General features: G+C 61.0%; 66 protein-coding genes (1 of these 66 running past the window's edge). 27 read left to right on the forward strand and 39 right to left on the reverse strand.

Features of this window, described 5'->3' with window-relative positions; all coding sequences use genetic code 11:
* Together KUV51_RS15805 and KUV51_RS15810 are read right to left on the reverse strand one after the other, a co-directional pair.
* The coding region (locus KUV51_RS15805) for a GTP-binding protein (RefSeq protein WP_222457858.1) at positions 1-119 on the reverse strand (119 nt) is incomplete at its 3' end.
* A 212-nt stretch (positions 120-331) separates the two neighbouring features.
* Entirely contained in the window at positions 332-940 is a 609-nt protein-coding gene (locus KUV51_RS15810) for a hypothetical protein (RefSeq protein WP_222522429.1), read from the reverse strand.
* A gap of 108 nt (positions 941-1,048) precedes the next feature.
* Between KUV51_RS15810 and KUV51_RS15815 the strand changes: the two genes are divergently transcribed.
* Entirely contained in the window at positions 1,049-2,413 is a 1,365-nt protein-coding gene (locus KUV51_RS15815; RefSeq protein ID WP_222522430.1) for a cytochrome P450, read from the forward strand.
* Here the strand turns inward: KUV51_RS15815 and KUV51_RS15820 are convergent.
* From KUV51_RS15820 to KUV51_RS15830, 3 genes are read right to left on the reverse strand one after another with little or no spacing between them, the layout of a single operon-like run.
* On the reverse strand, positions 2,410-3,498 hold the full coding sequence (locus tag KUV51_RS15820) for a M48 family metallopeptidase (protein ID WP_261385874.1): 1,089 nt from the start codon (positions 3,496-3,498) through the stop codon (positions 2,410-2,412). The genes KUV51_RS15815 and KUV51_RS15820 overlap by 4 nt on opposite strands.
* The gene (locus tag KUV51_RS15825; RefSeq protein WP_222522806.1) at positions 3,495-4,766 is read right to left on the reverse strand and encodes a DUF898 family protein; all 1,272 of its coding nucleotides are present in this window, start codon (positions 4,764-4,766) and stop codon (positions 3,495-3,497) included. Before KUV51_RS15825 ends, KUV51_RS15820 begins: the two co-directional genes overlap by 4 nt.
* 7 nt (positions 4,767-4,773) lie before the next feature.
* Complete coding sequence (locus KUV51_RS15830; RefSeq protein WP_222522431.1) at positions 4,774-7,068, reverse strand: DNA topoisomerase IV subunit A; 2,295 nt, start codon at positions 7,066-7,068, stop codon at positions 4,774-4,776.
* 228 nt (positions 7,069-7,296) lie between these two features.
* Here KUV51_RS15830 and KUV51_RS15835 point away from each other — a divergent pair, with 228 nt between their 5' ends.
* The 4 genes from KUV51_RS15835 to KUV51_RS15850 all read left to right on the forward strand — a co-directional run bounded on the left by KUV51_RS15835 (position 7,297) and on the right by KUV51_RS15850 (position 9,665).
* Complete coding sequence (locus KUV51_RS15835) at positions 7,297-7,911, forward strand: SH3 domain-containing protein (protein ID WP_222522432.1); 615 nt, start codon at positions 7,297-7,299, stop codon at positions 7,909-7,911.
* 66 nt (positions 7,912-7,977) lie between these two features.
* Complete coding sequence (locus tag KUV51_RS15840) at positions 7,978-8,808, forward strand: SDR family NAD(P)-dependent oxidoreductase (RefSeq protein WP_222522433.1); 831 nt, start codon at positions 7,978-7,980, stop codon at positions 8,806-8,808.
* A 72-nt stretch (positions 8,809-8,880) separates the two neighbouring features.
* On the forward strand, positions 8,881-9,087 hold the full coding sequence (locus KUV51_RS15845; RefSeq protein WP_222522434.1) for a twin transmembrane helix small protein: 207 nt from the start codon (positions 8,881-8,883) through the stop codon (positions 9,085-9,087).
* 2 nt (positions 9,088-9,089) lie between these two features.
* Positions 9,090-9,665: a cob(I)yrinic acid a,c-diamide adenosyltransferase gene (locus KUV51_RS15850; RefSeq protein WP_222522435.1), complete on the forward strand. Its 576-nt coding sequence runs from the start codon at positions 9,090-9,092 to the stop codon at positions 9,663-9,665.
* Here the strand turns inward: KUV51_RS15850 and KUV51_RS15855 are convergent.
* Positions 9,662-10,027, reverse strand: a complete 366-nt coding sequence (locus KUV51_RS15855; RefSeq protein ID WP_222522436.1) for a VOC family protein — start codon at positions 10,025-10,027, stop codon at positions 9,662-9,664. The genes KUV51_RS15850 and KUV51_RS15855 overlap by 4 nt on opposite strands.
* A 194-nt stretch (positions 10,028-10,221) precedes the next feature.
* On the opposite strand from KUV51_RS15855, the gene KUV51_RS15860 reads away from it, so the two are divergent.
* Positions 10,222-10,980, forward strand: a complete 759-nt coding sequence (locus tag KUV51_RS15860; RefSeq protein WP_222522437.1) for an electron transfer flavoprotein subunit beta/FixA family protein — start codon at positions 10,222-10,224, stop codon at positions 10,978-10,980.
* Positions 10,980-11,906, forward strand: coding sequence for an electron transfer flavoprotein subunit alpha/FixB family protein (locus KUV51_RS15865; RefSeq protein WP_222522438.1), 927 nt, complete (start codon positions 10,980-10,982; stop codon positions 11,904-11,906). Before KUV51_RS15860 ends, KUV51_RS15865 begins: the two co-directional genes overlap by 1 nt.
* Positions 11,907-11,959: 53 nt before the next feature.
* Here KUV51_RS15865 and KUV51_RS15870 read toward each other — a convergent pair whose 3' ends face one another.
* Positions 11,960-12,772, reverse strand: coding sequence for a DUF6473 family protein (locus tag KUV51_RS15870; protein WP_222522439.1), 813 nt, complete (start codon positions 12,770-12,772; stop codon positions 11,960-11,962).
* A gap of 151 nt (positions 12,773-12,923) precedes the next feature.
* Between KUV51_RS15870 and KUV51_RS15875 the strand changes: the two genes are divergently transcribed.
* Entirely contained in the window at positions 12,924-13,799 is an 876-nt protein-coding gene (locus KUV51_RS15875; RefSeq protein ID WP_222522440.1) for a 3-hydroxybutyryl-CoA dehydrogenase, read from the forward strand.
* A 51-nt stretch (positions 13,800-13,850) separates the two neighbouring features.
* Here KUV51_RS15875 and KUV51_RS15880 read toward each other — a convergent pair whose 3' ends face one another.
* The 7 genes from KUV51_RS15880 to KUV51_RS15910 form a co-directional block, all read right to left on the reverse strand.
* On the reverse strand, positions 13,851-14,714 hold the full coding sequence (locus KUV51_RS15880; RefSeq protein WP_222522441.1) for a lysophospholipid acyltransferase family protein: 864 nt from the start codon (positions 14,712-14,714) through the stop codon (positions 13,851-13,853).
* A gap of 69 nt (positions 14,715-14,783) precedes the next feature.
* Positions 14,784-15,053, reverse strand: coding sequence for an HPr family phosphocarrier protein (locus tag KUV51_RS15885; protein ID WP_222522442.1), 270 nt, complete (start codon positions 15,051-15,053; stop codon positions 14,784-14,786).
* Between the two features lie 2 nt (positions 15,054-15,055).
* Positions 15,056-15,451: a PTS sugar transporter subunit IIA gene (locus tag KUV51_RS15890; RefSeq protein WP_222522443.1), complete on the reverse strand. Its 396-nt coding sequence runs from the start codon at positions 15,449-15,451 to the stop codon at positions 15,056-15,058.
* Positions 15,448-16,329, reverse strand: a complete 882-nt coding sequence (gene rapZ / locus KUV51_RS15895; RefSeq protein WP_222522444.1) for an RNase adapter RapZ — start codon at positions 16,327-16,329, stop codon at positions 15,448-15,450. The genes KUV51_RS15890 and rapZ overlap by 4 nt, the downstream gene beginning before the upstream one ends.
* A gap of 8 nt (positions 16,330-16,337) precedes the next feature.
* Positions 16,338-16,763 (reverse strand): HPr kinase/phosphorylase, encoded by a 426-nt coding sequence (locus tag KUV51_RS15900; RefSeq protein ID WP_222522445.1) that lies wholly within the window; start codon positions 16,761-16,763, stop codon positions 16,338-16,340.
* A 6-nt stretch (positions 16,764-16,769) separates the two neighbouring features.
* A complete protein-coding gene (locus KUV51_RS15905) occupies positions 16,770-18,470 on the reverse strand; it encodes a sensor histidine kinase (RefSeq protein WP_222522446.1) in 1,701 nt (566 codons plus the stop codon).
* 46 nt (positions 18,471-18,516) lie between these two features.
* A complete protein-coding gene (locus KUV51_RS15910; RefSeq protein WP_222522447.1) occupies positions 18,517-19,218 on the reverse strand; it encodes a response regulator transcription factor in 702 nt (233 codons plus the stop codon).
* A 347-nt stretch (positions 19,219-19,565) separates the two neighbouring features.
* Here KUV51_RS15910 and KUV51_RS15915 point away from each other — a divergent pair, with 347 nt between their 5' ends.
* Entirely contained in the window at positions 19,566-21,164 is a 1,599-nt protein-coding gene (locus tag KUV51_RS15915; protein WP_222522448.1) for a phosphoenolpyruvate carboxykinase, read from the forward strand.
* A gap of 17 nt (positions 21,165-21,181) precedes the next feature.
* Here the strand turns inward: KUV51_RS15915 and KUV51_RS15920 are convergent, their stop codons facing one another.
* From KUV51_RS15920 to KUV51_RS15930, 3 genes are all read right to left on the reverse strand, one after another.
* On the reverse strand, positions 21,182-21,898 hold the full coding sequence (locus KUV51_RS15920) for a hypothetical protein (protein ID WP_222522449.1): 717 nt from the start codon (positions 21,896-21,898) through the stop codon (positions 21,182-21,184).
* A 144-nt stretch (positions 21,899-22,042) separates the two neighbouring features.
* The gene (locus tag KUV51_RS15925) at positions 22,043-22,759 is read right to left on the reverse strand and encodes a hypothetical protein (protein WP_222522450.1); all 717 of its coding nucleotides are present in this window, start codon (positions 22,757-22,759) and stop codon (positions 22,043-22,045) included.
* Between the two features lie 90 nt (positions 22,760-22,849).
* Complete coding sequence (locus tag KUV51_RS15930) at positions 22,850-23,704, reverse strand: LysR family transcriptional regulator (RefSeq protein ID WP_261385875.1); 855 nt, start codon at positions 23,702-23,704, stop codon at positions 22,850-22,852.
* A 176-nt stretch (positions 23,705-23,880) separates the two neighbouring features.
* On the opposite strand from KUV51_RS15930, the gene KUV51_RS15935 reads away from it, so the two are divergent.
* From KUV51_RS15935 to KUV51_RS15955, 5 genes are all read left to right on the forward strand, one after another.
* On the forward strand, positions 23,881-24,240 hold the full coding sequence (locus KUV51_RS15935; RefSeq protein ID WP_222522451.1) for a helix-turn-helix domain-containing protein: 360 nt from the start codon (positions 23,881-23,883) through the stop codon (positions 24,238-24,240).
* Between the two features lie 280 nt (positions 24,241-24,520).
* On the forward strand, positions 24,521-26,209 hold the full coding sequence (locus KUV51_RS15940; RefSeq protein ID WP_222522452.1) for an acyl-CoA dehydrogenase family protein: 1,689 nt from the start codon (positions 24,521-24,523) through the stop codon (positions 26,207-26,209).
* A 340-nt stretch (positions 26,210-26,549) separates the two neighbouring features.
* Complete coding sequence (locus KUV51_RS15945; RefSeq protein ID WP_222522453.1) at positions 26,550-27,140, forward strand: LysE family translocator; 591 nt, start codon at positions 26,550-26,552, stop codon at positions 27,138-27,140.
* A gap of 133 nt (positions 27,141-27,273) precedes the next feature.
* Complete coding sequence (locus KUV51_RS15950; protein WP_222522454.1) at positions 27,274-27,798, forward strand: TetR/AcrR family transcriptional regulator; 525 nt, start codon at positions 27,274-27,276, stop codon at positions 27,796-27,798.
* Positions 27,795-28,187, forward strand: a complete 393-nt coding sequence (locus KUV51_RS15955; protein ID WP_222522455.1) for an META domain-containing protein — start codon at positions 27,795-27,797, stop codon at positions 28,185-28,187. Before KUV51_RS15950 ends, KUV51_RS15955 begins: the two co-directional genes overlap by 4 nt.
* On the opposite strand, the gene recO is transcribed toward KUV51_RS15955, so the two are convergent.
* The 13 genes from recO to folK all read right to left on the reverse strand — a co-directional run bounded on the left by recO (position 28,171) and on the right by folK (position 38,796).
* Positions 28,171-28,896: a DNA repair protein RecO gene (recO, locus tag KUV51_RS15960; RefSeq protein WP_222522456.1), complete on the reverse strand. Its 726-nt coding sequence runs from the start codon at positions 28,894-28,896 to the stop codon at positions 28,171-28,173. The genes KUV51_RS15955 and recO overlap by 17 nt on opposite strands.
* A 1-nt stretch (position 28,897) precedes the next feature.
* Positions 28,898-29,230 carry a DUF1491 family protein gene (locus KUV51_RS15965; RefSeq protein ID WP_222522457.1) on the reverse strand — a complete coding sequence of 111 codons (333 nt, stop codon included), beginning with the start codon at positions 29,228-29,230 and terminating at the stop codon, positions 28,898-28,900.
* 57 nt (positions 29,231-29,287) lie between these two features.
* Entirely contained in the window at positions 29,288-30,196 is a 909-nt protein-coding gene (era, locus tag KUV51_RS15970) for a GTPase Era (protein ID WP_222522458.1), read from the reverse strand.
* Positions 30,193-30,879, reverse strand: a complete 687-nt coding sequence (gene rnc, locus KUV51_RS15975) for a ribonuclease III (RefSeq protein ID WP_222522459.1) — start codon at positions 30,877-30,879, stop codon at positions 30,193-30,195. The genes era and rnc overlap by 4 nt, the downstream gene beginning before the upstream one ends.
* Positions 30,876-31,700, reverse strand: coding sequence for a signal peptidase I (gene lepB / locus KUV51_RS15980; RefSeq protein ID WP_222522460.1), 825 nt, complete (start codon positions 31,698-31,700; stop codon positions 30,876-30,878). The genes rnc and lepB overlap by 4 nt, the downstream gene beginning before the upstream one ends.
* A gap of 54 nt (positions 31,701-31,754) precedes the next feature.
* A complete protein-coding gene (acpS, locus tag KUV51_RS15985; RefSeq protein WP_222522461.1) occupies positions 31,755-32,171 on the reverse strand; it encodes a holo-ACP synthase in 417 nt (138 codons plus the stop codon).
* Between the two features lie 8 nt (positions 32,172-32,179).
* On the reverse strand, positions 32,180-33,625 hold the full coding sequence (locus KUV51_RS15990) for an alpha/beta hydrolase (protein WP_261385877.1): 1,446 nt from the start codon (positions 33,623-33,625) through the stop codon (positions 32,180-32,182).
* Positions 33,626-33,632: 7 nt separating this feature from the next.
* Positions 33,633-33,944, reverse strand: coding sequence for a Dabb family protein (locus KUV51_RS15995; protein WP_222522463.1), 312 nt, complete (start codon positions 33,942-33,944; stop codon positions 33,633-33,635).
* A gap of 117 nt (positions 33,945-34,061) precedes the next feature.
* Positions 34,062-34,814, reverse strand: coding sequence for a pyridoxine 5'-phosphate synthase (locus KUV51_RS16000; protein WP_222522464.1), 753 nt, complete (start codon positions 34,812-34,814; stop codon positions 34,062-34,064).
* Between the two features lie 96 nt (positions 34,815-34,910).
* Positions 34,911-35,570, reverse strand: a complete 660-nt coding sequence (locus tag KUV51_RS16005) for a DUF2062 domain-containing protein (RefSeq protein ID WP_222522465.1) — start codon at positions 35,568-35,570, stop codon at positions 34,911-34,913.
* 23 nt (positions 35,571-35,593) lie between these two features.
* Entirely contained in the window at positions 35,594-37,735 is a 2,142-nt protein-coding gene (locus tag KUV51_RS16010; protein WP_222522466.1) for a RelA/SpoT family protein, read from the reverse strand.
* A 22-nt stretch (positions 37,736-37,757) separates the two neighbouring features.
* Complete coding sequence (gene rpoZ, locus KUV51_RS16015; protein ID WP_039682236.1) at positions 37,758-38,111, reverse strand: DNA-directed RNA polymerase subunit omega; 354 nt, start codon at positions 38,109-38,111, stop codon at positions 37,758-37,760.
* 73 nt (positions 38,112-38,184) lie between these two features.
* The gene (gene folK, locus KUV51_RS16020) at positions 38,185-38,796 is read right to left on the reverse strand and encodes a 2-amino-4-hydroxy-6-hydroxymethyldihydropteridine diphosphokinase (RefSeq protein ID WP_261385878.1); all 612 of its coding nucleotides are present in this window, start codon (positions 38,794-38,796) and stop codon (positions 38,185-38,187) included.
* A gap of 100 nt (positions 38,797-38,896) precedes the next feature.
* Here folK and KUV51_RS16025 point away from each other — a divergent pair, with 100 nt between their 5' ends.
* From KUV51_RS16025 to ispH, 3 genes are all read left to right on the forward strand, one after another.
* Positions 38,897-39,469, forward strand: a complete 573-nt coding sequence (locus KUV51_RS16025; protein ID WP_222522467.1) for an NYN domain-containing protein — start codon at positions 38,897-38,899, stop codon at positions 39,467-39,469.
* Between the two features lie 158 nt (positions 39,470-39,627).
* The gene (locus KUV51_RS16030) at positions 39,628-40,365 is read left to right on the forward strand and encodes a helix-turn-helix transcriptional regulator (RefSeq protein ID WP_222522468.1); all 738 of its coding nucleotides are present in this window, start codon (positions 39,628-39,630) and stop codon (positions 40,363-40,365) included.
* Between the two features lie 59 nt (positions 40,366-40,424).
* The gene (gene ispH / locus KUV51_RS16035; protein ID WP_222522469.1) at positions 40,425-41,375 is read left to right on the forward strand and encodes a 4-hydroxy-3-methylbut-2-enyl diphosphate reductase; all 951 of its coding nucleotides are present in this window, start codon (positions 40,425-40,427) and stop codon (positions 41,373-41,375) included.
* A 4-nt stretch (positions 41,376-41,379) separates the two neighbouring features.
* On the opposite strand, the gene KUV51_RS16040 is transcribed toward ispH, so the two are convergent.
* Positions 41,380-43,119: an esterase/lipase family protein gene (locus tag KUV51_RS16040; protein WP_222522470.1), complete on the reverse strand. Its 1,740-nt coding sequence runs from the start codon at positions 43,117-43,119 to the stop codon at positions 41,380-41,382.
* A 145-nt stretch (positions 43,120-43,264) separates the two neighbouring features.
* Here KUV51_RS16040 and KUV51_RS16045 point away from each other — a divergent pair, with 145 nt between their 5' ends.
* The 7 genes from KUV51_RS16045 to KUV51_RS16075 all read left to right on the forward strand — a co-directional run bounded on the left by KUV51_RS16045 (position 43,265) and on the right by KUV51_RS16075 (position 46,651).
* On the forward strand, positions 43,265-43,879 hold the full coding sequence (locus KUV51_RS16045; protein WP_222522471.1) for a LysE family translocator: 615 nt from the start codon (positions 43,265-43,267) through the stop codon (positions 43,877-43,879).
* Positions 43,876-44,328, forward strand: a complete 453-nt coding sequence (locus tag KUV51_RS16050) for a YdeI/OmpD-associated family protein (RefSeq protein ID WP_222522472.1) — start codon at positions 43,876-43,878, stop codon at positions 44,326-44,328. The genes KUV51_RS16045 and KUV51_RS16050 overlap by 4 nt, the downstream gene beginning before the upstream one ends.
* Entirely contained in the window at positions 44,325-44,774 is a 450-nt protein-coding gene (locus tag KUV51_RS16055) for a DUF3429 domain-containing protein (protein WP_222522473.1), read from the forward strand. The genes KUV51_RS16050 and KUV51_RS16055 overlap by 4 nt, the downstream gene beginning before the upstream one ends.
* Positions 44,774-45,367: a class I SAM-dependent methyltransferase gene (locus KUV51_RS16060; protein WP_222522474.1), complete on the forward strand. Its 594-nt coding sequence runs from the start codon at positions 44,774-44,776 to the stop codon at positions 45,365-45,367. The genes KUV51_RS16055 and KUV51_RS16060 overlap by 1 nt, the downstream gene beginning before the upstream one ends.
* Entirely contained in the window at positions 45,360-45,815 is a 456-nt protein-coding gene (rnhA, locus tag KUV51_RS16065; protein WP_222522475.1) for a ribonuclease HI, read from the forward strand. Before KUV51_RS16060 ends, rnhA begins: the two co-directional genes overlap by 8 nt.
* A gap of 233 nt (positions 45,816-46,048) precedes the next feature.
* Positions 46,049-46,321 carry a hypothetical protein gene (locus KUV51_RS16070; protein ID WP_222522476.1) on the forward strand — a complete coding sequence of 91 codons (273 nt, stop codon included), beginning with the start codon at positions 46,049-46,051 and terminating at the stop codon, positions 46,319-46,321.
* Between the two features lie 72 nt (positions 46,322-46,393).
* The gene (locus tag KUV51_RS16075) at positions 46,394-46,651 is read left to right on the forward strand and encodes a hypothetical protein (RefSeq protein ID WP_222522477.1); all 258 of its coding nucleotides are present in this window, start codon (positions 46,394-46,396) and stop codon (positions 46,649-46,651) included.
* Positions 46,652-46,656: 5 nt separating this feature from the next.
* Here the strand turns inward: KUV51_RS16075 and KUV51_RS16080 are convergent, their stop codons facing one another.
* From KUV51_RS16080 to def (KUV51_RS16100), 5 genes are read right to left on the reverse strand one after another with little or no spacing between them, the layout of a single operon-like run.
* Positions 46,657-46,893: a hypothetical protein gene (locus KUV51_RS16080; protein ID WP_222522478.1), complete on the reverse strand. Its 237-nt coding sequence runs from the start codon at positions 46,891-46,893 to the stop codon at positions 46,657-46,659.
* A 10-nt stretch (positions 46,894-46,903) separates the two neighbouring features.
* Positions 46,904-47,809, reverse strand: a complete 906-nt coding sequence (gene fmt / locus KUV51_RS16085; protein WP_222522479.1) for a methionyl-tRNA formyltransferase — start codon at positions 47,807-47,809, stop codon at positions 46,904-46,906.
* Position 47,810: 1 nt separating this feature from the next.
* Positions 47,811-48,305, reverse strand: coding sequence for a peptide deformylase (gene def / locus KUV51_RS16090; protein WP_222522480.1), 495 nt, complete (start codon positions 48,303-48,305; stop codon positions 47,811-47,813).
* Complete coding sequence (gene def / locus KUV51_RS16095; RefSeq protein WP_222522481.1) at positions 48,302-48,802, reverse strand: peptide deformylase; 501 nt, start codon at positions 48,800-48,802, stop codon at positions 48,302-48,304. Before def (KUV51_RS16095) ends, def (KUV51_RS16090) begins: the two co-directional genes overlap by 4 nt.
* Entirely contained in the window at positions 48,799-49,317 is a 519-nt protein-coding gene (gene def / locus KUV51_RS16100) for a peptide deformylase (protein ID WP_222522482.1), read from the reverse strand. Before def (KUV51_RS16100) ends, def (KUV51_RS16095) begins: the two co-directional genes overlap by 4 nt.
* Positions 49,318-49,412: 95 nt before the next feature.
* Here def (KUV51_RS16100) and KUV51_RS16105 point away from each other — a divergent pair, with 95 nt between their 5' ends.
* The gene (locus tag KUV51_RS16105; protein WP_222522483.1) at positions 49,413-50,582 is read left to right on the forward strand and encodes a MalY/PatB family protein; all 1,170 of its coding nucleotides are present in this window, start codon (positions 49,413-49,415) and stop codon (positions 50,580-50,582) included.
* A 14-nt stretch (positions 50,583-50,596) separates the two neighbouring features.
* Here the strand turns inward: KUV51_RS16105 and KUV51_RS16110 are convergent, their stop codons facing one another.
* The gene (locus KUV51_RS16110) at positions 50,597-51,136 is read right to left on the reverse strand and encodes a hypothetical protein (protein WP_222522484.1); all 540 of its coding nucleotides are present in this window, start codon (positions 51,134-51,136) and stop codon (positions 50,597-50,599) included.
* A 550-nt stretch (positions 51,137-51,686) separates the two neighbouring features.
* Complete coding sequence (locus tag KUV51_RS16115; RefSeq protein ID WP_222522485.1) at positions 51,687-52,043, reverse strand: hypothetical protein; 357 nt, start codon at positions 52,041-52,043, stop codon at positions 51,687-51,689.
* Between the two features lie 222 nt (positions 52,044-52,265).
* Between KUV51_RS16115 and KUV51_RS16120 the strand changes: the two genes are divergently transcribed.
* Complete coding sequence (locus KUV51_RS16120) at positions 52,266-53,249, forward strand: glutathione S-transferase family protein (RefSeq protein WP_222522486.1); 984 nt, start codon at positions 52,266-52,268, stop codon at positions 53,247-53,249.
* Here KUV51_RS16120 and KUV51_RS16125 read toward each other — a convergent pair.
* Positions 53,242-53,601: a response regulator transcription factor gene (locus KUV51_RS16125; RefSeq protein ID WP_222522487.1), complete on the reverse strand. Its 360-nt coding sequence runs from the start codon at positions 53,599-53,601 to the stop codon at positions 53,242-53,244. The genes KUV51_RS16120 and KUV51_RS16125 overlap by 8 nt on opposite strands.
* A 183-nt stretch (positions 53,602-53,784) precedes the next feature.
* Between KUV51_RS16125 and KUV51_RS16130 the strand changes: the two genes are divergently transcribed.
* A protein-coding gene (locus KUV51_RS16130; RefSeq protein WP_222522488.1) for a threonine-phosphate decarboxylase crosses the window boundary here: on the forward strand, positions 53,785-53,915 show its start. 808 nt of this gene lie beyond the right edge of the window; only the first 131 of its 939 coding nucleotides appear in the window; it begins with the start codon at positions 53,785-53,787; its stop codon lies beyond the right edge, outside the window.

Consider the following 53,915-nt stretch of genomic DNA (forward strand, 5'->3'; position numbering starts at 1 on the left):
TGGAAATCACCAAAATACTTCGTGATCGCCGCCGTCAGCGTCGTCTTGCCGTGGTCAACGTGGCCAATCGTGCCAATGTTAACGTGCGGCTTCGTACGTTCAAACTTTTCCTTTGCCATCTTGTCAGACGCCCTTTGTTGATCTGGGGACGCGCCCCCTTGCTTCACTTCGCGCGGCATTTATTGTCATTGGCGGGGAAAATCAAGCGGGCTTGAACACCTTCGGCACATGCGCAAGAGGCAAGGTGCAGCCCGAGCACGACCGGATTGCACGAGCGCAGCAATGACAAGTTGTCCACGGTCGAAACAGCGTGCGCGCAGCGGCGACTGAATTAGATTTCCGGTGCGGTTGCCGCGGCTTCGTCCGTGACGTTTTCGGCGGGCGCAGCCACGGCATTCGGATCCGGTGTGAACCAACCCTCTTCCTTGCTTTGCCGGACGAGGAAACGCTCGACCGCCTTGGCCGCGTTCTGGCTGAGTTCCTTGAGCTGTTCTTCGGCGGTCATGGTGTAGCCGGTGCCGATGATGGGTGCGGTTCCAAAGGTTTCGAGCACTGTGATCTGTTCGGGTTCGTCATTCAACTTGCCGCCCGCCGCGTCGTCCCAGACCGTGACATTGAGGATGAGGGCCGATTTGGGCGCCAAGACCAGCGGGATACCGGGTTGCGCCAGAACGTACCCCTCGACCGAGATGCCAAAGTGATAGCGGCTGGCCCCGTTGTACCGCCCGAACCGTTCGGACATGGCGGATTTGACCGCAGTCGTCAGCTCAGCCTCGGTCGCCGGGCGGCTCAGTGGTCCGCGCTGCGCGTTTTCGGCCACGACGATATTGTGCTCGAGCCGGAAGTCGCCGAGCGGCACGGGTGCATCGTTCAGATCGCGATTGCTGGCGCATGCCGATAGAACGGCCATCATCACAAGGCCCAAAACCCAACGCATCATTCCGGCACTCTCCCCATTTTTCTTGATCCCCCGGATAGCGCAGGTGCGGCGTTGGCGCAATTGTCCAGGGCCAGGGTGCACCTATATCGTAAGGTAACGGAGAGAGACATGCCCGATACCGCCCTGCCCCGCCCACTGCCCGTACGTGTGCTGCTGGTTAACGAGGAGTGGGGGATCTGGAAGAGCTTGCAGATGGCGCGCAGCAACGTGTTGCGCATCATCCCGGAGCTGTCGACCCGGCAACCCATCGTGTCGGGCAAGACCGGCAAACGCTGGCACATGATCACCGATCCGGATGCCATCAAGCGGATGGTGCTGGACAACCTCGACACCTATCCCAAATCGGTGGTGACCAAGAACCTGCTGAAACCGGCCATTGGCGAGTCGATCTTTATTGCCGAAGGCGCCGAGTGGCGCTGGCAGCGCCGCACCGCCGCACCCGTGTTCACCCATCGCAACATGATGAACCTTGCGCCCATCATGACAGGCGCGGCCGAACGTTGCGCCGACCGTATCGCGGCAGCGGGGCCACGGGCGGTGAACCTGCTGGACGAGATGGTGAACACAACCTTTGACGTGATTGCCGATGTGACCTTTTCCGGCGGTGAAGCGTTTGATCGGGCGGGCGTGCACCGCGCGATCGAGGATTACATCGCCGAGGCTGGAAAAGTGTCGCTGTTCGACATCCTTGGCGCCCCGGACTGGGTGCCGCGCCCCGGGCGGCTCGTGTCGGGACAGGCCATGCGCGAGACGAAGGCGGTCGCTGACCGCGCGATTGAGGATCGTGCGGCCCGCGCCCATAATGGCGTGCCGGACCTGCTGGATTTGCTGATGGCGGGCGAGGATCCCAAGTCGGGGCGCAAGATGACGACAGCGGAGCTGCGGGACAACTTGCTGACCTTTATCGTCGCGGGGCATGAGACAACGGCACTGACGCTGGCATGGTCGATGTACCTGTTGGCCTTTGATCCCGAGGTGCAGGACCGGGCGCGGGAAGAGGCGCAGTCGGTGCTGCAGGGTCGTGCGGCGATGGGAGAGGATGTGGCCGCATTACCGTTCATCCGCGCGATCATTGATGAGGCTCTGCGCCTGTATCCGCCTGCCGGGATGGTGTCGCGCACGGCGATGGCGGATGACGTGCTTTGCGGGCGCGAGATCAGGAAGGGCGATACCTGCATTATTCCAATCTATGCTCTGCATCGGTCAAAGCTGCTGTGGGACAACCCGGATGCCTTTGATCCCGACCGGTTCGCAGATCGCAAGTCGGTCGACCGCTATGCCTACATGCCATTTGGCGACGGGCCGCGCATTTGCATCGGCGCGTCCTTTGCCTTGCAGGAGGCGGTGATAATCCTTGCGACTCTGATCAGCCGGTTCCGGTTCACGCCGGTGCCGGGGAAAGCGCCAGAGCCGGTCATGATCCTGACCTTGCGTCCCGAGGGTGGCGTTTGGTTGACGGCAGAGCCTGCCTAGTCGTCCTCGCAAATTGCTTGCAGCGCAGTCCATTGGTCGTCCGACAGGACGGGAGACCATGTTTCACCCGCTGGCGCGGCGGCATGGGCGCGGTCGATCCGGTCAGAAAGTGACGGGTGAGACAAGAAATGCGAGAGGATTCCATCGTTGTCGCCGTATTCGTCGCGGAGCCGTTGGAACATGTCGCCCAGTGCGGCGGGTGATATATTTGCCTGCTCTAGCGCCTCATGCGCGAAGGCGTCAGCGGCCTCTTCCGCGCCTTGGGAATAGTTCGCGTCAATCAGACGTTCGGCCAGGAACAGGACGACCGCACCGCCCGCAAAGTCGCCAAAAAGCAGGCCCAGAACACCAATGCTGCCTGCGGACCGCAGCGCATGGCGCGTGGGGTCCCGGCTGACGACATGGCCCAGTTCGTGGGCGAAGACGGCCGCCACTTCCTCGGGCGTTTCGGCCGCGTCGATCAGGCCGCGGAAGAACACCACATAACCGCCCGGCAGCGCAAAGGCGTTGATCATGGGGTGGTTGAGGACAAAGACCGAGACTTCGGTGCCTTCGGGCATGGCGGGTGCGAATGTGGCTGCCATCGCATCAAGCGCGGCACGCCCTTCCGGCGCTTCGCAAACGCGCAGGGGACCGAGGGCGTTGTTGCCCAGTGCGTCGCGGATCTGGTTGAACGTCGCCTCGCCCAACGCGCGTTCGGCGCGGGGCGGGATGAAGTTGGCGAGTTGGTCGGCCATGAGCGGGATCAGGAGGCCGATCTGAAGTGCAACGGCAGCTACTGCACCAGCGGCCCAGAGTGCGAGGCGGCCGCGCCCTTTCGGTGGGGCAGCGCGATTGAGGTTGGGCAATGGCGGCAAGGTGCCCGCGTCCGGTACATAAAGGCGGGCCACCGGATCGGTGGTGAGCCGCAGAACCGTGTCAATCCCGGCAGGATGATCTTCGACTGCGCGGACATCTGCGACGGGCCAGACGATGTCTGCTGCATCTTCCCGCGCGAGCATCAGATGGACGCGATCTGAAGACGGCGTGATGTAGACCGGGACGGGCTTTGGCATGTCACCGTCGAAATACGTCGCATTGGTCATATTGCGGCCCCCAGATCGAGGGCTTCGGCAAAGCCTTCAGCCTCGGCAAACTCGTCACGAGCCACCTGGCTGATGTCCTGCAATCCGTCATGCGCTGGCAGCGACAGGGTCCCCGCCATATGGCGCATCAGCGGGAATGTGACGAATGTGTTGTAGACGACCGACCACATCAGGAAGACCCCGAAATAGAGGATCACTGACGCCGTGATGGTCAGCCAACGCGGTGCATCCCCAATGGCACCTGTGTCGATACCGCCCACATTGTTCAGCACGTTCAAACCGATGACAGGCACCAGAATGACAAGCAGCAACAGCAGCCCTAGTAATAGAACAAGATAAGCAAGGATCGTTCCGCCAGCATAAATCCAGGCGACGCGCCCGGTGCGGAGTTTGGAGGCGAAGGCGATGCCAGGTGCCGACTTATGATTGGCCATCATACGCCGTGCGCCGAAGATGTAGTGGACGGCGCCCACGTAGAGGCCGAGGGCCAGCGGCAAAAGCAGCCAGAGCCGCCAGACAGCCTGCGAGGGGCCGTCCTCCAGCCCTTCGACATCGATCTCTGTCCCGAGGGCACCAGCCAGAAATCCGCGCACAAACAGGTCGAAGACCGGGCCAATGGGCTGCAGCACCATGACCCAAAGCGTCCAGAGGCCACATGCCAACACTGCCAGTACAAGCGGTCGCATGGGCTGGTAGAGCATCGTCCAGCGCCCGCCCTGCACCAGTTTGGCCGAGCCAAAGAACGTGCGGTCGGTGCGGTATTTTTCCAGATAGAAAGTCATGCGCGGCCAGAGGATGCCCAGAGTGCAGATCGTTACCAACCAATGCACGCAGGCCCGCCAGGCATAGCCCCACGCCCCGGGTTCCAGACCAAAGCGCACACCGCGCCAGCGGGTGCGGCCCAGCACGTAGCGCCGGGCGCGGTAGCGGGCATAGAACCACAATGGGATAACGCCAAGGAAGCTGAGGAAATAGCCCGCGACATTGCCGTCGAAGACCGAGAAGCTGATGAACATCAGGATCAGGTTCACGACGCCGATGTAGAAGGTCAGGATCACGACTGCGATGAAGAAGCCAAGCAGCTTCTCCCACGGGTCGCCCACATACTCCATTGGATGCCCGCCGGGGCGGATCGAGGACCAGAAGTAGCGACGCAGGCGGGTTTTCATCCAGAAGCGGTAGAAACCCAGCGTCAGGATCGACCAGAAGCCGGTTTTGAGCGCCAGCCAGAACACGGCCCCCCGGCGGCCGACAAAGCCGACCGGCAGCGCGCCGTCAGGTGAACTTGTTGTCCCTTGGGAAGCCGCGGGGGGCCATCCGCCCTGCCCCTGCGCGCTTTCCGCGCCACTCGGCGAGTTCGGTTTCTGTTCTTGTGCGTCCGGCTGGGTCGAGCCAGCTGAGCCCGTCTGCCAGGGTGAAGGTGGTTGCATCGCTCAGGCCCCCGTCCTTGTACTTTTGCAGACGCACACCCTTGCCCCGCGCCATCTCGGGCAATTCCGCAAGTCCGAACACCAACACTTTGCGGTTCTCGCCGACCACCGCGATGCAGTCACCATCCGCCGGTTTGCACACCGCCACTTTCACGTCGCCGCGCACGTTCAGCACCTGTTTGCCTGTGCGGGTCTGCGCGATCACTTCGTCCTCAGGCACGATGAAGCCATCGCCCGCCGACGATGCGACCAAAAGCTTACGACCGGGTTTATGGGTCAGAAGCGAGTGTATCTGCACCTCGTTCGGCAGGTCGATCATCAGCCGCAGCGGTTCGCCCATACCGCGTCCGCCCGGCAAGTTCGAGGCGGAGACAGTGTAGAAGCGGCCATTCGAGCCCACCACGATCAGCCTGTCGGTGGTTTCCGCGTGGAAGATGAAGCGGGGGCCGTCGCCGTCCTTGAATTTCAACTCGCGGGTCAGGTCGATATGGCCCGTCATGGCGCGGATCCAGCCCATCTGACTGCACACGACGGTGATCGGTTCGCGGTCGATCATCGCCTCGAGCGGAACCTCCTCGACCTCGCCCGCCTCGGCGAATGTCGTGCGGCGCGCACCGCCTTCGTAGTCCTTGCCGAACTTCTTTTTCGTCTCGCGCATCTGGTCGGCGATGGCCTGCCATTGAAGGTCTTCGCTGTCGAGCAGGTCTTCGAGTGCGGCGCGTTCTTCCATCAGCTCGGATTGCTCGCGGAGCAGCTCCATCTCTTCGAGACGGCGCAGAGAGCGCAGGCGCATGTTCAGGATGGCTTCGACTTGGACGTCGCTCAATTCGCCCTCACCTGGCGCGGGCGACACGTAGTCGGCCTCGGTCATCGCACGCGGGTGATCCTTGCCCCAATCTTCGCGCATCAGCGCGGCCTTGGGGTCTTCATCGTAGCGGATGATGTCGATCACGCGGTCGAGGTTGAGGAAGGCGACGATCAGACCCTCAAGCACCTCAAGCCGGTGGTCGATCTTTTCCATGCGGTGCTGGCTGCGGCGGATCAGCACCTCGCGCCGGAAGTCGAGGAAGGCGCGGAGCACTTCCTTCATCGAGCAGACCTTGGGAGTGACCCCGTCGATCAGCACGTTCATGTTGAGCGAGAACCGCACTTCGAGATCGGAGTTGCGGTAGAGCATGCCCATCAGCACGTCCGGATCGACGTTCTTGGACCGGGGTTCGAGGATCAGGCGGATATCGTCGGCGCTCTCATCGCGCACATCGGCGAGGATTGGCACCTTTTTGGTCTGGATGACCTCGGCCAGCTTCTCGATCAGCTTGGACTTCTGGACCTGGTAGGGAATCTCGGTGACGACGATCTGCCACTGACCGCGGCCCAAATCCTCGACCTCGTACCGGCAGCGCAGGCGGAAGCCGCCCTTGCCCGTGCGATAGGCCTGGGCGATGGCCTCGGGCGGTTCGACGATGATGCCGCCAGTGGGAAAGTCGGGGCCCGGTACGTAGTTCAGGAGCGTGTCGTCGCGGGCATCCGGCGTCTTGATCAGGTGCAGGCAGGCGTCGCACAGCTCGGCAATGTTATGCGGCGGGATATTGGTCGCCATGCCAACGGCGATGCCGGAGGCACCGTTGGCGAGCAGGTTCGGAAATTGCGCAGGCAGCACAACCGGCTCGGTCAGGGTGCCGTCATAGTTTTCGCGGTAATCGACCGCGTTTTCATTCAGCCCTTCCAGCAGCGCCTCGGCCACTGCCGTCATCCGCGCCTCGGTGTAGCGCGAGGCGGCAGGGTTGTCGCCGTCGATATTGCCGAAGTTGCCCTGCCCGTCGACCAGCGGGTAACGGACGTTAAAATCCTGCGCGAGCCGCGCCATTGCGTCATAGATCGCAGCGTCACCATGGGGGTGATAGTTGCCCATCACATCGCCCGAAATCTTGGCCGACTTGCGGAACCCCCCGCTGGAGGACAGACGCAATTCCCGCATAGCGAACAGAATACGACGATGTACCGGCTTAAGCCCGTCGCGCGCATCCGGCAGCGCCCGGTGCATAATCGTGGACAGCGCATATGTCAGATACCGCTCACCCAATGCACGGCGCAGCGGTTCAGACAGGTCCATGTTGGGGGTGTCGGTCTGATCGGACATAGATGGTGTGTAGCCCCCCACTTGGCTGGGAACAAGCGGTCAGGTGGTCATTCTGCCGTTGCGGAACACATGGCCACCTTTGCGCGTTGCCCTGACACCACAACGCAAGGCAGTGGGGAAAACTGACCGACATTTACCCGTGTTTGGAATCGTTCGGTTTGTTATGGTGTTTTTGTGTCACCGAGCTGCTTTTGTGACGCATCAAGTTTGTTGGGGGGAACACAGGTTATGTGGCGTTTCATTATTGTGACTTTCGGATTTCTGGCGTTCGCCTTCTACGAGATGAGCGGCGGCGCGGATTTCGACCCCGAGGCGACGCGCTTGGCCCGGATCGACGTGCCGGTCACTGTCGAAGAGGAAAAACTCGAGCGAGTGGTCGACGCCGCACCCGCCGAACAAACGCTGGTGCCGGAAAATGTCACGCGCGTGTCCTTGAACCTGAACAGCGTGAACGATGTTCTGCGCCCACAGCGTAACGTACCCACGACCCCAGCGCGGCAGTTGCCCGCCGCTGAGGAGCCTGTTGCGACGGATGTCGCCCTGTCTGAAGAGGAACCAACAGTCATCCTGCCAAGCCTGATCATGGACACGGCAGTGATCACGCCAGTGGACTTCAATGCGCCCGATACAGCCGAAGAAAGCGTACAGGAGGTGCGGCAGGTGTCTGCGCGCAGCGTGAATGTACGTGGTGGCCCCGGTACGAACTTTTCGGTTGTGAACCGGCTCACACGCGGCGATGCCGTCGAAATCCTGCAAGACCCCGGCAACGGTTGGGTCAAGTTGCGCCCGGTTGGCGGTGGCATCGTCGGCTGGATGGCAGACTTCCTTCTGAGCGAAGGCTGATTGCAGAGGGCGCGCTGCGCGCTATTGTCCCGCTCGGAAACGAGCAGGACGGGCACAAGACGGGCCATGACACAAAGATCGGTTTTGATCACCGGGTGTTCCTCGGGGATCGGATATGCTGCTGCGCGCGGATTGCGCGATGCGGGCTGGCGCGTCTTTGCATCCTGCCGCAAGGCCGAGGACTGTAAACGCCTGAAGGCCGAAGGTTTCGACAGTCCACTCATCGACTACGCAGACACTGATACGATCCACACGGGTTTGAGCGAAGTGCTGGACGCGACAGGCGGCACGCTCGATGCGCTGTTCAACAATGGCGCTTTCGGAACGCCCGGCGCGGTCGAAGACCTGCCGACGGATGCGTTGCGGGCGATTTTTGAGAGCAACTTCTTTGGGTGGCACGAACTCACACGCGCGGTCATCCCGGTGATGCGGGCACAGGGCCACGGGCGGATCGTGCAATGCTCGTCCGTTCTGGGCTTCGTGACCATGCCGTGGCGCGGGGCCTACAACTCGACCAAGTATGCGCTTGAGGGACTGACCCAAACCTTGCGGGTTGAGATGCGCGACACACCGATCCGCGTGATCTCGATCCAGCCGGGGCCGATCACAAGCAAGATCAGGGTCAATTCCATCCCGCATTTCGAACGGTGGATCGACTGGGAAGGTTCGGTGCGCGTGGATCAATACCGCAAGAAATTGCGCAAGCGTTTGTACGAAGACAGCGGACCGGATACGTTCGAACTGCCCGCCGATGCAGTCGTCAAGAAACTGCGCCACGCGCTCGAGGCGCAGAAGCCGCGCCCTGTTTACATGGTGACGACGCCGACCTACCTGATGGCGACGCTGCGGCGCACCCTGCCTGTCCGGGCGCTGGATTGGGTCCTTTCCCGCGGGTGACCCAACGCCGCGTTCGCTTTTGGACGTGGGCCGACTACATCGTGCCGAGACAAGACAAAGGGACACAGGGACATGGGGTTTGACCCGCTATTCATACTGATCGTGCTGGCCTGTCTGGCCGTGGTCGTCGTGCTGATGCTGGGCCTTGGCGGCTTTGCCAAGGGGTCGGGCTGGGCCAAAACCAATTCGAACAAACTGATGCGTTACCGGATCGGGGCGCAATTTGTGGCCGTCCTGCTGATCCTGGCCTATGTGGCACTGCGCGGAACGGGGAACTGAGCATGGTTGTACTGAACAAGATCTATACGAAAACAGGTGATGCGGGCGAAACGGCCCTGGGCAACGGCGCGCGTGTGGCGAAACATGCGATGCGCGTGACGGCCTACGGTACAGCGGACGAGTTGAACGCCTTTCTGGGGGTCGCCCGGCTTGAGGCATCCGGCGACATCGATGTGTCGCTGAGCCGTATCCAGAACGACCTGTTCGACCTGGGTGCGGACCTGTGCCGTCCCGATATGGAAAAGGATGCCGAGGCAGAATATCCGCCCCTGCGCATGACCGACGCGCAGGTGTCGCGTCTCGAATCCGAAATTGACGCAATGAACAGCGATCTCGAGCCCTTGCGCAGCTTTATTCTGCCCGGTGGGTCAGCGTTGTCCGCCCATCTGCACGTATGCCGCACCGTGGCACGCCGGGCCGAGCGACTGGCTGTGGAACTGGCGACCATGGAAGCGGTAAATCCTGCGGCCGTGAAGTACCTGAACCGATTGAGCGACTGGTTCTTTGTCGCGGCCCGTATCGCCAATAATGGCGGCAAGGATGATGTGCTCTGGATTCCAGGTGCGAACCGCGACTAGCTCTGCTCAGGTTCCCACAACTCTATCGGCGTGCCTTCGGGGTCGGTCAGATGTGCAAATCGGCCAATCCCGGGCACATCGCCAACCATCTTGACGGAGACACCCGCTGTTTCGAGCTGCGCGGCCATTTTGTCGAGATTCTTGACCCGGAAATTCAGCATGAAAGCCTTGTCCGCCGCGAAATAGTCCGTGTCATCGGCAAAAGGTGCAAAGACGGTCGCGCCGCCTTCGGCCATCCATGGGGTCTGGTCCGTGGCCGTCGGAACGAGGTTGATGCCAAGCATGTCGCTGTACCACGTGGCGAGGCCCTTGGGGTCTTTCGACCGAAAAAAGAAACCTCCGAACCCTATCACCCGTTCCATCTTGGCCCCTCCGATCGACTTTCCAACAGTGTATCAAAGTTTCCGTTCAGCCGCATCGCCTTGAAAACGCGGCGTTCAAAGGCCGTGACGCGACGATTTTGTCCTGTTTCCGTTACGGCGTCTTGGGTAAACCGTGCGGGATACTCTAGTTCGGCTGTCAAAGCTGAGTCGTTAATTTGAGGAGAGGAACGCTCATGAAGGTGCTTGTGCCCGTCAAACGCGTGATCGACTACAACGTGAAGGTGCGCGTGAAAGCGGACGGTTCCGGGGTTGATCTCGCCAACGTGAAAATGTCGATGAACCCGTTTGACGAGATTGCCGTCGAACAGGCCATCCGCCTGAAAGAAGCAGGACAGGCCGAGGAAGTCGTGGCCGTGTCCATCGGCGTCAAGCAAAGTCAGGAAACGCTGCGTACGGCGCTGGCCATGGGTGCAGACCGCGCGATCCTCGTCATCGCTGCGGACGACGTACACACCGACATCGAGCCGCTGACCGTTGCCAAGATCCTCGCCAAAGTGGTCGAGGAAGAGCAGCCCGGCCTCGTGCTCTGCGGCAAGCAGGCCATCGACAACGACATGAACGCGACAGGCCAGATGCTGTCGGCCCTGCTGGGCTGGAGCCAGGCCACGTTCGCCTCCGAAGTCGAAGTTGCAGGCGACAAGGCGAAAGTCACCCGCGAAGTCGACGGTGGTCTTCAGACCATCGAGGTGAACATGCCGACCGTCATTTCGGTCGACCTGCGCCTGAACGAGCCGCGCTATGCGTCGCTGCCCAACATCATGAAAGCCAAGAAAAAGCCGCTGGACGAAAAAACAGCCGCTGATTACGGCGTCGAGACCGCACCGCGGCTTGAGATCGTAAAAACGGCAGAGCCCGAAGCACGTGCGGCGGGAATCAAGGTGGGCTCGGTCGAAGAGCTTGTGGAGAAACTCAAAGAAGCGGGGGCTGTGTAATGGCTGTTCTTCTTCTCGCAGAAATCAATGACGGCGAACTGAGCATGGACGCCACGGCCAAGGCCGTGACCGCGGCCAAGGCACTGGGTGACGTGACTGTTCTCGCAACCGGTGCAACCTGCGCCGACGCCGCCGCAACCGCCGCCACCATCGACGGTGTCGCCAAGGTGCTGTGCGCCGAGGATGCGCTGTATGGCAAGCGTCTGGCAGAGCCAGTCGCCGACCTGATCGTATCGCTGGCTGGCGACTACGAGCATATCGTTGCCCCCGCCACCACCGACGCCAAGAACATCATGCCCCGCGTTGCAGCCCTGCTGGACGCCATGGTGATCTCGGACGCAACAGCTGTTGTCGACGGCAACACGTTTGAGCGTCCGATCTACGCGGGCAACGCGATCCAAACCGTGAAAACCGGCGACGGCAAGAAGGTCATCACTTTCCGGACGTCGACCTTTGACGCGGCGGGCACGGGCGGCTCGGCTTCGGTCGAGACCATTGGCGCAGCGGCTGACCCTGCCCTGTCGAGCTGGGTCGAAGACAAGGTTGCCGAAAGCGACCGTCCCGAGCTGACCTCGGCTGGCGTGGTTGTGTCCGGTGGTCGCGGTGTCGGCTCCGAAGACGACTTTGCGCTGATCGAGAAACTGGCCGACAAGCTGGGCGCCGCTGTTGGCGCGTCGCGTGCGGCGGTCGACTCGGGCTACGCCCCGAACGACTGGCAGGTGGGCCAAACCGGCAAAGTCGTGGCACCGGACCTCTATGTCGCTGTCGGCATCTCGGGCGCGATCCAGCACCTTGCGGGCATGAAAGACTCCAAGGTCATCGTCGCGATCAACAAAGACGAAGAAGCGCCGATCTTCCAGGTTGCCGACTACGGACTGGTCGCCGACCTGTTCGACGCCGTGCCGGAGATGATCGAGAAGCTGTAAGCGCTGTTGATCTGCAGAGATTTGAAAGCCCGCCGATCATTCGGCGGGCTTTTTCAGTTCATGACCGGCACAAGGGATTGCGCAATCTCGTTGTGAGCCACCGGCCCCAGCATCAGTTTGGCCGCCGGCGCGTCCATCTCGTTGAACACCATCCCTTCGGTGCCCGCTTCAATTGCGCTGTCTGAAATGACCGTCTCGACGTATTCGGTGGCCAGTTCCGACACCTTGTCGATCATCTCGCGCGAGACAAACGCCAGATCCCCCTCCGGGTCCTGTGCCGACGCCTCTGGTGTCTGGCGAGACGCCCACAGTAAAACGGTGCGTCCCTTGATCTGGCTCAGCACCAATCGCATCCGCGCCACCCAGGCCGTTTGCAACTCTTCCACAACCGTTTCGAACCGCTCTGGAGAGATCAACTCCAACCGCGCCAGCATATGGTTGGTGAAGTTGAACTCGGCAAAATCCACCTCCCGGTAGATGGCACGCAGCAGCGAGGACGCCTCGACAAAACGATCATTGCGGCGGGGATGCACCCGGTAGAACCGGTTCGACATGTTACGCGGACTGGTGATCTGGATCACCGTGGTCTGCGCCATGCCCGACACGTCCCGTAGATACGGATCGGTGGCAAAGACATCGACCCCGCCATTCAGCGAGCCGAAATTCACGCACGTGATGCCGGTGGCCTGTTCGACCAGATCCGGAAATGGCGATGCAACAAACTTCCCGTAGGTGATCGACCCACCAAAAAACGCGACAAACGGTCCATCCAGGGACCGACGCGGCCCGCGAAACAAGACTTTCGAATTGCCGTATCTGCACGGCAAGTAGTCAAGCCCCCCGGGACCCAACGATTCAATACTCATGAGACCCACTCTCACTAATTTACCCACGCTCATCATCGCAGCGGTGAGTTGACGAAGCCCTAACGAAATTGGGCGTTAGTAAGGCATTGCATCCCCTTGCCCCCGCCACACGGCTGACCATATTGTGCAGCGACTGGACATGAGGGCGACGATGGACATCAAGACGGTCGGGATTGTGGGTGCTGGACAGATGGGCAATGGCATCGCGCATGTGATGTCGCTGGCGGGCTACGATGTCATGCTGAATGACATCTCGGGCGACGCGCTGGCCGGCGCCATGGCCACGATTGATCGCAACCTCGAACGTCAGGTCAGCCGCGACAAGATCAGTGCGGACGACAAATCCGGCGCACTTTCGCGCATCCGGACAACTCAAACACTGCCAGACCTGGGGCAAACCGATCTGGTGATCGAGGCCGCGACAGAACGGGAAACCGTGAAACAGGCGATTTTCGAAGACCTGTTGCCGCATCTTCAGCCGCACACGATACTGACGTCGAACACGTCGTCCATCTCGATCACGCGGCTGGCGAGCCGCACGGACCGGCCAGAGAAGTTCATGGGCTTCCACTTCATGAACCCGGTGCCCGTCATGCAGCTCGTCGAACTGATCCGGGGCATCGCCACGGACGCAGAAACATTTGATGCATGCGCCGCCGTTGTCGAAAAGCTGGGCAAGACGGCCGCCACGGCAGAGGACTTTCCCGCCTTCATCGTCAATCGCATCCTGATGCCGATGATCAACGAGGCGGTCTATACGCTCTATGAAGGCGTCGGATCAGTCAAATCCATCGATTCGTCTATGCGGCTGGGCGCGAACCATCCGATGGGCCCACTCGAGCTGGCAGACTTCATCGGGCTCGACACCTGTCTTGCGATCATGAACGTGCTGCATGACGGGCTGGCGGACACCAAGTACCGCCCCTGCCCGCTGCTCACGAAATATGTCGAGGCGGGATGGCTGGGGCGCAAGTCACAGCGCGGGTTCTACGACTATCGGGGCGAGACGCCTGTTCCGACGCGGTAACGTTTTCTGACACGGAAAACGGACTGGAGTTTTTGTAAAATTCCGGCGCGGTCAGTCCTTCAGCGCTATCGTGTGATCCCGCAACCACGCCATGAAACCACGCGGATCGTCCTTGTATCCGGTCACAAGCTCTGGATCGAGCGGATAGCCGACGATAGGACCCTGAGGTTTGTTGCACGACCGCACGATCTCGTGCAGCAACAGGCCCTGCCGCAACATCGGCGACACTTTGTCAGCGATGTGATATGCGCGGCTGTTCGATCCCGGAAAGCGCATGGGCACAACCGTCGCTCCAGACCGGCGGATCAGCTGCGCTGTAAACACGTTCCACTCGGCCTCTACCGCCGGTCCCCACCATGTCTCTGACGTGGCAACAACACCCGATGGAAACAGGGCAACCACGCCACCCTCTTTCAGATGCGCCATCGCCTTGGCCCGCATCTCGACCCCTTTGCGTTGGGCATCGGCGTCGTGCGGAAAGGGCACGGGAATCATGTAGCTGCCTGCCACCTCATCAATGACCGTCAGCAATGAGCGGGTAAGGATGCGGTAGTCGGGGCGCACACGACCAATCAGATCCGCAAAGATCATCCCGTCGACCATACCATGCGGGTGGTTCGCGACGACAATCACCGGACCCTCTTTGGGGATGCGGTTCAGCTGTTCCTGCGGCGTAGTCAGGTCGATGCCCATCACATCCAGGCAGGCCCGCCAAAAGGCCTGTCCGCTGGGCGCGCCCTGACGCTCGAATTTGCGGATCAGTCGCAGGATCGTCAGCTTGCCGGTAAAGGCCTCCATCACACGGATGAACGTCGCTTTCCAAGGGTCGTCGAACGTCGACGCATAAGACAGGCTGCGGCGGTCATAGGTGTTGAAGGACACCTGCTCCGGCTCGGGTTTTGCAACCTTTGTCATGTTGTGTGTGCTATCGACCAAGCGATCGTCACCTTCTATCGACGTGTGGACCATGCGGGTCCGATTGGCTCAGGCCTCTTCCCCGAACTTGTCAGCCACAAGCGAACTGAGCGCATCTGCCAACGGCTCGGCGTCCGGACCCGAGGTTTCAACGTCAATAAAACTTCCCTTGGACGCTGCCAACATCAAAAGGCCCATAATGCTGTCGCCTGATGCAGACATGCCATCCTGGCTGACGGTCGCACGGGCATCGAAAGCCTCCACCACCTCGACAAGTTTGGCGGACGCACGCGCGTGCAATCCCTTGATGTTCACGATTTCCAGTCTGCGTTGGGACATAGTCAGGTATCTGCGCCTATATTCTGGCTGTCGATATACTTCTTGCCTGCGCTCAAGGCGGCCTGCACCGCATCCGATACATGCAGCTTGCGGCTCTTGGCCAGCTTGATCAGCATCGGCAGGTTGGCACCGTAAAGTATCCGGCGGTTCTGCGGCTTGCAAGCCAAGAGGCTCAGGTTGGACGGGGAACCGCCGAACAGGTCAGTGACGACCACAACACCATCGCCCGTGTCGACATCATCAGCTGCGGCGCAGATCTCGGTCTCCTTGGCCTTGCGGTCATGGTCCGCTTCGATGGCGATGGCACGCACACCGGGTTGTGCCCCCACAACATGCTCGATCGCGCGAAGGTACTCCCCCGCGAGCCCGCCATGTGCGACAATCACGATCCCGATCAAGCTGATGCCTCTTCGCGTTTGCGGCGATCCAGTTCCCGATGCCGAATAGACACTTGCCAGCCAGCCTCCGCAAGGGCTGCCGCAACGGTTTCCGCCATGGCAACCGACCTGTGTTGGCCACCGGTACAACCGAATGCAACCGAGAGGTGAGACTTGCCTTCGTCGAGCACCGCAGGCAACTGCCAGAGCAGCAAATCACGCAAACGTGTTTCGAACGCATCCGCGCGCGGGTCGGAAAAGACATGGGTGCGGACCTCGATGTCCAGTCCGGTCTTCTGCCGCAGACCGGGCTCCCAATATGGATTTTTCAGAAACCTGCAGTCAAAAACCATATCAACGGATCGCGGCAGTCCACGCTTGTAACTGAAACTCTGGACCGATACCGCCAACTGGCTCTGCTCACCCGGCGAAAACCAGTGTTCAACCTCGGCACGCAACTGATGGACATTCAGGTCGGTGGTGTCGATCAGGACATCGGCGCGGGCCCGCACCGGAGCCAGCAAGTCCTTCTCCCGCAAAATGCCCGCCTCCACGCGGTCTGCCTCTGCCATGGGGTGACGGCGGCGCGTTTCGGAAAACCGGTTGAGCAGCACATCGGTTCTGCAATCCAGGTACAGCAGCTCGGGCATCACCCCCGGCACGGCTGCTATTTGACCCAGCGCATCCGTGATCGCCGTGGCGGAAAAGTCGCGATTACGGGGATCAAGGCCCAGTGCAACGGGCGCGTCCCGATGCGGCGTATCCAGCAGCGCACGGATCAGGCGCATCGGCATGTTGTCGATCGCCTCGTATCCCAAGTCCTCAAGCACCCGGATCGCGCTGGAGCGCCCTGCTCCCGATGGGCCAGTGACAAGTACAAGGCGGCGGGCTGCAGTCATTGCAGGTCTTACTCCGTGTCGCTTCGTCCGCCTTTCACGTATTGCAACACGGCAAAGGGCCAAGCCGGGGTGTCCACTTTGTGAATACACGGAAATGCTGTGTTCAGGATGAGCGCTTGATGCCTGACCGGCAAGCGTTGCGTCTCAACCACATCAAGGTCGACGACAAGGTGCAGCGGCGCTGTCACACTGTCGGCGTTCAGAATGCCCAGACCGCGGGCTTCAACCTGCCCCTTGATTGTCGCGGGCGCACTCAGTCGAACGCCGCCGGCGTTCTCGGTCAGTTCGGTCTGATCATCCGAAATCAAGGTCGCCCCAAGACCCATAAGCTGTAACGCAAGGCTCGACTTGCCGCTCCCAGACGCGCCACGGATCAAAATGCCACGCCCATCAACAGCCACTGCACTGGCGTGCAGGCGCAGGCTCCCTGTCATGACGACTTAGACCGGCAGGCCAACAACAAAGCGCGCGCCCAGGGGTTCAGACGTGATGTCCGCGTCGGTTGGGCGAATGTTTTCGGCCCAGATCACGCCGCCATGCGCTTCGACAATCTGCTTGGATATGGCGAGACCAAGACCCGAGTTGTTTCCGAAATGCTCTTCGGGTCGTTGCGAATAGAAGCGTTTGAAGATCTTCGTCAGCGCCTGATCCGGGATACCGGGGCCCGTGTCCTCGACCACGACCAGCACACGGTTTTCCCGCTTGCGCGCCCAGACCCGAATGGCATCGCCATCTTCGCAGAACGAAATCGCATTGGTGATCAGGTTGACAAAGACCTGCGCCAGCCGCGCCTCCAACCCCTGCACTTCAATGGGGTGCGCAGGCAGGTCGGTGATGAATTCGATCCCCTTGCTGCGGGCGTCTTCACCCAGGTATTGACCCAAATTACCCAACATTTGCAGCAGGTTGAACGGCTCTTCCTCTTCCTTGACCAGTTCGCTGTCCAAGCGGGATGCGTTGGAGATGTCGCTCACCAGACGGTCAAGCCGACGCACATCGTGGTCGATCACATCAAGCAGTTTTTCGCGCTGATCGTCACGCTTGACCATGCGCAGCGTCCCCACTGCCGATCGCAGCGATGCGAGGGGGTTCTTGATTTCGTGCGCCACATCGGCGGCAAACTGTTCGTTTCCGTCGATCCGATTGTACAGCGCCGCGATCATGCCGCGCAGAGCGCCCGACAGGCGACCGATCTCGTCCGGGCGCGCCGTCAGATCGGGGATACGGATACGGCCAGGATTCACCTTTCGTGCATTCTTGTCGCGACCCAGCTCGGCGGCGGCCGCGAGGTCTGCGAGCGGGTTGGCAATGGTAGACGCCAGAACGAGGCTGAGCCCAATGGACACCAGCGTCGCGATGACAAACATCTGCAGGACCCGCTCACGTTCGCCGCGCACCAACGCGTCGATTTCACCCGATGCACTCGTCAACGCAATCACGCCCACTGCCGCACCATCATGTTCAATCGGGGTCACGACACTGAAGATTGCCCCACCGGCGACCGTCAGGTTCTCGCTGATCTGGGTGTTGCCTTCCAGACTGCGGGCCACCAGCGGGCGCAGCTGCTCTTCGATTGGTGCAGGCGGCGCGGTCTCTGCGCCCGAGAACGGACGTGATATCTGACGCCAAAGCCACCCAAGCCCATCCGTGAGAACGGCCACGTTCTCGGTCTCATTGGCTTGATGCGGCAACGGGGCAAGTGTTCCCTCGCTTTGCGCAACAAGCACCTCGGCAGGATCGAAAACATAAATCTCATGCCCCGCCCGCAGGTCGAGTGCAGCCAGCGTGTCCGGCACATTCGCGCCATCGCCGGTCGCAAGGCTGACCGGCGCGCCCGTTGGCAATTGCGCCTCAATCACATCAGCCACCAGCTCTGCCTGCGCCACCAGAGCGGACAGGCGCTGCACGGCCAGGCTTTCACGGGTGGAATTGAGGTAAAGAATGCCCGCAACCAGCACGTTCAACGCGATCAGGTTGAATGTGATGATCTTGCGGGCGAGCGGTGACGCGCGCAACGACATCAGGCCGCGCCGCGCGCGCCCATCGCGCAACTCGGATGCTCCGGATGTTTCCGGTGCGACCCAGTCTTCCCCAAGGACGATATCGCCGTCACGGGAAGGAGGTGTGCTTGTGTCTCGCACTGCTGTCCTCTCGGCAGGCGCCCGTTCTGGGCGCGCCACGTCTCAATTATTCTTCGTTGTAACGATACCCGATGCCGTACAGCGTCTCAATCGCCGAGAATTCGTCGTCGGCACTGCGCATCTTCTTGCGCAAACGCTTGATATGGCTGTCGATGGTGCGGTCGTCGACATAGACCTGATCGTCATAGGCGACGTCCATCAACTGGTCGCGCGATTTCACGAACCCGGGGCGTTGCGCCAAGGCTTGCAGCAGCAGGAACTCGGTCACCGTCAGCGAGACGTCCTTGCCCTTCCAGCTGACCGCATGGCGCAGTGGATCCATCCGCAGATCGCCCCGCTCCATCACCTTGGTTTCTTCTGTGTCACCGACGACATCGCCCGCGACCGCGTCCTGCCGACGCAGCAGCGCGCGGATGCGCTCTACCAGAAGGCGCTGAGAGAATGGTTTCTTGACGTAATCGTCCGCGCCCATGCGCAGACCCAGAACCTCGTCAATCTCGTCATCCTTGGATGTCAGGAAGATGACCGGCATCGTGGTCTTCTGCCGCAGACGTTGCAGCAGGTCCATGCCATCCATGCGCGGCATCTTGATGTCCAACACCGCCATGTCCGGCAGCCGCTTGTTGAACGCATCAAGTGCGGCCTGACCGTCGTTATATGTTTCGACCTCGAACCCTTCTGCCTCGAGCGTCATGGAGACGGACGTCAGAATATTCCGGTCGTCATCCACCAATGCAATCTTGGACATTGCCTGTTTCCTTATACTGCTCGTACCATTTGTTTTTTCGGCCATTGTCTCGTTTTTGACCTTTCGAATCAATCCATAAGTGCGAATCAGCGGGTGAATCCGCCGTCAGATTGGCCAGAAAGTGGTTAGGAATGGCTAAATTGCCGCACATTCCCGCCGAGAGTGCACAGACCTGAAACACTGTTTGCGCAACCGGTCGCGATGATGGCGCTAACCTTGGCCGGAGCCCTATTCACCTTGTGAATCCGCGTGTTAAGACGCCGGAATACGGCGACGCGATGTCGCTTACTGGCCTTCGGGCCATCCTCTGACCAACAACGCCGCATGGCGGCTTCAGGAGAGTTCACATGACATTTGGACGGGTAAACCCGCAGTTCCGCCTCGAAGATCAAGGGATCAATGGGCTGGGCGATGTCTATTACAACCTGATCGAACCCGCCCTGATCGAGCGCGCGCTCGAACGGAAAGAAGGCACGCTTGGCAAAGGCGGCGCGTTCCTTGTCACCACCGGCAAGTTCACGGGCCGCTCGCCCAAGGACAAGCATGTGGTCAAAACGGACAGTGTTGCCGACAGCATCTGGTGGGACAACAACGCCGCCATGTCGCCCGAGGGCTTCGACGCGCTCTACGAAGACATGCTGGAGCATATGAAGGGCCGCGAGTACTTCGTACAGGACCTGACTGGCGGTGCAGACCCAAGCTACTCCATCAACGTGCGCATGGTCACGGAATTGGCGTGGCATGGCCTCTTCATCCGCCACATGTTGCGCCGCCCGGATGCCGAAGACCTTAAGGACTTCATTGCGGACTTCACGGTGATCAACTGCCCGTCGTTCCAGGCAAACCCCGAGCGCCACAACTGCCGCTCTGAAACCGTCATCGCCATGAACTTCGATCGCAAGATGATCCTGATCGGCGGCACGGAATACGCAGGCGAGAACAAGAAATCCGTCTTCACACTGCTCAACTACCTGCTGCCCGAACGCGGCGTGATGCCGATGCACTGCTCGGCCAACCACGCACAGGGCAACCCGGTCGACACGGCCATCTTCTTTGGTCTGTCCGGCACAGGCAAAACGACCCTGTCCGCCGATCCTGGCCGCGTTCTGATCGGCGACGACGAACATGGCTGGTCCGACCGCGGCACCTTCAACTTCGAAGGGGGCTGCTATGCCAAGACCATCAACCTGAGCGCCGAAGCCGAGCCGGAAATCTACGCCACGACCGAGAAATTCGGCACGGTGATCGAAAACATGGTGTTCGATCCCGACACCAAGGACCTCGACTTCGAAGATGACAGCCTGACGGCAAACATGCGCTGCGCCTACCCGTTGCACTACATCTCGAATGCGTCGTCGTCGGCGCTTGGCGGGCATCCCAAGAACATCATTATGCTGACCTGCGATGCCTTCGGCGTCCTGCCCCCCATCGCGCGGCTGACGCCAGCGCAGGCGATGTATCACTTCCTGTCGGGCTTCACGTCCAAGGTAGCGGGAACCGAACGCGGCGTGACTGAGCCCGAGCCCACATTCTCGACCTGCTTCGGCGCGCCTTTCATGCCACGTCGGCCTGAAAACTACGGCAAGCTGCTGCAGGAAAAGATCGCCAAGCATGGCGCGACCTGTTGGCTGGTGAACACCGGCTGGACCGGAGGGGCGTACGGCACGGGAAGCCGGATGCCGATCCGCGCGACACGGGCACTTCTGACCGCGGCCCTCGACGGAACGCTGGCCAAAGGCGAATTCCGCAAGGATCCCAATTTCGGGTTTGACGTACCTGTGTCGGTACCTGGCGTGGCCGACATCCTGCTCGACCCGCGCCGCACTTGGGACGATGCCGCTGCCTACGATACGCAAGCAGCCAAGCTCGTCGACATGTTCTCGAACAATTTCGAGCAATACCTGCCCCACATCGATGACGACGTGAAAGCCGCCGCCATCAGCTAAAGACTTGGCCCGGGGCCCTACGCGGCCTCGGGCACAACATCCGCCAGCGGTATGTTCAACAGGTATTCCAGATCCTCGCGGCTGTTGTAAGCGAGGAAGGTGTCGATCGGGGCGTCACGCCCCTCTACCACCCATTTCAGAACGCTCGGCTCAAGGTGCAGGTATCCGATGCGCGCCGCGAACCCCTTGTACGCCACCACGTCCAGGATAAAGCCGTAGATCCAGTCCGGGTCCCAGCGTTGCATCATCTCCAGCATACCCGTACGCCCCAGTACAGGCGCAAGACCAACGCCACGATACCTGCCCCGTTCCGGCGCGACCCAGAATTCCCCGTGGTACGCCGCCATTCCATTGATCTTGTGGGTTCCCGGTGTCGCGCGAAACCGCGAGCGGGTCAGATCCACACCTTTCAGGGGTGGCGGAAAGGCGCGGAACTGCCGCAGCAGATAGCCGCTGAGCGGGCGAGCAGATAGGCGAACACGCTTTGCCGCCTGCGTATGGACCAATTCTCCATCTTCGCTTCGCGCGATCAACCAGAACGCATTTGCCTTGCCCAGCCCGTATCTTTCTGGATCAAAAGGCGCACCCAACTTCTGCACGAGGCGCTCTTCCTCCACAATGTCCCTGTACGCTTCAAAGTCGGTTCCAATGGTCAGGGTGATTCCCTGAGACAACAGAATTTTGCGGCTCGTCGCAATGAACGGGGCCGCATGATCGGAAAGCTGCACAGTCACAAATGTCACTCCTTTGACGCGTTACGCCAAAGGCATGGAAGATCATTACAACGGCCACGAAACACTCGCTAGATATGGTTAGGTCAGAACAGCGGGTCGCAGTTGCGGTTTCCGCGACCCGCGCTGGACACGAATTTTGGCGGATCAAGCCGCCAAGGCTTCGACCTCAGAGGGGGGCAGATCAAGAAGGAAGCGGATGTCCTCATCGCTCATGTATACCATCACGGCCTCCATCGGATCCGGCTTGCCATGCACATACCAGCGAAGCGCCAGCGGTTCGGCGTGCATGAAGCCCATGCGCAGGCAAAATCCCTTGTAGGCCACCGGTTTAATCATGAAACCCACCACGTAATTTGCATCCAGTTCGCGGAGCGCAGTCAGCAGCGCGTAACGACCCAATATACTTGACAAGCCGGAGCCACGATAACGGCTTTTGTCACCGCCAATCCATGTTTCGCCGGAATAGACCACTCTGCCCTTGATTTTCTTGGCCCCGGGTCCAGCACGATAACGTGACCGCGCGTAGTCTATGTCCATTTCTGACGGCGAAAATCCGTGAAACCTCGCACGGAAATAATCCGCCACGGAACCTGACGCCGTAGGCAATACGCGCAGGGCTTGCGTGTGCATGATTTGCCCCGCCTCGTCCCGGCCGATCACCCAAACAGCGTTGCGGTTGTGCAAACGATGCAGGTCCGTACGGAATGGATCACCTACAGCATGGTCTGGTCTCGCCTCAGCGACATATTCTCGATATTCATCAAAGTCATGTCCCAGGGTCAGCCGTATACCAAATCGGTTGAAAATGTCCGAGCTCGCGGCCTCGAATTTGTCTGCCGCACCTAAACCGTGAAATGCCATGAGCCCCTCCTGCATTCTGCATTCAAGGCTGAAGTTAACCTATTTTAAGTTGCGTCGCCGAAATTTGTCGTATTTCGGGAATACGTACTTCTACATGAGCATGTCCTCCGGCATCAGACGCAACATGTCGTTGTTAACACCATGTATTTCCACATCATACGTACGGCGCACGACGGTGATCATCGCATAACTGTGGTCCGGATATCGGGCACCCAGCAACAACCTCTCGTAGCAAATCGGCGAAAGCACGCCCTCATCTCCGCGGGGAAACAATGTGTAAACGTGGTCCAAACGCATCGACTGAGTCGCCTCGACCTCTTGGTATGCAGCGCCCACCAAAAGGCCGAACCCGCTCCCGCCCGGCATCTCGCCTAACGACGCCCCAATGCTGGACCGCGCACGTTTCCAGCCAAACCAACTCACATACGAGCTTAGGTCCCCCACCTCGGTGAAAAGCCAGCGACCGTTCACTGAGCGCGACACGGTGCAGTAGGGCCGCACATCCTTGAATGCGTCGTCCTCAATATATCCTCCGGCCATTGACCACGCACGAATGACCGAATGCAAAAGGTCCCCGCTCGACGTGAACGCACGCGCAATGGGGTGCTGCTGCTGATAATGGCACCACCCGCTCGTATCTTCGTGTCTGAGAAATTGCAGGCCATTGATCTGCCCGGACTGCCCGGTCAACCAGCCAGTGCCGCGCGCCAGGATATCCAATGCCTCGGGCAGAGCATTGCGCCCAGCGTCGGTCAGCAGATATCGCCTGTTTTCGACCGTGAACAACTTGGCCTGCTTGGCTTCTTCCAGTTGTGAAATATGACGCCGGACCGTCTGACGGGTGCTGTTCAACTCCGCAACCGCGTGCGACAGATTCAGCGTCTGCGCCAGCGTCGTGAACGAGCGGATCATCTCGAACAGAAGCGGTTGATTGACCTCGGTCAAATTTGGAGAAGGCGCATTCACTGACAAGCCTGATGTATGATTAACAATACATCTACGTTATACGAATCATACATTAATGCAACATTTACGTGTAGTCTGGGGTGTAAATCTACTCAATTGAACCTGTGCGTGTACTGGGCGATCACTTTGGTCAGATCAACCGGAGGTAATCAGTCATGTCGCATCCTGTAGACATTCACGTTGGTAAGCGCCTGAAGCAAATCCGTACACTGCGCCGGATGTCGCAAACCGATGTGGCAAAGCGCTTGAATCTGTCTTTTCAACAGATTCAGAAGTACGAAATCGGCTCTAACCGCATTGCAGCCAGTCGTTTGTTCGAACTGTCGCGAATCCTCGACGTCCCAACTTCATATTTCTTCGAAGGCTTGGCCGAAGCCGAGGCAACGCCCCGCAACGACCGCGGCCTCGACATCGTGAATGCGTTGGCCACGATCGAAGATGAACGAATCAAGTCGCGCATCGTGACGTTCATCGAGGATGTGTCCGGCCTCACGGTAGCGCGCAAAGCCTCCTGACAGGTACGCTCGCCGGTCGCGCCTTCGTCAATATGACGTGGGCCGCGCGTCAAAGTGCACCAAGACATGGTTGCAGTACGAGTTTGTAGTACGAGTGTCTCCGCGCCCAACTTGGGCGCGGTTTTCTTTTGTGCAATACTCTGCCTCATCAGATATTTGCCGCAGCGCAGTATAATGCCACGCAAGAAACGAACAAATAGCCGCACCAAAATGAATATTTGTTGCGCTGCACCTGCGAACTAGATAAGCCGTGACGGAGCTAGAAATGAGGAGCCAAGCCATGGCACATGACGGACAGGATATGGGGGCGGTCACGCCCATTTTGCTGGATGACCTGCTTGGTCTGACACGTGCGGCACTCAAACCGGTCGAAGAGATCACGGAACTCGCCCGCACCCGTCTGCGCGATCAACTCAGCGTCGATGGCCGCGTATCGGGCGCTTTGGTGGAAGAGCATCAGACAGCCGCGCACGGCCTGGCGTGGCTTGCCACCTACACCGAATCGCTGCGCCAGATGCAGAAATGGGCCGAAGCGCTCGATGCACAATCCAAGTTCGGCGAAGTCGAAGCACTGATTCACCAGATCGCTTTCGGCGAATACCTCTGGCAGATCTATGGCGGCATTCAGATGAACCAGGGTGAGGTGCTGCGCCTGCAGGACCTCGGCCTGTCGCAGGACGACATGCGCGGCATGATGGAACCGGCGGTGATGACGCTCACCCAAGGCGGCAACACCCAAGCCGCCCGCATCCGCCTCGTCGAACTGATGCAGGAACGCAGCGCAGAGATCACGGTGGGCGCCTCCGGCCTCGACGAAGAGCTGGAAATGATCCGCGAACAGTTCCGCCGCTACGCCATCGAAAAAGTCGAACCCTTCGCCCACGATTGGCACCTCAAGGATGAACTCATCCCGATGGAGGTGATCGAGGAGCTCGCCGAGATGGGCGTGTTCGGCCTGACCATCCCCGAGGAATATGGCGGCTTTGGTCTCTCCAAGGCATCTATGTGCGTCGTCTCCGAAGAGCTGTCGCGCGGCTACATCGGCGTCGGCTCCCTCGGCACCCGGTCCGAAATTGCAGCCGAGCTGATCATCGCGGGCGGCACCGAAGAGCAAAAGCAAAAGTGGCTGCCGCAATTGGCCTCCGCCGAAACGCTGCCCACAGCCGTGTTCACCGAACCCAACACCGGCTCTGACCTCGGCTCGCTCCGCACCCGCGCAGTCAAGGATGACAACGGCGACTACAAGATCACCGGCAACAAGACCTGGATCACCCACGCCACGCGCACGCAAGTGATGACACTGCTGGCCCGCACCGACCCGAACACGACGGACTACAAGGGCCTGTCGATGTTCCTGGCCGAAAAGACGCCGGGCACCGACGAAAACCCCTTCCCCACCGACGGCATGACCGGCGGCGAGATCGAAGTCCTCGGCTATCGCGGCATGAAGGAATACGAGCTGGGCTTCGACAACTTCCACGTCAAAGGTGAGAACCTGCTCGGCGGCGAAGAAGGCAAAGGCTTCAAGCAATTGATGGAGACCTTTGAATCCGCCCGCATCCAGACTGCTGCCCGTGCTATTGGCGTTGCTCAATCGGCCCTCGACATCTCCATGCAGTACGCCCTGGACCGCAAGCAATTCGGCAAGGCGCTGATCAACTTCCCCCGCGTGGCCAACAAACTGGCGATGATGGCGGTCGAGATCATGGTGGCCCGACAGCTCACCTACTTCTCGGCCTTCGAGAAGGACGAAGGGCGCCGCTGCGACGTGGAGGCCGGCATGGCCAAGCTGCTCGGCGCCCGTGTGGCCTGGGCGGCTGCAGACAATGGTTTGCAAATCCATGGCGGCAACGGTTTCGCGCTGGAGTACAAAATCTCCCGCGTCCTCTGTGACGCCCGTATCCTCAACATCTTCGAAGGTGCCGCCGAGATCCAAGCGCAAGTCATCGCCCGCCGCATCCTCGGCTGATCCAAAACGGTAGGGCGGGGTTTCACCCCGCCACGCCTGCCAAAGATCATCAAAACCATAGGCCGGGCTTCAGCCCGGCCTCTTTGCATTTGCCCCATGAAAACCCCATTAACCCGCTCTTAACCTTCAGCACCGCACGCACCGTTAACCCGCGCTTTGGTGCACAACCGGTGTACGGGGGGTGCACAGGGGGTGTACTGGTGGTGCATCGCAGTTTTCCCAACAAACACAGGCGTTAACCCGCATATCCGCCCGTCCCACGCAAACCGCGCGTTAACTGTTGCGCGTACGGTGCCCGTTCCCGCATTGACCTGGACGCAGGCTCCGCCATTCTAACCCAATGCTCACCTTCGCCGCCGCCGTCTTCTTACTCATCATCACCCCCGGCCCCGGCGTGCTGTCCGCCGCAGGTGTTGGCGCCGCCTTCGGCATGCAGTCGGGTCTGCGCTACGTGCTGGGCCTCTTCATCGGCAACAACCTCGTCATCCTCGCGGTGATCAGCGGCCTTGCCGCCCTGATCCTCGCCAGCCCGGCCTTGCGTACCTTCCTCTTCATTCTCTCGACAGCCTACCTGCTCTACATCGCCGCGCGCATCGCGTTTGCCGGGTCAAAACTGGCCTTCGCGCCCGCCGACACCGAACCCGGCGTGATCAACGGTATTCTGCTTCAGCCCATCAATCCAAAGGCTTACGCCGTCAACACCGCCCTCTTTTCCGGCTTTGCGCTCATGCCCGACGCGCTCGTGGCCGAAGCGGCGTGGAAGCTGCTGATCGTCAACGCGATCTGGGTTCCGATCCATGTGCTGTGGGTCTGGTTCGGGGTGCAGCTCAAGGCGCTGGACCTTGCGCCACACCGCCAGCGGCGCATTAATTATGCCATGGCCGCATCCATGCTTGTGGTGGTCGCACTCGCCGTCGCATCCGGGATCTAGAACGGTCCACAAGGCGACCGAACTGCATGCAAGATAAGCAGATTTTTTCGCACCATGTGCGGCAACACGCTCATACCGGAAGTTGCAGCCGCTTTCGCTTGCGCCCCTGCATACCCAAGCGTATCGCACGAATATGGCCAAAGCACCTCTCTCCCCCGCCGCCTGGATTGACGCCGGGCTTGAACAGCTCACAGCCCAAGGGCCCCTTGCGCTCAGAGCAGAACCACTCTCAAGACACCTGAAAACGTCCAAAGGATCTTTTTACTGGCATTTCAAGGACGTACCGGCATTCCAAAAGGCCCTACTGGCCGAATGGAAAAGCCGCGCGCTGGCCACATTGGCCGAAGACAGCGCACAGGATGGCACGCCAACGGACAAGATGATCCGCTTCGGACAAAGCGTGCAGGAAGACAGCCCCGGCCCCGCCCTGCGCGCCTGGGCGCAGCAGGACAAAGCGGTCGCCAAGGCGTTGACCGAAGTCGACAAGGCCCGCCTCAAGCGTCTGACCGATCTGATGTCCGGCATCGGCGTCACGAACGAGGATTTCGCACGCTCCGCCTACGGGTCACTTGTCGGGCTCAAGCAGATGCACACCGACGATGGTGACGCGCTTGTTGCCTTCGCTGCACTGGTCGACCTGGTGATGGCTCTGAAATGATCCGCGCCGCCGCGCTGGCGCTGACGGCACTCCTTCCCGCCTGCCAGGCAGACGAGACGGTTGCACGCTACGGCGCCGCAGACCGGCTCTGGGAACTGCAAACCCTGAACGGGGCCGCATTGTCCGGCCCTGCCACGCTCGAGTTCGAACCGGGCGGGCCGGTCTCGGGCCGGGCGCCCTGCAACACGTTCAGCGCAACCAACACGGTGCCGTATCCCTGGTTTGAACTGACCCCGATCGTGTCCACCGATCTTGCCTGCGATGCGCTTGACGCAGAAACCCTGTACCTCGACGCACTCGCACGTATGACCCAATCCGAAGTGCGCGAAGGCACTCTGTTCCTCCGCAATGACGACAACGAAGAGATGATTTTCACAACGTCCGACTGAACGCATCGACAAAGCGCGCCCGCGCCTCCGGCAATGGCTTTGATCCCAAATCAGGGGCAAGGTGATGGGTCAGGAAATACCCGGTCGTCTCCAGCCCCTGCGCAATCTCTGCATCCGGCGCGTCTCCTTCACGCCGCAACACCGGCGGCAAGGGCAAAAGCCGACTTGCCCACACACCGGCACCCGCTTTTGACACGGCACGCCCCGACTTGGGCGAGACATAGGCCAACCCCTCCGTCGCCCCCGTCACCGCACAGGCCGTGAGGTCCAGACCAAAGCCCATCTCTTCAAGCAGCGCCAATTCCCATTGCAGGTATGCCAGCGGCCACAGCTCATTCTGCCCCAGCAAATCCAAGAGCGTCTCGGTCCGCCGGTAGAGCGGGCCATGCGCCTCACGCTCCGGCAAGCAGAACGCCAAAAGACCGGTGACAGCGTTCAACCCCGCCAGCGCCAGCCGGTTGCCCATGACCAGTGCCGCACGGCTGCGCACCGGCTCGACAGCGAATGTTCCGATGTGATCTTCAAGCCGCGCGCGCCACGCGACATCCAATTGCGCGCCGGGTTGGAGAGAGGGTGCAATCTTGCGGCTGGTGCCGCCCCGCACCACTCCGGCATGGCGGCCTTTTTCTTCAGTAAAGACATCGATGATGGCGCTGGTCTCTCCGTGGCGCCGCACGCTCAGCAATATGCCCGTGCCACGCCACTCCATCTCAGGCCAGCCCCTCCTGATCCAGCAGGTGCCGCCCGGCCCGATCCTCAACCTCGATCACCCACAGATCCGGGTCAAACCCACGCTGCCGCGCAACCGCGGCATCCACATCCGGCTCCGGTCCAGAAGCCAACTCGGCCCACACCCGCGTGTCCATCATCAGGTCAAAGGACCGCTGATACAGCACCGCTTGCCCATCCAGCGTGTTCAACTTCACAAGCACGGCACCGCCAGTATCATCCCCATGGGCCACCACAAATCCCGGAATGTCCGCAAAACGCAGCCTCGCCAAATAGGCATCCACCCAAAACCGAGAAGTCAAACGAGGCGACACGCAATCCCCTTCATTTCGCGAAATAAACCGCCCCCGGAGGGTCGATCAGCCAAAGGCTCAGGCGTTGCCATCTTTGAAATCCAGACCCATCTGGTCATAGCGCTCGGCTTCTTCCAGCCACTTCTCGCGCACTTTCACCTGCAGGAACAGATGCACCTTGCGGCCCAGAAACTCCGCCAATTCCTCGCGCGCGGCTTTGCTGACGGCTTTGATAGTCTCGCCCTTGTGACCCAGCACGATCCCCTTGTGCCCATCGCGCGACACATAGATGATCTGGTCCACCTTGGCCGACCCATCCTTGCGCTCTTCCCAAGCCTCGGTCTCGACCGTCAACTGATAGGGCAACTCCTGATGCAGGCGCAGGGTCAGCTTTTCGCGCGTCATCTCGGCAGCGATCATGCGCATGGGCAGATCGGCGATTTGGTCCTCGGGGTACAGCCACGGACCTTCGGGCACCTGTGCCGCCAGCCATTGGCGCAGGGTCTCAACCCCATGCCCTTTCTCGGCAGAGATCATAAAGGTCTCGACGAAATCAAAACGCTCGTTCAAATCCTTCGTCAGTCCAAGCAATACTGGCGCCTCAACCCGATCAATCTTGTTGATGGCGAGCGCCACGGTCCGGCCCTGCCCGATCTCGGCCATGCCTTCCAGAATACGCTCAACGCCGGGCGTCACGCCGCGATGCGCCTCAACCATCAGCACGACCACATCTGCATCCGCAGCCCCACCCCAGGCCGCGGCCACCATGGCCCGATCCAGCCGACGGCGCGGCTGGAACAGGCCGGGCGTGTCGACGAACACGAGCTGACTGTCACCTTCCATCGCCACACCGCGAATGCGGGCGCGCGTGGTCTGTACCTTGTGGGTCACGATGCTGACCTTGGCGCCGACCATGGTGTTCAAGAGCGTGGATTTGCCCGCGTTGGGCTCTCCGATCAGGGCGATGAAACCTGCGCGCGTGGTCATGCCGACCCCTCCAGTTCGTTCAGCAACGCCTGCGCCGCTGCCTGCTGTGCCTCACGCTTCGACCCGGCGGTGGCGGTGGCCTCCTCCCCCGTGGACAGACGCGCGGCAATGGTGAACACGGGCTGATGATCAGGCCCCGACCGGTCGGTCTCAACATATTGCGGCGGGGTCATACCACGGGCCTGCGCCCATTCCTGCAAGGCCGTCTTGGCGTCCCGCGCATCCGCATCGACACGCGCGATCCGCTCGCCCCACAAGCGCAGGATCAGCGCCTTGGCCGCATCGAAACCAGCATCAAGATAGACGGCCGCGATCACCGCCTCCATCGCATCACCCAGCAAGGCCTGCTTGCGCCGCCCCCCGGACAGCATCTCGGACCGCCCCAAGCGCAGCACGTCGCCGAGCGCGACGTCGCGGGCCACATCGGCACAGGTCTCTTTCCGCACCAAAGCATTGAAACGCGGCGCCAATGCGCCCTCCGAGGCATCAGTATCTGCCTCCAAAAGCGCCTGCGCCATCACCAGACCCAAGACCCGGTCGCCCAGAAACTCCAGCCGCTGGTTGTCGGACCGCGTGGGCGACGACATCGACGCATGGGTCACCGCCTCGACCAGCAATTCGGGCGCGGCAAAGCTGTGCCCGATCCGGCCCTCGAAGGCGGAAAGCTCCGCGCCCAGCTTCACTCGATCCTCTTGAAGTAGCGGTCGCTGCGCCAGGTCCAGAAGAACAGCATGGACCGGCCAGCCGAGGAAAACATGATCCGGTCCGCACGGCCAATCAGGTTCTCGAACGGAACATAGCCGACGCCACCTGCGACCTGCGCCAGACGGCTGTCGGAGGAGTTGTCCCGGTTGTCACCCATGAAAAAGAAATGCCCCTCGGGCACGCGGTAGACGGGCGTGTTGTCCGATTGCTGGACCGCCACGTTCAGCACCACATGCTCTTCCCCGTTCGGGAATGTCTCGATGAAGCGCGACTTGGTGCAGGCCGCACCCTGGCCCACAGCACCGCTTTCACAGCGCGGTAGCAGACCTTGCGGCCCTTGCCGGTCGAACACTTCGGTAAAGGTGCCCGCTGGCTCTTGCGGTACAGGCTCGCCATTCAGAATGATCTGGCCGTCACGCACCTGCACGGTGTCGCCGGGCAGACCAATCACCCGCTTGATGAAGTCCGCGCCCGACACCGGATGCCGGAACACAACCACGTCGCCCCGCTCGGGCTGCCCCGCCCAGATGCGCGTGTTGTCACCGTCGATGAACCCGCACATGCCCTGCGCGTCCAGCCCGATGGCCGGGATCGACGGGCAGGACGCATAGGAATAGCCATAGGCCATCTTGTTCACGAACAGGAAATCCCCGATCAGCAGCGTCTCTTTCATCGACCCCGACGGGATCCAGAATGGCTGAAAGAACAGGGTCCGAAACACACCCGCAATCAGCAGCGCATAGACGATGGTCTTGATCGTCTCGATCACGCCATTCTGGGACTTTTCCTTGGCGGCCATTGCGCGCTCCTTCGGGGTGGGTTCCGCGCTACATGCGGTCGACATGCGGGGGTGTCAAGCCACCGGTGGCGATTGAATAGGGCGCGCTTCGATCACGACAAAGGCCTGCGCCCAGGGGTGATCGTCGGTCAGGGTGACATGGATGATCGCCTCGTGCCCTTCGGGCGTCATTTCAGCCAGCCGTTCGGCGGCCCACCCCGTCACTTTCATCACGGGCTGGCCCGTGCGCAGATTGGACACAGCCATGTCTTTCCATGCAATTCCCATGCGCAGGCCCGTGCCCAACGCCTTGGAACAGGCCTCCTTGGCCGCCCAGCGCTTTGCATAGGTGCCCGCGGTATCCGCCCGCCGCTCGGCCTTGCCCTGTTCGATGTCGGTAAACACCCGGTTACGAAACCGGTCGCCAAAGCGATCCAGCGTGCCCTGGATGCGCTCGATATTCGCCAAATCGGTGCCGACACCCAGGATCATCTACAACCTCACGCGGAAAAGAGCGGAAAGGATACGCCCAACGCCCAAGCCAGCACAAGGCCCAAGGCCAGCCCCGACGTGGCGGGCCCGGTCCGTCTGGCAAAGGCGCGGCCCATCACGCCAAAGGTCAGGAAAAACAGAAGGATAACGGGGGCAATCATGATCAGGAAAAACAGCCCTTCAAAATCCAGCGCAACGGCAATGCCCAGCGACACCAACAGGGCAACGCGCAACACGATCCGCTGCCACACAGGGGCTCCAAAGGCCGCGCGCGCGTCGGCCAACATGAACGGCACGGCGCCCACGGCCAGCGCCAGAATGATCAACACCCTGTCACCGCTCGGCACGAAATTCGCGCCGTAGCGGTCCAGCGCCAATCCAAATGCACCCAACGCCCAAACGACCAGCACACAAGCCGCCAAAAGCGATGGGCGCGGCACACCCCGCCCCAACCAGACAAGCATCGCCATCTGCAGAACCCCATAGATGGCAAGGTGCAGCGCAAGATAATCCGCCACCAGAACCGGCAAGACACGGGTATCGATCGGGGCCGCCAGAAGCGGCGCCAGAACGGCGGGGGCAAGCGCGACAAGCGCAAAGTGGCGCGCAGACAGCGGTGCGTCGGAGACCGCAGATACAGGCACGACATGCGCCAAGGGCCGCGCCAGCAGCGTCACCGCGAAGAGCAACGCGATGAGCGCCCACCCCGTGACCGGCACGGGGGCAGAGGTCGTCCGGTCGTAATACAGGTTCAACCACGCAAGGGCCTCCGCCCGTCCCGCGCGCGACTGCAAGATGGCAACATGCTCGGCATAGGGGGCAAGCACGGCGCGGCGGGCAATACCATCTGCCGTCACCGTCTGACCCACGGCCGCCGCAGGGTCCACCATCTGCGCCGCCTCCACCGCAAAATCGGTCAAGCCCGGCTCCCAAGCACCGGTCACAAGCAGCAGATGCGCCGGGTGGTCAGCATCAATCGCAAGCGAAAAGGCAGACAGCAGCACAAGCGGACCCACACGCGGATCATCCTGCGCCACGCGCACCAGGACATCGGTCGCCATGGAATGGCCCAGCAGCGAGACCGGCACATCACCAGCCACGGCGTCGATCACCGCACGGGTCTGATCCACCAAACGCTGCGTGGTGCCCTCAATCGCATTCACATCCCCGCCCATCGGCGTCGGATGCATCCCATGCCCTTCAAAATCAAAGGCGTAGACAGTGTAACCGGCCTGCGCCAGCACGAGGGAATAGCCCTGCATCATCTGCCGCGACCCGGCAAAGCCGTGGGCCACGATCACCGGTGGGCCATCTTCCGCACCCGAATATGCGGTTACAGGCGTGTCGCCAATGCGGCGCTCCTCGATGGTCAGCCCGCCGCGCGCACCTTCTAGAACGACCAGCGCCCATGCAGCAACCAGCACCGCGCCAATCGCAACGATCCGAGCCCGCAAGGGCAAGCTAGACCGCGTCAATGTCAAAAACGGTGATGCCCTCCGCACCGCCTTCGCACAGGGCCACAAGCCGCGCGCCGAGCTCCTGGTGCTCGGGGTCCACTGCATAGGTCGCAAGCGCTTCGGCATCTATCGCATCCAGCGTGAAGCCATAGGGGTAGTCGGGTGTCTTGCCCTCGTAGTCGCGGTTGGGTCCGGCACGAAAGCCTGAACACCCGGGAAGCCGCTGCACCACATCCGCCAGTCCCAGCATCACCTTGTCCAATTCGGCGCTGTCCGCCTTGGGGGCGAGTCGCAGAAAAACGCAATGGCGGATCATTCTTGGCTCCCTTCTTCCGCACGCGGCATGGCAGCCGCGCCCTCAACATTCACCCCAGAATGGACGGTTCCGCCAAAAGCACAAGCCGCACCGACAAGATCGACAGGATCATGCCGATCAGGCGCGCGCCTCGTCCATCAGACGGCGCATCTCGCGGATGGCAGGATCAAGACCGAGGAAAATCGCCTCTCCAATCAGGAAGTGACCGATGTTCAGCTCCATCACCTCCGGAAAGGCCGCAACCGGGGACACGGTTTCATAGGTCAGCCCATGTCCCACATGCACCTCCAGTCCCAGCTCATGGGCAAAGGCGGACATCTCGCGCATCGCTTCCAACTCACGATCGCGATCGTTGAGACGCCCCTCGTGATGGGCGTCGCAATAAGCCCCCGAATGAAGCTCGATCACCTGCGCGCCGATGCGGTGAGCAGCTTCGATCTGGCGCTTGTCGGCAGCGATGAAGATCGACACACGGCAGCCCGCATCGCGCAGGGGCGCAATGAAATGGGCCAGGCGGTTTTCCTCGCGCGCCACTTCAAGCCCACCCTCGGTCGTGCGCTCTTCTCGCTTCTCGGGCACGATGCAGACGGCGTGCGGCTTGTGACGCAACGCGATGCTCTGCATCTCATCGGTGGCGGCCATCTCGAAATTCAGCGGGACCGACAGGACGTCCATCAACCCTTCGATATCGGCGTCCGATATGTGACGGCGATCTTCGCGCAAATGCGCCGTGATGCCATCGGCCCCCGCCGCCTCTGCCAGCTTAGCCGCACGCAACGGATCGGGCGTGTCGCCACCCCGCGCATTCCGCACGGTCGCCACGTGGTCGATGTTCACGCCAAGCCGCAATTTACCCAAGGGAGATGTCATCGCTCTCGTCCTTCCAAGCCATGTCGCTCAGCCGCAACCTAGTGCGGAAGCAACCCTCTGGAAATGCAGACAAAGCGGCAAAATTGTACCAAGATATCAGTCGGCTTTCTGCTTGGCGCTGGCAGCCTTGCTGGCGGCCTTGGCCTTCAACGCCTCGAACTTTGCCTTGATCGCACCCTTGCGACGCTTCTGGTACGCGCGGATCACGGGAACGGACAGGTAATAGCAAACGGTGGCCGACACGATGCCCGGGATGATGCCGCCGATGAGATAGGGAAAGAACACCTCATCATAAAAGATGCTCAGCCTGGTCCAGTCCCGCGGCGCGCCCGTCAGCACATGCTTGAAGTTCAGCCAAAGATCCGACCCGGCATCGACGAACTTCCCACCAAAGGACCGTTCCGTCTCCTCCTTCATCTCCGTGCCCAAGAGCCAGTGACCGGTCTGAAGCGAAACAAGACCGATGGGCACATAAGTCAGCGGATTGCCAAAGAAGGTCGCCATGAGCGAGGCCACGATATTGCCACGCATCGCTGTCGCGATGGCCGCCGCGACAAAGAAGTGCAGGCCGTAGAAGGGCGTAAACGTGGTGAAGACACCGGCCCAGATGCCCCGCGCGATCTTTTCAGGACGGTCCGGAAGCCGGCGTACCCTGTGTTTGACGTATTGAAACGCGCGCGCCCATCCTCCGCGCGGCCAGAGAAACTCGAGCACCGCGCGCAGAAACGGTTTGGGGTCGCGGCGCTTGAACACCAATGTCTTGTCGCCCCTTCTTGCGCCTAACCCGCCACAACCGCCTGGCCTGCGGACGGTGCAGGGCGGCGAAAGCGGTCGATAGCGGCCACATCACTCTCAGCTTCGAGCGCCCCCATCAACGTGTGCAAATGCGGCGCGTCCCGAAGCTCTACGTAGACCAGCAACCGGTAAAAGTCAGGTTTCCGATCCACAAACTCAAGGTTCGAGATATTCGCCTTGCTTTCGCCGATCAATGTGCAAATCCGCCCCAACACGCCCGCGTCGTTTCCAATAGTCACATCGAGGGTCACACCGTAGACGGCCGGATGGGTGCCGTCATGCCAATGCAGGTCCAGCCAACGGTCCGGCTGGTTCTCGTACTCGGCCAACCGTCCACAGTCGATGGCATGAACAACCACACCTTCCCCGCGAAACGTGATGCCGACGATGCGCTCACCTGGCAGCGGTTCGCAACAGGTGGCACGCTGAAAGGACTGGCCGGGCAAAAGGCCAATCACGGCACGCTTCGCGTCGACCTCCTTGCCGGGCTTGGGCGTCAGATCGGGATAGATGGCCTGCACCACCGCGCGCCCGGTGAGCTCGGCGGATCCCAGACGGGCCAGCACCTCATCCGCATCCTTCAGGCGCAAATGCTTGGCCGCAGCCTCCAGCGCCTTGTCCGTCGCCTTCTTCTGCACATGAGCAAAGGCGGAACGGGCCAACTCACGACCCAGGGTGATGAAACGATCCCGGTCCGCCTCGCGCAAGCTGCGGCGGATCGCGGTCTTGGCCTTGCCGGTCGTCGCGATTTCAAGCCAGGTCGCTTGCGGCGTCTGCCCCTCGGCGGTGATGATCTCGACCGACTGGCCGTTCTTCACGCGGGTCCACAAGGGCACGCGCATCCCGTCGACCTTGGCGCCCACACAGGCATTCCCGATCCGCGTGTGGATAGCATAGGCAAAATCGATAGGCGTGGCGCCTTTCGGCAATTTCACCACCTCGCCCTTGGGGGTAAAGCAGAACACCTGGTCCGAATACATCTCGAGCTTCACAGCCTCGAGGAAGTCTTCGTGATCCTCCTCGCTGTCGAACTGCTCGGTCAGCTGGCTGATCCACTTGGCCGGATCGACGGCAAAGGGGTTCTGCGACCGGACCCCGTCGCGATAAGACCAGTGGGCCGCCACGCCGGTTTCGGCCACATCATGCATCTGGCGGGTGCGGATCTGCACTTCGACCCGCTTGCCGTCACGGCCGGACACCGTGGTGTGGATGGACCGATACCCGTTCGTCTTGGGCTGGCTGATATAGTCCTTGAAGCGGCCGGGAACGGCACGCCAGCGCTGGTGAATGGCACCGAGCGCGCGATAGCAGTCCTCTTCAGTGCCGGTGATGACGCGAAAGCCGTAGATATCGGACAACCGGCTGAAGGACTGATCCTTCTCCTGCATCTTGCGCCATATGGAGTAAGGTTTCTTGGCACGGCCAAACACCTCGGCCTCGATATCCACCTTCTCCAACTCGTGGCGCATATCTCCGGTGATGCGCTGGATCACGTCACCCGTTTCGCGCTGCATGGTGATGAACCGGCGAATGATCGACGACCGCGCATCGGGATTCAGGGTCTTGAAGGCCAGATCCTCCAATTCCTCGCGCATCCACTGCATCCCCATGCGGCCCGCAAGGGGGGCAAAGATGTCCATGGTCTCGCGCGCCTTCTGCACCTGCTTTTCGGGGCGCATGGACTTGATGGTGCGCATGTTGTGCAGACGGTCGCTCAGCTTGACCAGGATGACGCGCATGTCCTTCGACATCGCCATGAACAGCTTGCGGAAGTTCTCGGCCTGCTTGGTTTCGACCGAAGACAGCTGCAGATTGGTCAGTTTGGTGACTCCGTCGACCAGCTTGGCAATCTCGTCCCCGAACTCTTCGGCGACCATGGCATAGCTCGCCTTGGTGTCCTCGATCGTGTCGTGCAGCAGAGCGGTGACGATGGTGGCATCATCCAGCTGTTGCTCGGTCAGAATGGCGGCGACAGCAACGGGATGCGTGAAATAGGGCTCACCCGAATGGCGGAACTGCCCCTCATGCATTTCCCCGCCGAACACATAGGCACGGCGGATCAAATCTTCGTTGGTTTTCGGGTTGTAGTTGCGGACCAGCGCGATCAGGTCGTCGGCAGATATCATGCGGTCCGCACCCCGGGTGGTGTCAGCCCTGGCCTTGGGCGGCCATCAGCTGACGCAGAAGCATCTCTTCGGACATGCTGTCTTCTTCGGGCTTGTCCTGCTCGGCACCCATAAGAAGCGCCATCGCGTCCTCTTCGGCCTCGTCCACTTCGATCTGGCTTTGGTTCGATTCGATCAGACGCTCGCGCAGCTCTTCGGAAGATTGTGTTTCTTCCGCAATCTCGCGCAAGGACACGACGGGGTTCTTGTCGTTGTCGCGGTCCACAGTGATCGGCGCGCCCGACGAAATCTCGCGTGCGCGGTGTGCGGCGAGCATCACCAGTTCGAAACGGTTCGGAACCTTGTCAACGCAGTCTTCAACGGTCACGCGGGCCATGGGAATGCTCCAGCTCAAGCAAGAAAGGATAGAAGGCCGTTATCTAGGCCCGATTTATGTGAATGACAAGTCGCTATTCGAGCGGTGTGATGGTGGCCAAGTCTTCGGCTGGCAGCGCGTCCCGCATCTCGACAACGGTTCGGCGGGTGATCGGATGCACCCAATCCGGCGCAACCTCCGCCATCGGAACGAGTACGAAAGCACGCTCATGCAACCGTGGGTGAGGCAACAGCAACTGCCCGGGGGCTGATTTCCGCTGCTGATCGAGGGACAAGTCCATCCATTGACGCAACGTCGCAACATCAGGCCGGACCGCATCGCCATGGGTGAGCAGATCAAGGTCCACAACGCGCTGCTCCCATCTGACCTTGCGTCGCCGACCCAGCTCCGCCTCAATCTCGTGCAGGCGCGTGATGGTTTCGGGCGCAGACCACGCAGCAGACAGTAAAATAACGGCATTTACAAAATCTGGACCACTTCCGGCAGGGAAGGCGGGGGTTCGGAAAAAGCGGCTGCGCGAACGAATCACGGCGCCGGATTCCTCCATCCGAGAGATCGCTTTTTCCAGAATTTCCGTAGGTGACCCTACGTCAGAGGACTTGTTAGACCCCAGGGCAATGACCATGTTTAGTTGGTTTTGCGGCAGGGTTTCGCTCGCTTTGACCCCATCCGTGACTTGCGACATAATTAAAATCACCTATTTTTCACTCACCGCCGCTTCGCGTTTTAACGCACTCACTCACGGAAATCACAGGCGGTATCCCGAATTTTCGGAAGGACATTTTATGTTTTACAAAGACGAACGGTTAGCGCTGTTCATCGATGGATCGAACCTCTACGCCGCAGCCAAAGCGCTTGGGTTTGACATCGACTACAAACTCTTGCGGCAAGAGTTCATGCGCAGAGGCAAGTTGCTGCGCGCATTCTACTACACGGCCCTGCTTGAGAATGACGAGTATTCACCGATCCGCCCACTCGTGGATTGGCTGAACTACAACGGGTTCACCATGGTGACCAAACCGGCCAAGGAATACACGGATTCCATGGGACGGCGTAAGGTCAAGGGGAACATGGACATCGAACTCGCCGTCGACGCGATGGAACTTGCGCCGCGCGTGGATCACATCGTGCTGTTTTCCGGCGACGGGGATTTCCGTCCCCTCGTGGAAAGCCTGCAACGCCAGGGTGTGCGCGTCTCCGTCGTCTCGACGATTCGCAGCCAGCCGCCGATGATTTCAGACGACCTGCGTCGCCAGGCTGACAACTTCATCGAGCTTGACGAACTGAAAGACGTCATCGGTCGCCCCCCACGGGAACCGATGCCCGAGCGTGAACAAAAGGTTCAGGCCCAGGGCTGATATCGTACCCATGAACGGGCAGTGACACTGCAATGTCCCTGCCCGTCATATGAAAATGGGTTCGTGCTCAAATATGGCATGCCGCTTCTCTGGCACACCTCGCTGTTTTAAAACAAAAACAACTGTGTAAATATCCCCCTGATTGGGGGGATCACCGTATGTTTCGTGATGCTGAGGAGCTGGAACACCTCACATGCGTCAACGCATTGTGGGAGGGTGTGGTACAGACGTTGCGCACGCGGGGCATTCGGCATGTAATCTATATCACGGCGACCGGGACACCAGCGCAGGGCAGCGTCCTCATGACAACCTGCCCGGGGCTCTACACGCAGGCCAATCCGGATAAAGATCCGTTTCTCAGCCACTGCTGCAACAGCTACGACATCACGCCCACCGGCCCCGAATTCCTGCCGGATCACGACTACCTGCCAAACGACGCCAAGGCGTTTATCAAGACCGCAAGGGCCGAAGGGTTTCTGACAGGCTTCGGCATCCCAACCCGCCTGCGCGGCGCCGACCGCTATGGCGGCTTCAACCTCGGCACCACACTCGACCGGGAGACATTCCTCGAACAGATGTGGCCGCAAGCCGAACAGTTCCGGCTGTTCTGCCTTCTGATCCACCGCAGGCTCGAAGAGTTGGCAGGCACGCAGACCGATCACGCCCCGGCCCTCATTGCACCCGACATGCCCGCCTCCCTCAACGCGCTCAGCCCGCGCGAAGCGGAGGTGATCTACATGCTCGCCCGTGGCCTCAGCCGCAAAGAGGCCGCGCACGTTTGCGGCATCAGCCTGAACACGGTCAGCGAATATGCCAAGACGGCCTACCGCAAACTGGGCATCCACAACCGGGCCGAAGCGGCGCGGTTGGTCTTCGGCCAGACCGCCCCGGAGTAGGCGCACCCTTTACCCGATGGGCCCAAGCGCTTAGGTCTTGATCAACAACAGGAGCACCCATGAGCCAGCCCGCACTCACCCTCTATCTCGCCGCGCCACGCGGGTTCTGTGCCGGTGTCGATCGCGCGATCAAGATCGTGGAAATGGCGCTCGACAAATGGGGCGCACCCGTCTTTGTCCGGCACGAGATCGTGCACAACAAATTCGTGGTCGACGGTCTGCGCGACAAGGGTGCCGTCTTTGTCGAGGAACTAGACGAATGCCCTGACGACCGTCCGGTTATCTTCTCGGCCCACGGCGTGCCCAAGTCCGTCCCCAACGCGGCCAAGGCACGCGAGATGATCTATGTGGACGCCACCTGCCCGCTGGTCTCCAAAGTCCATATCGAAGCCCAGCGCCACGCCGACAACGGCCTGCAGATGATCATGATCGGCCATGCGGGCCACCCCGAAACAGTAGGCACCATGGGGCAACTGCCCGATGGCGAAGTGCTACTGGTCGAAACGGTCGAAGACGTGGCAACGGTCGATGTGCGCGATCCGGAAAAGCTCGCCTTCGTCACCCAGACCACCCTGTCGGTCGATGACACGGCCGACATCGTGGCGGCCCTCCAGTCCCGCTTCCCCTCCATCGTCGGCCCGCACAAGGAAGACATCTGCTACGCCACCACCAACCGTCAGGAAGCGGTCAAGGCGATGGCCCCCAAATGCGACGCCATGCTGGTGGTGGGCGCGCCCAACTCCTCCAACTCCAAACGTCTGGTCGAGGTCGGCGCACGGGCGGGCTGCAATTACGCCCAGCTTGTCCAGCGGGCCACAGACATCGACTGGCGCGCCCTCGACGGGATCACCTCTATGGGCATCACCGCAGGGGCGTCGGCCCCCGAAGTGCTGATCAACGAGGTGATCGACGCCTTCCGCGACCGCTATGATGTGACGGTGGAAATGGTGGAAACAGCGGTCGAAAACGTGGAATTCAAAGTGCCCCGCGTCCTGCGTGAACCGGCCTGAACGCTCACAGCTTCGACAGACCCTTCACCACCAGAAACGCATAGATAACCAACAACAATTCGTTTGACCACGCCGCCGTAGGCGCCTGGTACAGCAGGTACCCGATCCCTACCGCAACGGCCACGAGGAAGAGCGGAACAGCAGGTGCCACAATCCCGATCCGCTCGATCCACCAGTTGCGCCGGGGCGCTTTCAGCCCAGCGGCAGGTTCAATCTGCTTGGGCTCAAAGATGAAGTCGGCAATGTCATCCCAATTGCCCTCCTGAATGGCCGCCCCGTGGTCGCCACGTACATATTCCACCTCGAACAATTCGGGCCCATCCTTCACCGCCTGATCAAACCCGTCATGCCCGGCGCTGCCCAGGTCCTGCCAGCCAACCGCCTGAAAGGCCTTGGGAAAAAAGGCGACAACCCAGTCCGCCGTTGCCACGTAGTTGATCATCTTGCCCACCTGCCCCCGCGCGATGAAATCGCGCCACGGGAACGCACGGCGCACCACACTGCCTGCAAAGACAACCGTATCAAAGCGACAGAATTCGTATTCGCGCAGCGACCGCGCCAGCAGGTAGGTGCCGTGGCTGTGCCCGACAAAGGACACCGACGCCTCCGGGTACCGCGCCCGCACCTGCACATACTGGTCCATGAACCAATCCACCTTCTCCATCCGCTTGGCCGGGCGCAGGAAAGAGATGATCGGGAAAAAGCCATAGCTGGAGGTCTGCGACCGCACCGTGACCACATCGCGCAGATCAGGTGCGTTGGCCCGGCGCAGGATGGCCCGCGCGATCTTGTGGGTCCAATACCCCACATCACGAATGCCATGCACGACAAAGACGACATGCGTGACATCCGTATCCACGGCGGCAAACTTCTCATCCGCGGGATGCACACTGGTCTCGGTCAGATTGGCCACGCTTGCCTGCGCCACCTCCTGAAACACAGCCTTGCGCACGTCTCCCCTACGGCCCGTCTTGCCATCGGCACCCATCAGCGGCGCGGGGTCGTCAAAGTCGATCACGTCCCCATGACCCGACTGCGGCACATCGCGATAGAAAAACGCGCTGCCTGCCACCGGGTCGATATTGTCCTCCGGCGCCACGGTGTCATCAATGGTGCCCAGCAGCTGTATGGTCGGCACATGGGCGGCCTGTTCGCCCGCCCCGGCCCGCCTGCGTACCTCGTTCGCCATGTTGACCCAGTCCATGCGCAACCGGGTCAGAAAGGGTGCGCCCTTGCGGATGTGCAGGATCAACGGCGTGCGCCCGTTCACGAACCCCCAAGGCATCAACGCGGCCATCCCCACCCGGTAACCAAAGGCCGTCTTGCGCGACAGGTGGTGATTGATCGTCCACCCCCGGCTCATGGCCGCGAACTGAATGATGCGGTCCACCCGGCCCACCCAAGGGGCCGCCTCCGACGACACACCAAACGCCAGCAGGTAGACACGCCGACAGATCAGCGCACCAACGCTGTGACCCACCAGCACGATCCGCTCATACCCCTTCTCGGCAAAGAGCAGATCAATCCTGTCCTTCACCTGCGCCGCAATCTCCTCGGGATCGGCCAGCGAAAAGAGGCCCGTCGGCATCTCTGGACACAAGACATCGGCGTCCGGCGCCATTTCCTCAATCGCCGCGCGGATGCCTTTCACATGACGCGGCCCGTTGCTGTAGGCGTGCAGCACAACATACAGAACGCGGGCATCCGGCTGCTGGGAAAAATTGGAAAAGAAAACACGTGTCATCGAAAAACCGTCGGTAAAAGGGTCGAATGCCCAGACGCTACCGCAGGTAGGCAATATGACAAAGCAACAAACACACCGCGGCATCACACGCTTTACGCAGCGCGGGACAGCGCATAGCCTCACGCGGTAGATACCGGGGGCACTCATGCTGACAGTCCAATTCTTCCTGACCGCACTGGTCGTCGTCATCGCACCAGGCACGGGTGTCATCTACACCCTCGCCCTTGGCTTGGGCCAGGGACGGCGCGCAGCGCTCTGGGCGGCGCTTGGCTGTACCTTCGGCATCGTCCCCCACCTCGCAGCAGCAACGCTGGGGCTCGCGGCCATCCTCCACACCTCCGCGCTGCTCTTCAACATCGTGAAATTTGCTGGTGTCGCCTACCTCCTCTGGCTCGCGTGGGGCAGCCTCCGTTCGGGTGGCGCGCTCAACATCTCGTCCCAGCGCAGCGCCGACGCGGGCTGGCGCATCGCGCGGCGGGGGGCCTTGATCAACATCCTGAACCCCAAACTGTCGATCTTCTTCCTCGCACTCCTGCCGCCCTTCCTGTCCGGCAACACCGCGACCGCGACCCTCGAAATGACAACCCTCGGCCTCGTCTTCATGGCCATGACTTTCGCCGTCTTCGTCCTCTACGGCACCTTCGCCGCAGCCGCCCGCCAATGGATCCTCGGCTCCGAAGTGGTCATGCGCTGGCTCTCCCGCAGCTTCGCCGCGATCTTTGCCGCCCTCGCCGGACGCCTCGCCCTAGAACGTGCATGAACGACGACTGGATCTGGTTCGAAGGGGTCATCGAACCCCTCGAATGGGGCAAGAACACCTACACCATCCTGCGCCTGCCGGATGACGTGACTGCCGCCCTGCCCCCCAAAACCAAACGGATCGAAGGCGAGTTCGGCGATTTCCCGATCAACCTCGCCCTGACCAAAGCGCCCGTCCTCGACGGCACCTTCGTCTACACGGGCAAGACCTTCCTGCGCGACAGCGGGCTTGAGGTCGGCCAACCGTTCGAGGCGCGCATCAGACCGGTCGATCCCAATCTCGTCGACGTGCCCGAGGATGTCATGGCCGCGATCCGAAGCGCGGGACGCAGCGCCGACTGGTCCGGTTTGACCCCGGGCCAACAGCGCGCCAAATTGCACCTTGTCAACACCGCCAAAAGGGCCGACACCCGGGCCAAACGTATCGCCAAACTGATCTCCGAGCTATGACAGCCATCCCCCGCGCGCCCCTGATCCTCGGCCTTGCTGGCCTGATCCCCTTCATCTGGGGGGCACTCACCGTGCTCAGTCCGGCACTCGCCGCCTGGGGCCTCGACAATATCGGCCCGCGCTTTGTCGGGCCCTACGTCCAACTGTTCTACGGCTCGGTCATCCTGTCCTTCATGTCGGGCGTACTCTGGGGCTTCGCAACCAAGGCCAGCGGATCGCAAGCGGCCACCGGCTACACCCTGTCGGTCATCCCTGCGCTCTGGGCGTTCTTCATGACGGGCGGGGGCCCCACAAGTGCCGCGACCAACCTCATCTTCGGTTTCATCGGTCTCCTGATGCTCGACTTCGCCTTTTCCCGCTGGGGCCTGACCCCGCGCTGGTGGATGCAACTGCGCGTGCTGCTCACGGCCATCGTGGTGGCCTGCCTCGCCGTGACGGTGATCTGATGAGCGACCGGGAAACGCTTCAGGTCTACGCCGCCAAAGCGGGCGAGTACGCGGACCTCGTCCAGAACGCGGGCGCCGACCCGATGGTGCAGAAGTTCATCGCGAATGTCCCCGAAGGCGGCACCGTCCTCGACATCGGCTGCGGCCCCGGCTTTGCCGCTGCAGCCATGGCACAGGCCGGTCTGAACGCCCAGGCCTGGGACCCGGTGCCCGAAATGCTGGCACTTGCCAAATCCCACCCCGGCGTCACAGCGCGCCAAGCCACCTACGCGGACCTAACCGAAACCGCCGACTACGACGGCATCTGGTCCAACTTCTCCATGCTGCACACGCCGCTCAGCGACTGGCCCGACCACTTCACCGCCATCCACCGCGCCCTCAAACCCGGCGGCCTGCTGCATTTCGGCACCAAGCTCGGGACGGGCGAGGCGCGCGACAGCATAGGGCGGCTTTATTCCTACATGACCGAAGACGCACTGACCGACCTGCTCACGCAAACCGGCTTCGCCCTCACGTACACCCGCAAGGGCGAGGAAGCGGGCCTCTCAGGCGACATCGCCCCCTTCATCGTGCTGCAGGCCCACCGTGGCTGAGCTTTTCGCCTATACCGACGGCGCATGCTCCGGCAATCCCGGCCCCGGCGGCTGGGGTGCATTGCTGCGCGCGATGGACGGCGACACCATCGTCAAGGAACGCGAGCTGAAGGGCGGCGAGGCGCAGACGACAAACAACAAGATGGAATTGATGGCCGCCATTTCGGCCCTCGAAGCGCTGGCCAAGCCATCGACCATCACCGTCGTGACCGACAGCAACTACGTCAAGAACGGGATCACAAGCTGGATCCACGGCTGGAAGCGCAACGGCTGGAAAAACGCCTCGAAAAAGCCGGTGGCCAATGCCGATCTCTGGCAACGGCTCGACGCCGCCCAAGCCCGGCACAAAGTGACATGGGAATGGGTAAAGGGGCACGCAGGCCACCCGGAAAACGAACGCGCGGACGAGCTTGCTCGGGCCGGGATGGCCCCGTTCAAGAGCAAATAACACCCGCAAGCCCCGCGCGCAGCGGCTTACATCACGCGAATTGTTACAGACTCGACCCCGTACAACTATATAATTTTGCTAATGAAACTGCGTTTATCGCCGCAATCTGATCACTCCCCACTACCATTTCCATGACAGTTTGTGACCGATTGGTCCCTTATTGTTACAGCCTCTTTGCGCTATCTCTCTCCCAAGACACACGGTCCCGACCGCCACCGCAAAGGAGAAGAGACATGAACCTGCAAGCCACCAAGACCCCGCTTCTGATCGCCGCCATCGCCACAGCGGTCACCGTCACCAGCCTGTCGCCTGTGAGCGCCCAACCCTACTGGGTCAGCGCCACCGCCGATGCCGACAGCGCGCAGGTCATCGACGCGAATTTCAAGGTGAAGCTGAAAAAGCACAAGCTGCATCACGGCTACAAATTCCACGGCGCCAAGAAGAAGAAATACGTTTCTCCCAAGACGACATTCAAAAAGAAGGTGCTGATCAAGAAATTCTTCTGATCACCTCCTCAAAATCGCACCGGCGGCCTGCCATATGATCATGGCGGGCACCGGCAATGGGAGCAGAAGAAAATGGCACAACACCTGCTCTGCACCGCGCTGATCGCAGGGGCACTCGCCTCAAGCCTCGCGGCTCAATCGCCTCAGATGCCACCGCTGGTCAATCAGACCGACCCGACACAGCGGCTTGTCCCCAAACCAACCCCGCTCACCAGCGGGGTACGTGAGGCCACACCCTCCACCCATCTCGGCCCCGGCTTTCGCGAGGCGAAACCCTCAAGCCACCTCAGCCCGAACGTACGGACACCACGGATAAAGGACCGCGACTGACGCCGCTATTTCCGCCAGTGCGTCGGCACGATGATCAGCGCCCCGATCGACGACACGATGGCGTTCAGCCCCGGGCTCGAAAAGCCAAACCCGAACATCAGCCGCACGAAGTAGAACAGGAAGGCGCCCCCGATGCAGATGATGATCGACTGCACGATCCCATTGTGGGTAAAGTTCGTCTTTTCCGACAGATAGCCAACGATGCCCGCAATCACGACGGTGCCGATCAGGGTGGGAAACATGCCTGCTCTCCTACAATTGCGTGCCCTTGGACAGCGGCAGACCGCGCAGGAACACATCCGCATCCTGCGCGCCTTTGCCCGCCCGTTGCAAGCGGGTCAGGCGCACGGCACCGCTGCCACAGGCGACCGTTAGCGCATCATCCAGAACCATTCCGGGCGCTCCAGCGCCTTCAGCCAGCACCGATCCCAAAACCTTGATCCGCGTGCCCTCATGCTCGAACCAGGCACCGGGAAAGGGCGACAGCCCCCGGATCAGCCGATCCACCTCGACCGCATCGCGGGACCAGTCAATCGCCGCCTCCGCCTTGTCGATCTTTGCGGCATAGGTCACGCCCTCTTCGGGCTGCACCTCCGGCACCAGATCAGCCAACCCGGCCAACGCCTCGACAATGAGGCCAGCCCCCATCCCGGCCAAACGATCATGCAGGTCCGCAGTGGTCTCAGTCGCGCCAATGGGCGTACTGCCCCGCAGCAGCACGGGCCCGGTGTCCAGCCCCGCCTCCATCTGCATGATGCAAACGCCCGTCTCCGCATCACCGGCCATGATCGCGCGATGAATGGGCGCCGCCCCACGCCACCGCGGCAACAGGCTCGCATGAATATTCAGACAGCCATGCACAGGCGCATCCAAGATCGGCTGCGGCAGGATCAGGCCATAAGCCACAACCACAGCCACATCCGCGTTCAACGCTGCAAACGCAGCCTGCGCATCATCATTGCGCAGCGACACCGGGTGGCGCACCTCCAGCCCCAACGCCTCTGCCCGCGCCTGCACGGGGCTGGGCCGATCCTTCTTGCCCCGCCCCGCAGGGCGCGGCGGCTGGGTGTAGACGCAGACAATCTCGTGACCAGCATCGTGCAGCGCATCCAGCGCCGAAACCGAAAACTCCGGGGTGCCCATGAAAATCACACGCATCTCACTTCCCCTTCTTCGCCTTGCGCAGCAGCATGTCGCGCTTCACCCGGCCCAGATTGTCGAAATACATCCGCCCCGCCAGATGGTCGATCTGGTGCTGGACACTGCGCGCCTCCAGCCCTTCGAAATCGCGACGGTCGATCATGCCCTGGTCGTTCAGAAAGCGCACAGTGACCGCCTTCGGGCGCGCAATCTCGGCAGACACACCGGGCAAGTTCGGGCTCGCCTCCGTCCCCTTCTCGATCTCCGACGATGCGTCCAGAACCTCCGGGTTCGCCAGCAAAATACGGCGCGACCGGTCGGGCGTCGCATCGACAACGGCCACGCGCAGCATCACACCAATCTGCGGTGCAGCCAAACCCACACCGGGCATCGCATCCATCGTCTCGACCATATCAGCCCACAGCGCGCGGATCTCATCCGTGATCTCGGGCACGTCCTCGGCAGCGGTACGCAAGCGCCTGTCAGGCCACGGAACAAAGGGACGAACGGTCATGCCTCACCCGCATAGGCCGCAAGTATGGCGTCGCGCTGCGCGGCGTCCACACGATCCAGGGTAACGATGCCGTCCAGATGGTCCAACTCGTGCTGCGCGCAGATGGCGGCAAAGCCGGTAAGCCATTGATCATGAACCAGACCATCCAGATCGGTCCACACCATGCGCACCGATGTGGGACGCTCCACCGCCGCCATGACACCGGGGATCGACAGACAGCCTTCGTCGGCACAGGCCATCTCTTCACTGCGCTCAATGACATCGGGGTTGATGCACACAACCGGGCTGCGTGTGCCTTCTTTCCAAGTGGTGTCCATCACGAACAACCGCACCAGCTCACCCACCTGCGGCGCGGCCAACCCGCGACCCGGTGCGGCATACATCGTCTCCAGCATATCTTCCGCCAGTTCGCGCACATCCGGCGTGATCGCCTCGACCGGCGCACAAACAGCTTCCAGCCGCGCATCCGGCCAGGTCAAAATCGGTCGCACGCTCATGCGCGCGCGCGTTCCCGTTTCAGCTTCTGCATCTTGCGGGTGATTAACTGACGCTTCAGAGGCTTGAGGTAATCGATGAACAACTTGCCATCGAGATGGTCGATCTCATGCTGCACACACGTGGCCCAAAGGCCATCCAAGGCCTCCGTCTGCTCCTTGCCATCGCGGTCAATCCACCGCACCTCAACCTCCGCCGGTCGGGTCACATCGGCAAACTGCTCGGGGATCGACAAGCACCCTTCCTCATACGTGTTCAGCTCGTCCGAAGAGGCCACAATCTCAGGATTGAACATGATCAACGGACGGGGCGCTTCGCCCTCCTCCTTCACGCAATCCAGCACGATCAGCCGGGTCAACACGCCCACCTGAGGAGCCGCCAACCCAATACCCGGCGCATCATACATGGTTTCCAGCATGTCATCCGCCAGCGCGCGCAGCTCGTCCGTCAGGTCGGGCACAGCATCAGCCGTCTTTTTCAGACGCGGATCAGGGTGCAGAAGAATGGGGCGTTTCATGGCGTTCATGTAAGCCAACGCCCCGCCCACCGCAATGTCCCCTTGCACCTGCTCCGATGCACGCTAGCCTGCGGCCAGATCAACGGAGTATCCTCATGAGTTTCGACACCATCATCGACCGCCGCGGCAGCCATTGCGTGAAATGGGACATGATGGAGGAGATCTATGGCGTCGACGGCGACAGGGGCCTCGCCATGTGGGTCGCAGACATGGACTTCCGCCCGCCGCAATGCGTTCTGGATGCAGTGCAGGCGCAGGTCGATCACGGGATCATGGGCTATTTCGGGGACGATACGAAATACCGCGAGGCGATCCAGTGGTGGATGAAGGAACGGCACAACTGGACGGTCCAGGCCGACCACATCTTCACGACCCACGGCCTCGTCAACGGCACCGCCATGTGCGTCGACACCTTCACCGAACCGGGCGACGGCGTCGTGCTGTTCACACCCGTCTACCACGCTTTCGCGAAGGTGATCAAAGCCAACAACCGGCGGGTGGTCGAATGCGAAATGCCCATGGCCGACGGGCGCTACGAAATGGACTTCGATGCATGGGACGAACAGCTCGACGGCTCGGAAACCATGCTCATCCTCTGCTCACCCCACAATCCCGGCGGGCGGGTCTGGACGCGGGACGAACTGCTGGGTGTCGCAGCCTTCGCCAAACGGCACAAGCTGATCCTGGTCTCGGACGAGATTCACCATGACCTCGTCATGCCCGGCCACAAGCACATCCCCATGTCGCACATCCCCGGCGTCGAGGACCGGCTGATCATGATGACGGCCACGACCAAGACCTTCAACATCGCGGGCAGCCACTCCGGCAACGTCATCATCGCCGACCCCGACCTGCGGGCCAAATTCGCGCAGCGGATGGCGGGCCTCGGCCTCTCACCCAACTCCTTCGGCCTTTTCATGGCCACCGCAGCCTACTCGCCCGAGGGTGCGGCATGGACGGACGAGCTTGTCACCTACCTCGACGGCAATCGCAAACTCTTTGACGAGGCCGTGAACGCCATCCCCGGCCTCTACTCGATGCCTTTGGAAGCCACGTACCTCTCCTGGGTCGATTTCGACGGCACCGGCATGACGCGCGAAGAGTTCACCAAACGGGTCGAACAGGACGCCTGCATCGCCGTCAACCACGGCCCAACCTTCGGCAAGGGCGGCGACAGCTGGCTACGCTTTAACATCGCCACGCCCCGCGCGCGGGTGCAGGAAGCGGTGGAAAGGCTGGCCGAGGCGTTTGGCGACTTGCAGTAGAAACGCACTGCCTGTCAGAAAATGGCTTCATGCTCAGCGTAAAACGCATCCCACTGGACGTTGCCGCCCCCGACGCCGCCCCACGCACCACCGCTTTCCCACGTCGACTGTTCCGGCGCCCACCACCAATCGTCACCAACGGGCAGCACCTCGACAATCGGCGGCGCAGGCGGCGCCGGATCCGGTTCAGGCCAATTTGCTGCTTCCAGAAAAATATCGTCGTAGTAGCCCTGGTTGACGCTTTCCAGGAAATCCGCGGTGATTTCCAGGCGATCGAGATAGGTGATTTCATCCTGCTCCGACAGCCTGTCGATATCGTCCTGCAAGTTGGGATCTTCCAAAATCCGCTCGCCTAACCTGAGCATGAAATCCGCCTCCGCATCAGTGAGAATTGGCGCATTCAGGTCAAATGCAGGAGGAAAGCCATCGTTGGGCAACTGTGCCGGGTCAAGGAATGACGGACTGCCAAAACCGTTCTCTCGTACCGATCCGACATCCGCCGGGCCGGCAAAAACAAAACTGTCGGAAATGTCTTCAAATGCGCTGAGTTCCATTGGGCAATCTCCAAGTACATTTTAAAAAGCGAAAGCGGCACGCATCCAAAAACCGGATGGCATCCCGCACTCAGACGGTAGGCCACCGCTCAATTTCCGGTCAAACGAGCACCCGCAGAATAAGTGGAAAATGGCCTATACGTCAGCGGATGCTCGGGCGGAGACCACGTTTAAACACCAGCCGCTAAAGAGCCCGGGCAGGCACATGGAACGAGAGCCTCCCGTGTCCTCCGTCGGAAATGGAATAGGGCAGCGCAGCAAAAACAGGCGACACCAGAACAGCTGCGCCACGCCTGTAAACCCTCTCAAAACGCGACTTCCGAGATGCGCGTAAACCTTAATGCGAATGGTTAACGCTTAACTCTTGTGAACAAGACATTACCAAGCGTGCTGCCGCCAAAACGCGCGCTTTTCGCACCAAAATGTGCAGATTGCGGAAAAAGGGATGTTTTTGACCCAAATTCCCGATCTGAAAATACGCAGTTTCAGCGTCAAAACATGCAGTTTTGCGCGCCAACAGGCACCGCACGCCGCATTAACATGTTTGCTTTCAGTCGATGTCCTGCGCCAGCAGCGCCACGGGCGCATCCTCGGCCCGCACGAAATCAAGCGCCGGTTTTTCGGCCACCGCCGTCAGCCGCTTGAACTCGTACCGCATCTCGCCCGCCTCTTCATCAGAGGCCACGATCAGGCACTGAAACAGGTGGATCGCACCATCGTAAAGATCGACATAACCGCGAAGATACGGCGCCGTATCGGCTTGCATGGAAAAGCCAGTCTTCCACATGCGCAGCACGGGATAGGTCACGCCGTCCACGGCCAACCGCAGACGCGAGGCTTCTTTCAAGGATTGCAGCCGCGCGCTGTCCAGGCCCGCTTGCACTTCCTTTGGTACGAATGTCGACATGGCAGTCTTTCCTTTCGCTCCCCACAGCACAGGATGACTCTTAAAATGAGTCGTTTCAGTTAAATTCCAATGACATGGCGCAACTCTTCCAGGTTGTGGCATTCCTGTGACTCTCCCCTAACATGCTGATGTGCGCAGGCGCAGGCGTCATGCGCGCCAGCTTCGGTTTGCGCGCAATTCCGCCGCCTCTACATCTGCACCAACGCAGACAGGAGAGCGAACATGGGTCTTTTGGTGGACGGCGTCTGGCACGACCGGTGGTACGATACGAAATCACGCGGCGGAAAATTCCAGCGCAGCCAGGCCAAGTTCCGCAACTGGATCACGGCGGATGGTCGTGCGGGTCCGTCCGGTGAGGATGGCTTTCCGGCGGCCAGCGGGCGCTATCACCTCTACGTCTCCTACGCCTGCCCCTGGGCGCACCGCGCCCTGATTTTCCGCAAGCTCAAGGGGCTTACGGATCACATCAGCATCTCCGCCGTTCACCCCGACATGCTGACCGAAGGCTGGACCTTTGAACCCGACGACAAGGGGGCGACAGGCGACACCTTATATGGTGTACCATATGCCCGCGACATCTATATCAAGGCTGATCCGATGTTCTCAGGCCGTGTGACCGTACCGATCCTGTGGGACAGGGACCGCGAAACCATTGTGAGCAACGAAAGCTCCGAGATCATTCGTATGTTCAATTCCGCGTTCAACGGGATCACCGGAAACACCGACGATTATTTGCCCGAGGAGTTGCGCGACGCCATCGCGCCGGTGAATGACCGCATCTACGACACGCTCAACAACGGGGTCTACAAATCCGGCTTCGCGACAACACAGGAGGCGTATGACGACGCGGTTCATCCGCTCTTCGATACGCTCGACTGGCTGGAGGAGCGGCTCAACTCTTCACGCTACCTGATGGGCAACAAGATCACGGAAGCCGATTGGCGTCTCTGGACGACGCTGGTGCGGTTTGATGCCGTCTATCACTTGCATTTCAAGTGCAACCGCAAGCGGCTGGTCGACTACCCGAACCTCTGGGCCTACACCCGCGAGCTTTACCAGGTGCCCGGCGTGGCCGAGACGGTGAACATGGACCACATCGTGCGGCACTACCACTACAGCCACGAAAGCATCAATCCGCACCGAATCCTGCCGATCAATCCCGATCTGGATTTCGATGCGCCCCACGGGCGAGACGGGGTCAGTTGACCCCGTAATGCTCCACCATCGCCGCCAGGTCTTCGGGCGGTGTGCCCGCCGGAACGAAGGCGCAGGCATTGCTCGAGTGGTTGAAGATCGACCCGTCCGAGAAAAATGTCGTGTCGGTGACAAAGATCACCCGCGCGTTCGGATGGCGATAGCTGGCAAAGTCGGCCACGGCGAGGGCGCTGCCCTCGTCCAGCACCAGATCCATGATGATGATATCGGCCGAATGTTCCGACAGATGCGCAACGGCTTCATCCTGCCCGTGCACGAGGGCAACATCCGCCCCCTGCCGCGCCAGATGCCGTTGCCACAGCACCCCCAGCTCCCGCCGGCTCTCAACAATCAAAACGTCCATGCTCACTCCGAGCCGCCCCAACGCGGACCCACTTTTCTTCTGTTCAGCATACTCTTAACAAACAGTTAACAGATCGGGCGATTCATTAACGCGCCCACGCGGACTTGAAAATCGGGCAAGTTTCCGCTTTGTCCGGGCCGGAAGACGCCGAAACCGGCACGCCATGCACAGGAGTCTTGCATTTTGGCGCAAGAACGGGATCACGGCGGCGGCCTTGACGCAGCTGTCGCGAAATATGGCGGGCTCCGATCCGAATGGATCGACCTGTCCACCGGCATCAATCCGACACCATACCCCATACCGGCACTGTCGCA

The sequence above is a fragment of the Tateyamaria omphalii genome (assembly GCF_019802125.1).
GTDB lineage: Bacteria > Pseudomonadota > Alphaproteobacteria > Rhodobacterales > Rhodobacteraceae > Tateyamaria > Tateyamaria omphalii_B.

What these genes read in the sequence shown, in the direction of transcription:
- KUV51_RS15810 (WP_222522429.1), bottom strand. Translation starts at nt 940, where the DNA reads ATGATGCGTTGGGTTTTGGGCCTTGTGATGATGGCCGTTCTATCGGCA.
- KUV51_RS15815 (WP_222522430.1), top strand. Translation starts at nt 1,049, where the DNA reads ATGCCCGATACCGCCCTGCCCCGCCCACTGCCCGTACGTGTGCTGCTG.
- KUV51_RS15820 (WP_261385874.1), bottom strand. Translation starts at nt 3,498, where the DNA reads ATGACCAATGCGACGTATTTCGACGGTGACATGCCAAAGCCCGTCCCG.
- KUV51_RS15830 (WP_222522431.1), bottom strand. Translation starts at nt 7,068, where the DNA reads ATGTCCGATCAGACCGACACCCCCAACATGGACCTGTCTGAACCGCTG.
- KUV51_RS15835 (WP_222522432.1), top strand. Translation starts at nt 7,297, where the DNA reads ATGTGGCGTTTCATTATTGTGACTTTCGGATTTCTGGCGTTCGCCTTC.
- KUV51_RS15840 (WP_222522433.1), top strand. Translation starts at nt 7,978, where the DNA reads ATGACACAAAGATCGGTTTTGATCACCGGGTGTTCCTCGGGGATCGGA.
- KUV51_RS15845 (WP_222522434.1), top strand. Translation starts at nt 8,881, where the DNA reads ATGGGGTTTGACCCGCTATTCATACTGATCGTGCTGGCCTGTCTGGCC.
- KUV51_RS15850 (WP_222522435.1), top strand. Translation starts at nt 9,090, where the DNA reads ATGGTTGTACTGAACAAGATCTATACGAAAACAGGTGATGCGGGCGAA.
- KUV51_RS15855 (WP_222522436.1), bottom strand. Translation starts at nt 10,027, where the DNA reads ATGGAACGGGTGATAGGGTTCGGAGGTTTCTTTTTTCGGTCGAAAGAC.
- KUV51_RS15860 (WP_222522437.1), top strand. Translation starts at nt 10,222, where the DNA reads ATGAAGGTGCTTGTGCCCGTCAAACGCGTGATCGACTACAACGTGAAG.
- KUV51_RS15865 (WP_222522438.1), top strand. Translation starts at nt 10,980, where the DNA reads ATGGCTGTTCTTCTTCTCGCAGAAATCAATGACGGCGAACTGAGCATG.
- KUV51_RS15870 (WP_222522439.1), bottom strand. Translation starts at nt 12,772, where the DNA reads ATGAGTATTGAATCGTTGGGTCCCGGGGGGCTTGACTACTTGCCGTGC.
- KUV51_RS15875 (WP_222522440.1), top strand. Translation starts at nt 12,924, where the DNA reads ATGGACATCAAGACGGTCGGGATTGTGGGTGCTGGACAGATGGGCAAT.
- KUV51_RS15880 (WP_222522441.1), bottom strand. Translation starts at nt 14,714, where the DNA reads ATGACAAAGGTTGCAAAACCCGAGCCGGAGCAGGTGTCCTTCAACACC.
- KUV51_RS15885 (WP_222522442.1), bottom strand. Translation starts at nt 15,053, where the DNA reads ATGTCCCAACGCAGACTGGAAATCGTGAACATCAAGGGATTGCACGCG.
- rapZ (WP_222522444.1), bottom strand. Translation starts at nt 16,329, where the DNA reads ATGACTGCAGCCCGCCGCCTTGTACTTGTCACTGGCCCATCGGGAGCA.
- KUV51_RS15900 (WP_222522445.1), bottom strand. Translation starts at nt 16,763, where the DNA reads ATGACAGGGAGCCTGCGCCTGCACGCCAGTGCAGTGGCTGTTGATGGG.
- KUV51_RS15910 (WP_222522447.1), bottom strand. Translation starts at nt 19,218, where the DNA reads ATGTCCAAGATTGCATTGGTGGATGACGACCGGAATATTCTGACGTCC.
- KUV51_RS15915 (WP_222522448.1), top strand. Translation starts at nt 19,566, where the DNA reads ATGACATTTGGACGGGTAAACCCGCAGTTCCGCCTCGAAGATCAAGGG.
- KUV51_RS15925 (WP_222522450.1), bottom strand. Translation starts at nt 22,759, where the DNA reads ATGGCATTTCACGGTTTAGGTGCGGCAGACAAATTCGAGGCCGCGAGC.
- KUV51_RS15935 (WP_222522451.1), top strand. Translation starts at nt 23,881, where the DNA reads ATGTCGCATCCTGTAGACATTCACGTTGGTAAGCGCCTGAAGCAAATC.
- KUV51_RS15940 (WP_222522452.1), top strand. Translation starts at nt 24,521, where the DNA reads ATGGCACATGACGGACAGGATATGGGGGCGGTCACGCCCATTTTGCTG.
- KUV51_RS15945 (WP_222522453.1), top strand. Translation starts at nt 26,550, where the DNA reads ATGCTCACCTTCGCCGCCGCCGTCTTCTTACTCATCATCACCCCCGGC.
- KUV51_RS15950 (WP_222522454.1), top strand. Translation starts at nt 27,274, where the DNA reads ATGGCCAAAGCACCTCTCTCCCCCGCCGCCTGGATTGACGCCGGGCTT.
- KUV51_RS15955 (WP_222522455.1), top strand. Translation starts at nt 27,795, where the DNA reads ATGATCCGCGCCGCCGCGCTGGCGCTGACGGCACTCCTTCCCGCCTGC.
- recO (WP_222522456.1), bottom strand. Translation starts at nt 28,896, where the DNA reads ATGGAGTGGCGTGGCACGGGCATATTGCTGAGCGTGCGGCGCCACGGA.
- era (WP_222522458.1), bottom strand. Translation starts at nt 30,196, where the DNA reads ATGACCACGCGCGCAGGTTTCATCGCCCTGATCGGAGAGCCCAACGCG.
- lepB (WP_222522460.1), bottom strand. Translation starts at nt 31,700, where the DNA reads ATGGCCGCCAAGGAAAAGTCCCAGAATGGCGTGATCGAGACGATCAAG.
- acpS (WP_222522461.1), bottom strand. Translation starts at nt 32,171, where the DNA reads ATGATCCTGGGTGTCGGCACCGATTTGGCGAATATCGAGCGCATCCAG.
- KUV51_RS15995 (WP_222522463.1), bottom strand. Translation starts at nt 33,944, where the DNA reads ATGATCCGCCATTGCGTTTTTCTGCGACTCGCCCCCAAGGCGGACAGC.
- KUV51_RS16000 (WP_222522464.1), bottom strand. Translation starts at nt 34,814, where the DNA reads ATGACATCTCCCTTGGGTAAATTGCGGCTTGGCGTGAACATCGACCAC.
- KUV51_RS16010 (WP_222522466.1), bottom strand. Translation starts at nt 37,735, where the DNA reads ATGATATCTGCCGACGACCTGATCGCGCTGGTCCGCAACTACAACCCG.
- rpoZ (WP_039682236.1), bottom strand. Translation starts at nt 38,111, where the DNA reads ATGGCCCGCGTGACCGTTGAAGACTGCGTTGACAAGGTTCCGAACCGT.
- folK (WP_261385878.1), bottom strand. Translation starts at nt 38,796, where the DNA reads ATGTCGCAAGTCACGGATGGGGTCAAAGCGAGCGAAACCCTGCCGCAA.
- KUV51_RS16025 (WP_222522467.1), top strand. Translation starts at nt 38,897, where the DNA reads ATGTTTTACAAAGACGAACGGTTAGCGCTGTTCATCGATGGATCGAAC.
- KUV51_RS16030 (WP_222522468.1), top strand. Translation starts at nt 39,628, where the DNA reads ATGTTTCGTGATGCTGAGGAGCTGGAACACCTCACATGCGTCAACGCA.
- ispH (WP_222522469.1), top strand. Translation starts at nt 40,425, where the DNA reads ATGAGCCAGCCCGCACTCACCCTCTATCTCGCCGCGCCACGCGGGTTC.
- KUV51_RS16040 (WP_222522470.1), bottom strand. Translation starts at nt 43,119, where the DNA reads ATGACACGTGTTTTCTTTTCCAATTTTTCCCAGCAGCCGGATGCCCGC.
- KUV51_RS16045 (WP_222522471.1), top strand. Translation starts at nt 43,265, where the DNA reads ATGCTGACAGTCCAATTCTTCCTGACCGCACTGGTCGTCGTCATCGCA.
- KUV51_RS16050 (WP_222522472.1), top strand. Translation starts at nt 43,876, where the DNA reads ATGAACGACGACTGGATCTGGTTCGAAGGGGTCATCGAACCCCTCGAA.
- KUV51_RS16055 (WP_222522473.1), top strand. Translation starts at nt 44,325, where the DNA reads ATGACAGCCATCCCCCGCGCGCCCCTGATCCTCGGCCTTGCTGGCCTG.
- KUV51_RS16060 (WP_222522474.1), top strand. Translation starts at nt 44,774, where the DNA reads ATGAGCGACCGGGAAACGCTTCAGGTCTACGCCGCCAAAGCGGGCGAG.
- KUV51_RS16070 (WP_222522476.1), top strand. Translation starts at nt 46,049, where the DNA reads ATGAACCTGCAAGCCACCAAGACCCCGCTTCTGATCGCCGCCATCGCC.
- KUV51_RS16075 (WP_222522477.1), top strand. Translation starts at nt 46,394, where the DNA reads ATGGCACAACACCTGCTCTGCACCGCGCTGATCGCAGGGGCACTCGCC.
- KUV51_RS16080 (WP_222522478.1), bottom strand. Translation starts at nt 46,893, where the DNA reads ATGTTTCCCACCCTGATCGGCACCGTCGTGATTGCGGGCATCGTTGGC.
- fmt (WP_222522479.1), bottom strand. Translation starts at nt 47,809, where the DNA reads ATGCGTGTGATTTTCATGGGCACCCCGGAGTTTTCGGTTTCGGCGCTG.
- def (WP_222522480.1), bottom strand. Translation starts at nt 48,305, where the DNA reads ATGACCGTTCGTCCCTTTGTTCCGTGGCCTGACAGGCGCTTGCGTACC.
- def (WP_222522481.1), bottom strand. Translation starts at nt 48,802, where the DNA reads ATGAGCGTGCGACCGATTTTGACCTGGCCGGATGCGCGGCTGGAAGCT.
- def (WP_222522482.1), bottom strand. Translation starts at nt 49,317, where the DNA reads ATGAAACGCCCCATTCTTCTGCACCCTGATCCGCGTCTGAAAAAGACG.
- KUV51_RS16105 (WP_222522483.1), top strand. Translation starts at nt 49,413, where the DNA reads ATGAGTTTCGACACCATCATCGACCGCCGCGGCAGCCATTGCGTGAAA.
- KUV51_RS16110 (WP_222522484.1), bottom strand. Translation starts at nt 51,136, where the DNA reads ATGGAACTCAGCGCATTTGAAGACATTTCCGACAGTTTTGTTTTTGCC.
- KUV51_RS16115 (WP_222522485.1), bottom strand. Translation starts at nt 52,043, where the DNA reads ATGTCGACATTCGTACCAAAGGAAGTGCAAGCGGGCCTGGACAGCGCG.
- KUV51_RS16120 (WP_222522486.1), top strand. Translation starts at nt 52,266, where the DNA reads ATGGGTCTTTTGGTGGACGGCGTCTGGCACGACCGGTGGTACGATACG.
- KUV51_RS16125 (WP_222522487.1), bottom strand. Translation starts at nt 53,601, where the DNA reads ATGGACGTTTTGATTGTTGAGAGCCGGCGGGAGCTGGGGGTGCTGTGG.